Source organism: Pseudomonas sp. P4_D7, assembly GCF_056401755.1.
In genome coordinates, this window is sequence record NZ_JBFUIR010000027.1 from 1 (window position 1) to 56272 (window position 56272).

A 56272-nucleotide genomic window follows, 5' to 3' on the forward strand; every position below is an offset into this window, starting at 1 on the left:
ATCTTGATCCACGGGCGACGTCGGAAGGCTGAGTGGAGGGATTGATCCGGGCGTGGGAGCGCAGCGACCGTTTGGCGCAGCCAAACACAGCGAGAGGAGGTGCAGCGAAGCAAACCGTAGGCGCTGCGCCCGGATCGATCCCGGAGCGAAGGAACCCCGAGCCCCAGCGAGCGGGCCGCACGTAGGAGCAAGCGTTTTTGGTTACTTTTTAGGCGTTTGTAAAAAGTGACCCGCCGTAAGGGCGGAACCCTAATGAGCAACACCCGCAGCAACGGATATCCCCCCAAAACCCCAAGAGCCTGGTCGGCCCAAAGGCCGCCAAGCGTCAAAGCGTCAAAGCCGAAAATGCCCAACCATCCCGCGCAACTCCCCCCCCAACTGCGCCAGCTCAACACTCGAAGCCGCATTCCCACGCATCGCGATCGACGACTGATCCGCACTCGCACGAATACTCGTCACACTGCGATTGATCTCCTCCGCCACCGAACTCTGCTCCTCGGCCGCCGCCGCAATCTGCTGATTCATCTGCTGAATCAACGACACCGCCGCCGCAATACTCCCCAGCGCACTCTCGGTCTGCAACGCATCACTCACCGCCAGCTTCACCAACTCGCCGCTGCTCTGAATCTGCTGCACCGACGAATGCGCCGCCAAGCGCAAAGCACTGACCAGCCGTTCAATCTCCTCAGTCGATTGCTGCGTGCGCCGAGCCAAAGCACGCACCTCATCAGCCACCACCGCAAAGCCCCTGCCCTGCTCCCCAGCCCGCGCAGCCTCGATCGCCGCATTCAGCGCCAATAGATTGGTCTGTTCGGCAACACTCTTGATCACCCCGAGCACCGTGCCGATATTCTGGATTTCCGCACTAAGGCTTTCGATGCTCGAACTGGCCGACGTCGCCGAGTCAGCCAATTGCTCGATGCGCGCCATGCTCTGGCGCACCACCTGCTGTCCACTCTCGACCTTGTCATCCGCCGTCTGCGCGGCCAGCGCCGCTTCTTCGGCGTTGCGTGCAACGTCGTGAACGGTGGCGGTCATCTGGTTCATCGCCGTGGCAACCTGCTCGGTTTCTTCCTTCTGGCTGCTGACCTCAAGGTTGGTCTGCTCAGTGACTGCCGACAACGATTGCGCCGAACTGGCCAGTTGCTCGATCCCCGCCTGCAAACCACTGACGATGGTGCTCAGACCCGCGCCCATCTGTTGCATCGCCAGCATCAACTGACCGATCTCGTCGCGACGGGTCACTGCCACGGTCGCACTCAAGTCGCCGGCGGCAATCTGCTGCGCGACCTGAATCACACTGCGCAATGGCGCGACGATAAGTCGGGTGATCAGCCACGCGGCGAGTAATCCCACCAGCAACGCCAGCGCCGATGAGCCGATGATCAGCAGCGAGTTTTTCTTCAGTTCTGCCTGCATCGCGCCGTCTTCAGCGACATACGCCTGATTCACCCGCTCGACCACTTCGTTGGCACGCTGGTGCAATTGCTCGTAGACGGTTTTTTCCTGCGCGAGCAACCCGGTGTACTCGGCCAGTTTGTCGTTGAAACCGGCGATGTGCCCGGACACTTCATTGAGCACGGTGAGATAGCCCTCGTCCTTGACCGTGGTTTTCAATTCTTCGGCCTGCGTCTGCGCTTGTGCGGCCTGTTCGATATTGCCCTTGCCAGCACTGTCGGCATCGCCCTTGCGGCTTTGATCGAGACGAATCCGCGCTTCGTTCATCGCTTGCAGCATCAACCGCGAAACCTGGCTGACCTGACTGGCCTGCTCGATGAACTGTGCGCCGTCCTTGCCCTCGGTGTCCTTCAAGGTATAAGCACCGTCGTCGGCAAGTCCGGCCTGCAATACGTCAAGATTGTTGGCCACACTGGACACCGACCAACTGGCCATTTCCAGCGCCAGGTCCTTGGCCTGAGTCAACGACACAAACTCGTCGAACGCCTTACGATAAGCGCCCAGCGACTGCTGCACATCATTCATGACCGGCACATTCGCCGCCGACTGCGCTTTGAGCTGATCAGCCAGAGCAACCAGTCCGTCGACGCCCTTACGCAGGGCATCGGCCGTCTTCGGATCGCCCCGCAAGGCATATTCCTGCTCAAGCAGGCGCACCTTGAGCAAGCCGCTGTTGAGCGAAGACATCTGTTTCAGCCCGTCGAAACGCTGACTGATGGTTTGCAGGGACCAGACGCCGATGGCCGCCACCAGCGCGGTCAGAAGCAAAACCAGCACAAACCCGATACCCAGTTTTTTCGCCATACCGAGGTTGGCAAAACGTCCTTGCATGGCCGAAATCATTGCGCGTAGTCCCCTGCCATTGTCAGTAGAGCGAAGAGTCGCAACGGCCATGAAGCAGCACAAGTCTCTGGCGTCGGAATAATGGCAAAAAGCTACGCCTGCGTCGTTTTCAGAACACTTGAGGTCGATCCGAACCGGTGTAGCGAAAAAACTGCCGGGCGCGTGGATCACAAGCGTAGGCGACGTTGATGCGCAGCCAATCGCCCGACTCGCCATTGGGACTGAATGCATCAGGCGCTGACAGCAACACGCCGCAACGTTGAGCCTGCCGACGCAGCCGAATCTGATCGGTCATGCGCGAGCGCGCCCAGATGAACAAGCCACCCGCAGGCTTGCCGAAAACCTCCCAGTCGGCGTCCTCCAGCGCCTGCAACGCGGCCGCGCGATCGGCATTCAGGCGTTGACGCTGGCGCTGCACCAGTTTGCGGTAAGCGCCGCTGACCATCAGGCTGGCCAGCACCGCTTCGGTAAACCTTGACGCCCCCAGACCGCTGATCATCTTGACCTGCGCCAGCCGTCTGACCATGTCGCTGTCGGCAAAAACGAAACCGACCCGCAACGAGCTGCTCAGCGTCTTGGAAAAACTGCCCACGTAAATGACTCGCCCCTCATCATCCAGAGCCGCCAGGCGCGTGCCGTTGCCGGTGTGCAAGTCTGCGTAGACATCGTCTTCGATCACGCGCAAATCGTAGGTCTTGCTCAGTTGCAGGATGCGTTGCGCTACGCTCGGCGACAGGCAACTGCCGGTGGGGTTGTGATGATGGCTGTTGATGAATAACGCGCCGGGGCGAAACTGTTGCAGCAACGCTTCCAGCGCTTCGATATCCGGCCCGTTCGGGGTACGACGCACCTCGAGCATGCGCACGCCGTGCATCCGCAGGAGATCGAACAACGGCGCGTAACCGGGCGTCTCGACCACCACGCAGTCTCCGGCCTTGAACAAGGTTCGCACGATCAGATCAAGCGCATGGCTGGCGCCGCAGGTACTCAGCAACTGCGTACTGCGGGCCTCGATACCGAACAGTTTCAGGCGCTTGGCGATTTGCTCGCGCAACGCTGGAAGCCCCAAGGGCGTGCCGTAGTTGAACAGGCTGGCCATGTCGGTGCGAGCCACCTCGCGCAGGGCATAACTGAGGTCGTCAGGTTCACGCCAGCTATGCGGCAGTCCGCCCGCGCCAAGTTTCAAGCCACCCGCGGCCTCGCACACGGCATCGCACCAGGCGAACCGGCCCTCGAATAGCGCCAGCTCATCTTCTACGCCTGTTGCCGAGGGCGAGGCGGCGACAATGAACCCGGTGCCCTGGCATGAACTCAGAACACCCTGCGATACCAGCCGCTCACACGCCTCGACCACACACGACTGGCTGAGCAGATTGCCCCGGGCGATTTGCCGCACGGACGGCAAACGGGTGGCCGGCGGTACGCCACTTTGCAGGATCCACTCGGTCAGTCCGTCAACAATCTGCTGCACGACCGGCACCATTGCCTGTCGATCAATTCTCAATTCCATGAGCAAGCAAACTCCTGTCCGTTTTGCTGGCGGCAGTAAATCACAGCCGCGCCGGACAGGCTGTGCGACAACGCCGCCAAAAGCGACCGTTCTAACCGTTTGATACACATTGTTTAAGAAGCTTCACGGAACTGACCGCTGCCCACAAAAAAGCCCGCAACGAATGCGGGCTGTTGTTCTTGGACGTGATTCAGAAAGCGGTGACGCCGCCATCCACTGCCAGCGAGTGGCCGGTGGTGAATGCCGCACCGTCGCTGCACAGGTACAACACGGCACTGGCGATTTCCTCGACTTTGCCGATGCGCCCGACCGGGTGCATGGCGTTGGCGAACTCACCCTTCTTCGGGTCGGCCTCGTAAGCACGGCGGAACATGTCGGTATCGATCACCGCCGGACACACAGCGTTGACGCGGATTTTCTTCTTCGCGTATTCGATGGCTGCCGATTTGGTCAGACCGATCACCGCGTGCTTCGACGCCGCGTAGATGCTCATCTTCGGCGCCGCGCCCAGTCCCGCTACCGAGGCGGTGTTGACGATCGCCCCGCCGCCCTGCGCCAGCAACAGCGGCAGTTGATACTTCATGCACAGCCAGACGCCTTTGACGTTGACGCCCATGATCGCATCGAATTCATCCATCGAGCCGTCGGCCAGTTTGCCTTTTTCAATTTCGATGCCGGCATTGTTGAAGGCGTAGTCGAGACGGCCGTAGGTATTGATGACCTCGTCCATCAGATTTTTCACTTCGCTTTCGACGGTTACGTTGCAGCGCACGAAGGTCGCTTCGCCGCCGGCTGTACGAATCAGCGCCACCGTGCCCTCGCCCCCTGCCGCGTCCAGATCGGCGACCACCACTTTCAGGCCTTCGGCGGCGAACGCCTGCGCGGTCGCACGGCCGATGCCGTTGGCCGCGCCAGTGACTACAGCAACCTGACCGGAAAACGTCATGCTCATTGTTATGTCCTCGAAGGGATAGATGCAGGGGATGTATGGAATGGCAGCATAGCCATTGAGGTCTGCCGAGCGTCAGCACTATCCAATGGCTGTTTATGTGCCCATGCGTCGCAGTGATAAAACCGGCCAGGTGATCATCACTGCACTGGATCGGCGTGCATTCGCCGCATCAGCCAACCTTGCGCCAATGCCGGCGAAGGTCTATCAACAAGGCTTCATTCCGTTCGAGTGCCTGCCATGACCAACCAGACCAATCGCCAGTTCCTGCTCTCCAAACGCCCGGTGGGAGCGGCCAACCGCGAGACCTTCACCTATCAGGAAGTACCGGTCGGCGAACCGGCGGCGGGCCAGATTCTGGTCAAGAACGAGTACCTGTCTCTCGACCCGGCGATGCGTGGCTGGATGAACGAAGGCAAGTCCTACATCCCGCCGGTCGGTATCGGTGAAGTCATGCGCGCGCTGGGCGTAGGCAAAGTCATTGCTTCGAACAACCCTGGCTTTGCGGTCGGGGACTACGTCAACGGCGCCATTGGCGTGCAGGATTATTTCCTCGGCGAGCCAAGAGGTTTCTACAAAGTCGATCCGAAACTGGCACCGCTGCCGGTGTACCTGTCAGCGCTGGGCATGACCGGCATGACCGCCTACTTCGCCCTGCTGGATGTCGGCGCACCGAAGGCCGGCGACACCGTGGTGTTGTCCGGTGCAGCGGGCGCAGTGGGCAGCATCGCCGGGCAGATTGCCAAGCTCAAAGGCTGCCGCGTGGTTGGCATTGCCGGCGGCGCCGACAAGTGCAAATTCCTTATTGATGAGTTGGGTTTTGACGGTGCCATCGACTACAAGTCCGAAGATGTCGTGGCCGGGCTTAAACGCGAATGCCCGAAAGGCGTCGATGTGTATTTCGATAACGTTGGCGGCGACATCCTCGATGCGGTGTTGAGCCGTTTGAACATGAAGGCGCGGGTGGTTATCTGCGGCGCGATCAGCCAGTACAACAACAAGGAAGCGGTCAAGGGGCCAGCCAACTACCTGTCGTTGCTGGTCAACCGTGCGCGGATGGAAGGTTTTGTGGTGATGGATTACGCAGCGCAATACGCCAGCGCCGCGCAGGAAATGGCCGGCTGGATGGCCAAGGGGCAGCTCAAGAGCAAGGAAGATATCGTCGAAGGGCTGGAGACCTTCCCGGAAACGCTGATGAAATTGTTCAGCGGTGAGAACTTCGGCAAGTTGGTGTTGAAAATCTAAAACCACCACAAAACAAATGTAGGAGTGAGCCTGCTCGCGATAGCGGTGTGTCAGTCAACATTACCGTTGTTTATCGGACGGCCAATCACCAGATAATCGGAACCGGCATCCAGCGCCTGACGCGGAGTCAGAATGCGGCGCTGATCGTCCTGCGCGCTGCCCGCCGGACGAATTCCCGGGGTCACCAGTTGCAGCGAAGGGTGCGCAGTTTTCAGTGCCGAGGCTTCCAGCGCCGAGCACACCAGACCGTCCATGCCAGCCTTTTCGGCCAGCGCGGCCAGACGCAGCACTTGCTCTTGTGGCTCGATATCCAGACCGATACCGGCCAGGTCTTCGCGCTCCATGCTGGTCAGCACGGTCACGCCGATCAGCAACGGCTGCGGGCCGCTGCGTTTATCCAGCTCTTCACGGCAAGCGGCCATCATGCGCATACCACCGGAGCAATGCACGTTGACCATCCACACGCCCATCTCGGCAGCGGCTTTCACGGCCATCGCGGTGGTGTTGGGAATGTCGTGGAATTTCAGGTCGAGGAATACTTCAAAACCCTTGTCACGCAGGGTGCCGACAATTTCGGCGGCGCAACTGGTGAACAGTTCCTTGCCCACTTTGACCCGGCACAGCTTCGGGTCCAACTGGTCGGCCAGCTTCAGTGCGGCGTCACGGGTAGGGAAATCCAGGGCGACGATGATAGGAGTCTGGCAGGCGGACATGAATGGGCTCTCAGGCAGGTCGAAATCGGCGCGCATTGTAGCGGAACCGGCGGCAGCGCGGCACCCGATGATCGGTAAATCGTCGCCTCGGCCGTGATCAGCATAGCGCTCGCTGCTATTGTGTCGACTCCGATACACAACCGACATGCCAGCAACAAGCATCCGCGCTAGCCTCGCCAGCCGCAATACGTCCTTACATCAGCACTTCCCGCCTCACGGCCGGACGCCTATGCTGAAACCACAACCTCGCAGCCCATCTTTTGTGGTTGGCGGCCTACTGGCAGATGAACAGCCTCATGCACAACACCCAAATGACCGCGACGGATGAGCCTAAAGACGACAAGCGCTGGAGCATTCGCGCGCTGATCGTCGATGATGACGTGCCGATCCGCGAGCTGATGATTGACTACCTCGCGCGCTTCAATATCCACGCCAGCGGCGTCACCGACGGCGCGGCGATGCGTCAGGCGCTGCTCGCCGAACATTTCGACGTTGTCGTGTTGGATCTGATGCTGCCCGGCGAAGACGGCTTGTCGCTGTGCCGCTGGCTGCGCGCCGAATCGGACATCCCGATCCTGATGCTCACCGCACGTTGCGAACCGACCGACCGCATCATCGGCCTGGAACTGGGCGCCGATGACTATATGGCCAAACCGTTCGAGCCACGCGAACTGGTCGCGCGCATTCAAACCATTCTGCGCCGGGTGCGCGACGATCGAACCGAACAGCGCGCGAACATTCGTTTCGACAACTGGCGTCTGAACAGCGTCCTGCGCCAGTTGATCGCCGACGATGGTCTGGTGGTGCCGCTGTCCAACGCCGAATTCCGCCTGCTGTGGGTGTTTATCGAACGTCCGCGTCGGGTACTCAGCCGCGAGCAACTGCTCGATGCTGCCCGTGGCCGCTCGATCGAAGCCTTCGACCGCAGCATCGATTTGCTGGTCTCGCGTCTGCGGCAGAAACTCGGCGACGACCCGAAAGCCCCGCAGTTGATCAAAACCGTGCGCGGTGAGGGTTACCTGTTCGACGCGCGGGACATCGGCTGATGCGGGCGCGCTTCGACACGCTGTTCGGGCGCCTGTTTGGCGTGCTGTTCGTGGCGATTGTCCTGGCGCACCTGCTGGCGTTCGCCTGGTTCCACCACTACGGGCCCCCGCCGCCCCCGCCGCCACCGGAGTTCTCTCAAGGCGCCGAAGGGCAACCGATGGCACATGATCCGCGCTACCCGCCACGGCCACCGCGTCCGTGGTTCGGTGGCCCGGTGGTGCCGCTGACCTTTCAATTCATCACGCTGATGATCGCGGCCTGGTACGGCGCCAAACTGCTCAGTCGCCCGATCCAGCGCCTGAGCGACGCCGCCGAACGCCTCAGCGAAGACCTCGACAGTCCGCCGCTCGACGAGTCCGGCCCGCGGGAATCGCGACAAGCCGCCTACACCTTCAACCTGATGCAGCAACGCATTCGCGAACAGGTGCAGCAGCGCGCACGGATGCTGGGCGCGGTTTCCCATGATCTGCGCACACCGTTGTCACGCCTGAAACTGCGCCTGGAAAACATCAGCGATGAAAAGCTGCAAGGCCAGATGCGCCAGGACCTCGACGACATGATCGGCATGCTCGACGCCACCCTCACCTACCTGCACGAACAGCGCACCAGCGAAGCCTTGCAATTGATGGATGTGCAGGCGCTGGTCGAATCACTGTGCGAAAACGCGCAGGATCAAGGCGCCGACGTACAGGTCAGCGGCCATTGCGCACCGTTGCCGGTACAGCCGATGGCGCTGCGTTCGTGCCTCAACAACCTCATGGACAATGCCCTGCGTTATGCCGGCCAGGCACGCATCGAATTGCAGGATCAGCGCGAGCAACTGCTGATCCGCGTAATCGATCACGGCCCGGGGATCACCGAGGACAAGCGTGAAGCGGTGTTTGAACCATTTTATCGGCTGGAAGGCTCGCGCAATCGCAACTCTGGCGGCGTCGGGCTGGGTATGACGATTGCCCGCGAAGCGGCCCAGCGTCTGGGTGGCCAGCTCAACCTCGAAGAAACCCCCGGCGGCGGCCTCACCGCCATCATTCGCCTGCCGCGCACCTGAGAAACACACAATCCACCTGTAGGAGTGAGCCTGCTCGCGATAGCGGAGTGTCAGTCACAGTAAATGTCACTGATAAACCGCTATCGCGAGCAGGCTCACTCCTACAAGGTATTTGGTGTTCATTCCATCGTGTGTACCCACCGGTACAAATCCCACATACCCCCGACAACTTGCGCCCCGACGCTGCATAAGCCGGTACACCCACCGGTTTTCCATTCCAGGGAGTGAGTCCGATGATCGGTAGCGTCAGCAACTACACGAGCTATACCAGCACCAGCAGTACCTCCACGCAAAACGCCCGCAGCCAGCAACTGCAAAAAGAACTGTTCGCCAAACTCGACAGCAACGGCGACGGCGCAGTGGATCAGGACGAACTGAAAAGCGCCCTGTCGCAGAAGAACGACGACGGTCTGCTGGTCAAACTGAGTAAACAATTCGGTGATCTGGACAGCGATGCCAGCGGCAGCCTCAGCGCCGAAGAATTGACCGCCATGGCGCCCCCGCCACCGCCACACGATCAAGCACCGGACACCGACCTCGCCGACGCCCTGATCAGCGCCCTCGACAGCGACGGTGACGGCGCCATCAGCAGCGACGAACTGAGCAGCGGCCTGACCAGCGCCGGCAGCACTGCCGACAGCAACGAAATCTTCTCCGCCCTCGACAAGAACAAGGACGGCACCGTCAGCCAGGACGAACTCACCGCCAGCTTGACCCCGCCACCTCCACCGCCGCCACACATCAACAGCGACGAACTGTTCAGCCAACTTGATGCGGATGGCGACGGCAGCGTGACCGCGACAGAACTCGGCAGCGCACTGCAAGCCAGCGACAGCGCGACTTCAACCACCAGCACTGACACCAGTGCCGCGCTGCTCAAGGTGCTCGATAGCGACAGCAGCGGCGGTGTAAGCAGCGACGAGCTGAAAGCGGCTTTACAGGCAGGGCGAGAACGGCCGGATGAAGAACAGACCGCTTCTACCCAGAGCACCACCGAAGCCCTGAACCGCATGATTGCCAATTTGAGCAAACAGTACTCGCTGGAGAAAACGGCGTCGGTGGGCAAGTATTTGAATGTGGCGACTTGAGTCGAAGACACTATTTGCCGCGGACAATCAAAAGCCCCTCACCCTAACCCTCTCCCAGAGGGAGAGGGGACTGATCGAGGTGTTTGGGAGAGGTACGCCGACGTGCGATACCGCGTCGAACTGAGGCTTTGAAAAGCACACATTTCAGCCCCCTCTCCCTCGGGAGAGGGCTGGGGTGAGGGGCAGCAACAACGCAAATCAAAAGCCGAACACCCGCGCTCTTCACCACTCAATAGGYCGAGTGTCAGCTCGCCTGCTTTTGATCTTGATCCACGGGCGACGTCGGAAGGCTGAGTGGAGGGATTGATCCGGGCGTGGGAGCGCAGCGACCGTTTGGCGCAGCCAAACACAGCGAGAGGAGGTGCAGCGAAGCAAACCGTAGGCGCTGCGCCCGGATCGATCCCGCAGCGAAGGAACCCCCGAGCCCCAGCGAGCGGGCCGCACGTAGGAGCAAGCCTTTTGGGTTACCTTTTCGGCGTTTGGAAAAGGTGACCCGCCGTAAGGGCGGAACCCTAAGCAGCCGTTACCGCAGCAATGGATATACACCCAAACCCAAAACAGCTACCGCCGATCCTCAACCCGCCCCTGACTCTTGCTCCAATCCGTCAACAAACTATAAGCCACCGCCAACAACGTAGGCCCGATAAACAACCCGATAAACCCAAACGCAATCAACCCGCCAAACACCCCAAGCAACACAATCACCAACGGCAAATTCCCCCCGCGGCTGATCAAATACGGCTTGAGCACGTTATCCACCCCACTGATGACAAACGTCCCCCAGATCCCGAGAAACACCGCCATCCCGTACTCACCCTTCCACGCCAGCCAAGCCGTCGCCGGCACCCACACCAACGGCGGCCCCATCGGAATCAGACTCAACAGGAAGGTGACAATCCCGAGCACCAGCGCCCCCGGCACCCCGGCAATCAAAAACCCGATCAACGCCAGAACCGCCTGCGCCGCCGCCGTGCCGATCACCCCGTTGACCACCCGCTGCACCGTACCCGCCACCAACTCGATGTAATACCCGGCACGATCCCCGATCAAGCGCTCCAGCAGACTGTGCACAAACGCCGCCAGTCGCGGCCCGTCACGATAGAAAAAGAACACAAAGACAATGCTCAACGTCAGCTCGAGAATCCCGCCACCAATCTGCGCACTGCGCGCCAGCAGCCAGTTACCGACCTGCCCCAGATAAGGTTTGATCGACACCATCAGCGCGGCGCCCTGCTGATCGATGCTGTTCCACAGCCCGACCAGGCGCTCGCCCACAAACGGCAAAGTCCCCAGCCACACCGGCGCTTCCGGCAGACCGTCGACCTGCACATCCTTGATGAACGCCGTGGCATCACGCACATGATCCCCCACGTTGAACCCCAGCCAGACCAGCGGCGCGGCCACCAGCAGCATCCAGCCCAGCGTCAGAATCCCCGCAGCCAGCGACTCACGGCCATTGAGCCAGCGGGTCAACAGACGCATCAGCGGCCAACTGGCGAATGCCAGCACCGCGCCCCAGAACAGGGCCGACCAGAACGGCGCCATCACCCACAGGCTGGCACCAAACAACACCAGCAGCAGGATCTGCACCAGCAGGCGATCGTTATTGAGCATGTAAGATCTCGAAAAAGTCAGTCAGGCAAAGAGTAGGCGAACACGCAGTTCGTGCTCGCCCGAAACAGCTTAACGCAACAGATCGATGCGCAGGCCAGAGCCTTCAACACTGCCGGTCTCCATGCGTGCCGCCCGCACGCCCTGATTGATCAGGGCCTGTCGCCATGCCTCGGCTTTCGGCCCGGACACCGTCACGCGCAACGTCGTATCGAGATTAAGGCCACGGGAAATCAGGCGTAGCCATGTATCGTCCGGATCATTCACGCGATCAGGAAAATCCAGTTCACCGGTGCTTTTCAACTGACGCAACAGGGTGGCCGAGGTCGGCAGCAGCTCACCCAACGGTGCAGCCGCCTCGAACTGTTCGACATGCAGATAGGCTTTGCGATTGCCGCGCGTGATGCTGTAAAGCGCCACCAGCGTGTTGTCACGCGGTACGGCCAGTCTCAACAACAGATACGCCTGTTGTTCGTCAGCACCGTACAACTTGGCGTTGCCGAACACCTCGTTGGCCCACAGGCTGCTTTCACCGCAATCACGCGCCTGACACCAGAACAGCAATTCGGCGTCCTGCTTTTGCAGGGCTTCACGAGCGGCAGTAAAGGCTTCGGTGGCGGAGTGTTCGGGGGGCAACTCGTAGGTCACCGAAGTGGTCTGGCCACGGGCGGTGACCTGACCGTCGAAACGCAGCTGCCCGCTGATCTTGCGGATCGAGCCCAGCGGATAGATCCGCTCAAGCTCCACAGGCGGGCGGTAGTCGACGATCTGTGCATCGGCCAGACGCGGCACGATCTGCAGATCCTGACTGCCCGGCACATCGGCGGCGAACGAAACGGTACTGAAACAGCACAGTGCCAACAGACTGAGTGACCGCATAGTCAGGCTCATCGGATCGGCATGACTGGGTAATTCGAGGTCGCAGCGGTATAGAAATCCATCGTAGTTGTCTCCCATTTCAACCCGCCCAGCCTCGACAGTTGCCCGCAGCAAGTCAAGGAATGGCGAAGAACCGATTGAAACAGTCTGCTACAAGGCCGGCACCCGCCTCGTCGTTCAGGTGCAAATGGTGCCCGCCCGCCAACTGTTCCCGGCTAAAGGGTAGACGCTCCAGCAGCTCCGGATGTTTGGCGAGCATGCCGTCAGCCGCGACCACCAGCTGCGCCGGACAACTGACCCGCAGCGCGAAAGCCATTGCCTGTTCCTGGGTCAGACGCAGCGGCGAAGGCAGGGTCAGGCGATTGTCGGTGCGCCAGGTGTAACCGCCGGGCACCGGCATCAGACCGCGCTGGGCCAACAATTCAGCCGCCTCACGGCTGACCGCCACCAGACCTTTCATGCGCGCTTCGATGGCACGGTCGAGGGTGCTGTAAACCGGTTTGCGCTTCTCGCGCAGATCCAGTTGCGCTTGCAGGGCCATGCCCATGCGCTCGGCGGCGTTTTCGCCTTTGTCTGTAGGAGGAATGACGCCGTCGATCAGCGCCAGATGGCTGATGCGTTCCGGCAGCGAACCCGCCAGCACCATGGAAACGATGGCGCCCATCGAATGCCCGAGCAGGCCGAAACGCTTCCAGCCCAGTTGTTCGGCGACTTGCAGCACGTCATGGGCGTAATCCCACAGCGCATAGCCGGCGCCGTTCGGCCGATGCCCGGAGTGCCCGTGCCCGGCCATGTCCAACGCAATGATGCGCAAGCCTTTGAGTTTGGGCGCCAATCGGGCAAAGCTGTTGGCATTGTCGAGCCAACCATGCAGTGCAATCACCGGCAGCCCGTCCTCGGGCCCGAATAAATGCGCGGCCAGTTCGATATGCGGCAGGCTCAGGCGCACTTCTTCGAAGGTCGGACTCATGCGCAATCCTTGTTCTGACGGTGCTCCCAACGGGTAAACAGATTCTTCAATAGCCGTGCGGTGTCCTGTGGCCGCTCAAGCGGGAACATGTGGCCGCCGGGCATGCTCAGCGCCTCGCCCTGGGCCAGACGCGAAACGAAACGGGTGTGATGGCGCATGACCACACGGCTCTTGTGCCCGCGCACCACCGCCAGCGGCACTTGCAATTGACCGGTACGGCCAGGGCTGGTGTGCGGCACACCGCGATAGATACTGATCTCGGTGGCCGGGTCGAAACGCAGGCGCAGTTTGTCGCCAACCTTGTGCAAACCGTGCTGCAGGTAGGCGTCGAAACATTCCGGATCGAAGCCGCGAAACAGCGTCTTGCCAGCAAAATAGCTGCGCGCACTGTCGAGGTCGGCGAACTCTTCACGGCGCCCCAGCGTCCGTCCGGCCGGGGTCAGTCTGTCGATGAAGCCAAAGCGCTTGGCCGCGCGGATTACCCACTGATCAGTGCGGGTCAGCACCGGCGAATCGAGCATCACCACGCCGCGATACAGCTCAGGGCAACGCAGCGCCGCGTGCAAGTGCAGTACGCCGCCGAACGAATGGCCGACGCCCCACACCGGCTGATCCTGCTGCTGCAAATGGTGGATCAACTCGTCGACGAGGTTGTACCAGTTGTCATCCGCCGGAAAACGCGGGTCATGGGCATGCTGCTCCAGATGCGCAACCCGGTACTCGGGCGCCAGCGCCGCGAACAATTTGCCATAGGTGCCCGAGGGAAACCCGTTGGCGTGGGCGAAAAAGATTGGTTGCGACATACGGGCAAATCCATGAGCGGGAAACGTGGCGTTGATTGTCCGTAAGACCGCGCCTTACAGCAATGACCGTAACTGCCAGGAATGATGACAGTCCGGTCAGGGCTATGGTGAGTCAGTCGGATCGCTACCCCCTCACCCCCAGGGGGGCGAGGGGGAAAGGGAGCCGATCTCCATGCTTTTCCGAATCTGTATTCGACTCGGTATCTCAGGTCGATGAAGCACGTGAAAACAACGAGGTCGGCCCCCTCTCCCTCTGGGAGAGGGCTGGGGTGAGGGGCTGATCACTGAAGAACCCCACTCAACGCACCGGCGGCTGCTCACCCAACGGCACCACCGCCATGGTCAACCGCGACACACAACTGGCCTTGCCTTCATCACTGGTCAAGCGAATGTCCCACACATGCGTGGTGCGACCAATGTGAATCGGCTTGGCCACCGCCGTCACCCGCCCACTGCGCAAGCCGCGCAGATGGTTGGCGTTGATCTCAAGTCCCACGCAGTAAAACTTGCTGGCATCGATGCACAGATAGCTGGCCATCGAACCGACGGTTTCCGCCAGTACCACCGAGGCGCCGCCGTGCAACAAACCGTAGGGCTGATGGGTGCGATGGTCGATGACCATGCTCGCGGTCAGCGATTCTTCGTCGAACGCTTCGAAGCGGATGTCCAGCACTTCGCCGATGGTGTTTTTCTGGATCGCGTTCAACTGCTCGATGTCGGGAGTGGTACGCCACAAGCTCATCGCAGACTTCCTTTGTTGTTTTAGTGGTCGCTCAATCCTGCCACAGCACCGCCTCGCTGCGCTCGCTCCATTCTTCGAAACGCGCGCCATAGGTGTCTTCGATGACGTTGCGCTTGATCTTCAGGGTTGGCGTGAGGAAGCCGTTTTCCACCGCCCAACTGTCCTTGACCACCACCAACCGGCGCAGGCGTTCATGCTTGTCGAGTACGGCGTTGACCTCCTCCAGGAGTTTTTCCAGGCTCGAATGCAGGCTCGCCCGGCCCTCCTCCTGATTGACCGTCGACAAGACGCACAAGCCGAGTGGCGCACTTAGGCCGTCCCCCACCACACACACCTGTTCAATCCGCGAATGCACGGCCAAGCGATTTTCGATCGGTGCCGGGGCAACATATTTGCCCTTGCTGGTCTTGAAGATCTCCTTGAGTCGGCCAGTCAGGCGCAGGCGCCCTTCAGCATCCTGTTCGCCCTTGTCACCGGTGCGCAGAAAGCCGTCCTCGGTCAACGTTTCGGCGGTCTTCTGCGGTTCCTTGAAATAGCCGAGCATGTTCGCCTGACTGCGCACCTGCACCTCGCCCGACTCATCGATGCGTACTTCGACATCCGGGCACGGCTTGCCGATCCAACCCTGCTTGTATTGCCCCGGCAGGCAGATGTGCGAGTAGCCGCAACTCTCGGTCATGCCGTAGACCTCCAGCACATCCAGGCCAAGTTTCTGATACCAGGCGAGCAAGGTCTGCGGCACCGGCGCGGCACCGGATAACGCCACGCGCAAAGCATCCAGCCCCAGGCCTGCCAGTACCTTGTGACCAACGCGCTTGCCAATGAATGGCAGACCGAGAAGAAAATCCAGACGTTTCGCCGGGATCTTGCTGTACACGCCCATCTGGAATTTGGTCCAGATGCGCGGCACACCGAACATCGCGGTCGGCCGTGCTCGCTGCAGGTCAGTGATGAAGGTCTCAAGGCTCTCGGCGAAGAAAACCGTCTGCCCGGTGTAGATCGACGCCAGTTCTACGAACATGCGCTCGGCGACGTGGCACAGCGGCAAGTACGAGAGCAATCGATCGTTCTCGTTAAGCCCGAACAGTTGCGTGCCGCGCGTCGTGGCGAAAACGAGATTGGCAAAACTGTGCATCACGCCTTTGGGCAGGCCGGTGGTGCCGGAGGTGTAAATGATCGTCGCCAATTGCTCGGCCGCCGGACGTGGATCATCCTGAATCGGCGAACTGCGCTGCAAGTCCGCCCAACTGAATTCGAAATCCCCGGGCGGGTGCAGTGGCAGACTAATGGTCGGCAGATCCGCCGGCACGCCTTTGCACATGCCCGGCCAGTCGTCGAGCTTGCCGATGAAGGCCAGGACGCTTTCCGAGTGATTGAGCACTTGCGCGACAGAGTCGGCGGTGAGGTTGGGATACAGCGGAACCGAGACGTGCCCGGCCATCCAGATCGCCAGGTCGGCGATGATCCAGTGCGCGCAGTTTTTCGAGATCAGGGCGATGTGACTGCCTTGCGGCAACTCACGGGCGCGCAACCAGTGCGCGGCGCAGCGGGCCTGATGGCCGACGTCAGCCCAGCTCAGCGTCTCGACCTGGCCGCCGCCAATGGGCTGCACGAGGAAGCGCTGGCGCGGGTGCCGGGCTTCACGTTCGTAGAACACGTCCAGCGGCAAACGGAAGGCGGCAGACATGCGACTCGCTCCTGTTTTTTGGGTCTGGAGCAAGCGTAGTCAACCAAGCAAGTGCTTGGTTGGAAAATTCACACAAATAATTTCATGGGTTGGCAGAAAACAATGTGGGAGCGAGCCTGCTCGCGAATGCAGTGTGTCAAACACATAAAGGGTGAATGACACGCCGCTTTCGCGAGCAGGCTCGCTCCCACAAGGAACCAGCGTTATGGATGTTTGAGGCTGTTGAGGTTCATCGAGCCGATCAGCAGCTCTGCGCTTTCAAGCTCAGCCAACCCGGCAGTACTGACCTTCTCCGGCGGATACCCGGCGCCATGCTGCAGATAGCTGAGCAGATTGCCCACCAGCGGGTTGTGACTGACCAGCAGGACGTTGCTCACCGACACCAGTTGATCGGTGACCTTGTCCGGGTCGGTCTCCGGCGTCAGCCACTCGACCGTGCGAATTTCCGGCTCGAAACCCAGCGCCTCACGGACAATCTGCGCAGTCTGTTGCGCGCGCAGATAAGGGCTGGCGTAGATCGCCGTCAGCGGCTGGCCGATCAAATGGGCCGCGCTGTTCCAGACTTCTTTACGGCCGTGATCGGTCAGCTCCCGTTCGGAGTCGGGGCACGAGCCGAAAGGCACGGCTTCACCGTGACGTAATACCCAGAGTTTCATAGCTTGGGTTCCTCATCTCGAACCGGATGCGGTGCCGGTGCGACGGCGTGCGGCGCTTMACCTTCCGGAGTACGCGGGGTTGGCCAGTCGGCGAACGGCCACGGTTTCTGGTCGCTGTGGAAACTGCCGAAACGGCCGATCTGCGCCAGAAACTGGCTCAGGCTGTCGCCGAAATTCATCAGGCTGGCGCTCGGGGCGCCATAGATCAAACGATAGATCAGTTGCACCAGCACCACCGCGCCGAGGATGAACTGCGCCACTTGCCAGACCAGCACGTAGACGATCATCCACAACACACGCAGAAGGATGGATTCGTACTTGGCTTCGGTTTTCGGATCGTTCATGACTTGCTCCGTGCTGAATCAGTTGAAACCACTGGTGGAAATAAAATCGACGTCGGTTTTCGGCTCGGCCCGCATCAGTAGACCGATCACCTGTTCCAGCGTGCGTCCTTCAAAGAGGATCGCATGCAGCCCGGCGACCAGTGGCATGTACACGCCGACTTCCTGAGACTTGGCCTTGAGCACCTTCAAGGTGTTGACCCCTTCAGCGACTTCACCAAGTCGCGACACCGCTTCGTCGAGACTCAAGCCCTGACCCAGCGCAAAACCGACTTGATAGTTGCGACTCTTCGGCGACGAACAGGTCACGATCAGATCGCCGACACCGGCCAGACCGAGGAAGGTCATGGGATTAGCGCCCTGATTCACGGCAAAACGGGTCATTTCCGCCAGTGCCCGGGTGATCAGCATGCTCTTGGTGTTCTCGCCCATCTCCAGCGCCACCGCCATGCCGGCGATGATCGCGTAAACGTTTTTCAACGCCCCGCCCAGTTCGACACCGAAACGGTCAGCACTGGCGTAAACGCGGAAGGTACGACCGTGCAGCGCGGCTTGCACGGCTTTACACAGTTCTTCGTCTTCGCTGGCGACCACGGTGGCGGTCAGTGCGTGCTCGGCAATCTCGCGCGCCAGGTTCGGCCCGGACAACACGCCGATGCGCGCCTGCGGGGCGATTTCTTCGAGAATCTGGCTCATCAGTTTGAAGGTCTGCGCTTCGATGCCTTTGGTCAGGCTGACCAGCATCTTGCCGCTCAACCGCTCGGCGTGAGCGGCAAGCACCGTGCGCAACGCGCTGGACGGCAGCGCGACAAAGCACAGATCGCAGGCGTCGAGGGTTTCCTGCAGGTCGGTGACGGCAGTCACCCCCGGCAGAATCTTGATGCCTTTGAGGTAACGCGGGTTTTCGCGATTGACCCGGATGGCCTCGGCCTGCTCGGGGTCACGCATCCACTGCCGGACTTGATGGCCGTTCTCGGCCAAAAGATTGGCCACGGCGGTACCAAAACTTCCGCCTCCCAGGACCGCAATCGGGCGCTGTTCAGTCATATGCAATCCGTTAATCCATACCAGTGGCGATGCCGGCATTATACGGGGCGGCCAACGCGCGGCCAGCCCCAGCAACAATTACCGACACTTGTAGGAAGAAGACCAATAAAACCTAGGAAAATGCCTGCAACGTGACTGGAAATGTCGCTGCCCTCGGTTAACATGCGCGCCAATTCTTCGCTATCAAGGTTGTGTCGTGTCTTTTGGCTCTGCGTCCCCGCGTTCGTCCGTCTTACTGGCGCTGCTGTTCAGCCCGGTATTAATGGCGGACGACCTGTTCATGGACAACGAAGCACTGCCCCAAGTGCTGACCGCCACGCGCCTGAAGCAGACACCGGCGGAAGTGCCGGGAAGCATGACCGTAATTGACAACGAACTGATCCACGCCAGCGGTGCCCGCGATATCAGCGAACTGCTGCGACTGGTACCGGGGATGATGGTCGGCAACATCAGCGGCAATCAGGCGGCGGTCAATTACCACGGCACCAACGCCAGCGAAGCGCGGCGCATGCAGGTGCTGATCGACGGTCGCTCGGTGTACCGCGCCGGTTTGTCCACGGTGGACTGGAGCGATATTCCGGTGGCCATGGAAGACATCGAGCGCATCGAAGTTTTTCGCGGCCCCAACACTGTCAGCTACGGCGCCAACGCGCTGATGGCGGTGGTCAATATCATCACGCGAAACCCGGCGGACAGCCACGGTACGCGGCTGAAGTACACCCGTGGTCAGCGCGGCATCAACGATTTCTACGCCAGCCAGGGCACCGGCTGGAATGGCGGCGACTTGCGTCTGTCGTTGTCCGGGCAAGAAGACGACGGCTTCGACAGCGATCGCAGCGGCGCCGATTACCGTGACAGCCGGCGCTTGAACCGTTTCAGTCTCGCGGTCAGCCACACCCTCAGCGATAACCAGAGCCTCGACTGGCAGGTCAACGCCAAGGACGGCAGCAACCAACGGCCGTACACCTATCGTCCGGTGTTCTCCGGGATTACCGCCGCCGGGAACAATTCCGACGTAGTCGCCAAAGATTACGCCGGCTCGGTGCGCTGGAACCTCGATCTCAACCCGGAGCACAGCCTTTATATACAAGGCTCGGCGCAACACTGGGATCGTCAGCAAACCTGGCGCGCCTGCGATGCCGAGGTGTCGTTCAGCCCCGAACTGACGCAACTGTGGCAACTCAACCCGAATTACACCGAACGCCTGGCGCGCAACATCACCCGCTTCACCGGCCCCGGCGCTGCGCCCGGCACCCCGCAGGAAATGGCCCTGGCCAATCAGGTGCTCGAGCAATGGCGTAACGGCGCCAGTCGCACCCTGTGCGGCGACATCGACCAGAGCGCACGGGAATCGCGTTACGACCTCGAAGTGCAGGACACCCTCAGCCTGTCCGACAGCCTGCGTCTGGTCAGCGGCATGAACTATCGTTACGACCGCGCCGACTCCGAAACCTACTTCAATGGCACGCTGGACGACACCACGTGGCGCGCGTTCGGCCAACTGGAATGGCGTGCCACTGAACACTGGTTGTTGCAGGGCGGTGCGATGTTCGAAAACACGCAACTGATCGGCAGTTCGCTGACGCCGCGCTTCGCCGTCAATTACCTGATCAACCCGCGCCACGGCCTGCGCGCGGTTTACTCGGAAGCGATCCGCTCGCCGGACATGTTCGAGAACAACGTCAACTGGAGCTATCAGGTCAGCAACCTGCGGCCTTCGGCTTACGGCCAGTCGTCGGCGCGGTACTTCGTCAAGACGCGCGGCCCGGGCGATCTCGATCAGGAGCACATGCGCTCGCGGGAGCTGGGCTACAACGGCTACTTCGCCGAGCTGGGCCTGGCCCTGGATGTGAAGCTGTTCTACGACGAGATCACCGGAATGATCAGTGAGCCGCTGCGTAACAACCAATACATCGCCAGCAACGCCAACAGCTCGCGGTTTCGTGGCACCGAAACCCAGCTCGACTGGCGCGTGAGCCTGGCCGACCGCTTGCGGTTCACMTACGCCTTCGTCGATGCCGAAGCGAGCAATCCGCTGGATCAACAATTCACCTCACGCAATAGCGGTTCGGCCGGTTGGCTGCGCGATTGGGGCCATGGCTGGAACAGCGCCCTCTTCTATTACGGCGACAACGCGCTCAATGGCTACCGTTTCGAGCGGGTCGACACACGCATCGCCAAACGCATCCTGCTGGGCAAAGCCCAGCTGCAACTGGCCGGCGTGCTGCAACAGCGCCTCGACCATGCGCCGACCACCTTCGTCGACAATAATTACGACGAGCGTCGGGTGATGTATTTCAGCGCTGAGCTGGAGTTCTAGGATGCGCTACCGGCCGTCACGGACGCTGCCAACCCTTGGTCACTGGCTGGCCGGGGTTTGCCTGTTTCTGACCGCATGGCTGCATGGCGTGGCGGTGCAGGCCGCCGATATTCTGTTGACCGGTGCCGAGGAAAGTCCCGGCGTGCAAGCATTCGTCCAGGCACTCAGCGAATTGCGTCCGACTGACAACGTGCGTTTCCAGCCGTTGGCCAGTCTGCCGGCACCGGGAAAACTGCCTGCCAGTCTGCGCCTGATTCTGCTCGACCTGCCGAGCCTCGACTGGCGCCTGCAAGACCCCCAAGGCCCGGCAACGCTGGTGCTGCGCATCAGTCGTCTGCAAGCGCGCCAGCGCCTCGGCAGCGCGCAACCGGCGCACCTGAGTTTGCTGTGGAGTGATCCACCGCTGAGCCGCCAGTTGCAGTTGATCCGACGCATTCTGCCCCAGGCCCAGCGCATCGGCGTGCTCTTCGATCAACACAGCGAATTCCTCCTCAACGAACTCAATCTCGCCGCTAAACCACTGAACCTGCAAATCGTCAGCCAGCGCTGGGACAACATCCACGACAGCCGCCCGCTGCAAACCGTGCTGAAGAACAGCGACGTGTTACTCGGCCTCGACGACCCCGACCTGTACAACCCGAAAACCGCGAAAAACCTGCTGCTCAGCAGCTATTCACGGCAAGTCGCGCTGGTCGGTCCTAACGTGGCGTTCGTCCGCGCCGGCAGCCTGGCGAGTACCTACAGCGATCAGAACGACTGGCTGGCCGTGCTCGATCATTTGCTCGACCAATCGCCGGCCAGTTGGCCGCGAACGCTCTACCCCACACGTTTTAAAGTCTCAAGTAATGCGCAGGTCGCTCGTTCCCTAGGGATCGAGCCGCTAAATGAAGCGTCTGTCGCCCAAGCGCTGGCTGAAGGAGAACGCCGTCCATGAGTTTTCGTCGCCGTTGGGACATCAACACCCGCACCCAGTTGATCAGTCTGGGCCCGGCGCTGTTGTTGACCCTGTTGCTGATCAGCTTCTTTACCTTTGTGCGCATTCAGGATCTGCGCCAGGAGCTGAACCACACCGGCCAACTGATCGCCAACCAACTGGCACCCGCCACTGAATACGGGGTGATTTCCGGCAATAACGAAGTGCTGGAAAGCCTGCTCAAAGCGACACTGGCCACGCCCAACGTGCGCTTTCTCGAAATACAGGACAGCGCCAACCGGATTCTGGTGTACGTCGAACAGCCCGCCGCCGCGCACAGTCGCCCGCATCAGGTTGAAGTGTTTCAGGCACCGGTGCGCCTGCAACGCATCGCCCTGCACAATGATTTCTTTCAGGACGGCAAGGTCAGCAACGGCGGGGCCAGCGAGGACTATCTGGGCCGAGTAATCGTTGGCTTGTCCAACGATGCCTTCAGCCAGCGCCAGCAGGAGATTCTGTTCAAGGCCGGGATTCTCGCGCTGTTCGCCCTGCTCTTCACCTTCGTATTGGCACGACGCCTGGCCGGCAGCCTGTCGCAGCCGATCCGCGACATCGGCGATGCGGTCAAGGCGATTCAGGACGGCGATTACAAAACCCCGCTGCCGATTGTCGATGACACCGAACTGGGCGCGCTGTCGCAGCACATCAATAACCTCGCCCAGGCTCTGGAACAGGCCAGCCGTGAGCAGCACCAGGCCATGGCGCAACTGATTCAGACCCGCGAAGAGGCGGAAAAGGCCAACAACGCCAAGTCGGACTTTCTGGCGATGATGAGCCACGAACTGCGCACGCCCATGAACGGCGTGCTGGGCATGCTGCAACTGCTGGAAACCACTGAGATGACCGAGGAGCAGGTCGAATACGCCGCCCTTGCCTCGGAGTCCACCGAACACCTGCTGAAAGTCATCAACGATATTCTCGACTTCTCGCGCATCGAACGCTCGGAACTGGAACTGGAGCACATCCCGTTCAACCTCGCCGAACTGATCGGCGCCTGCGCCCAGTCGTTCCAGCACAGCGCGGTGCAGCGGGGTCTGGCGCTGAACTTGCGCATCCCGGACGACATGCGCGGTTTGCAGGTGCAGGGCGATCCGACGCGGATCCGGCAGATTCTGGTCAACCTCGTCGGCAATGCACTGAAGTTCACCGAACAGGGCCGGGTCAGCATCGAGGCGCAGTGGCAGTCGCTGGATCACGAATTACTGTGGTTCACCTGTTCGGTGCGTGACAGCGGCATCGGTATCTCTTCTGAAAGTCTGGAGTTGATGTTCAATGCCTTCCAGCAGGCCGACAGTTCGATTTCACGGCGCTATGGCGGCACCGGTCTCGGTCTGCCGATCGCCCGCACGCTGGCCGAACGCATGGGCGGCACCTTGCGCGCGCAGAGCGAGGAAGGTCGCGGTTCGGTATTCACTCTGGAAATTCCCCTGGCACTCTATAAGCAGGCGCTGCCGCCCCTGGCTGCGCCGCGTGCACTGAACGGCAAAGAGCATGGTGAAGGGCGCAATGTCTTGCTGGTCGAAGACAATCCAGTGAACCAGACCGTTATTGAAGCGATGCTGCGCAGTCTGGGCTTTACTGTCAGTGTTGCTACCGATGGCGCACAAGCCGTGCGCAGCGCCGAGGGCAGCGACTTCGAAGTGATTCTGATGGATTGCCGTTTGCCGATCATCGATGGCTATGAGGCCACCCGACAGATCCGTTGCCTACCCGGACGCAGCGAAGTGCCGATCATCGCGCTGACCGCCAACGCCTTGCAGGGCGACCGGGAAACCTGCCTGTCGGCGGGGATGAACGATTATCTGGCGAAGCCGTTCAAACGTAATGATCTGCAGCAGATTCTGCAGCGCTGGGTGTCGTAGTGTGGGCCTTTCGACCATCTGCGACTGGCGTGAAAAGCGAAAGTGCGGCAGTCTTAGGCACCCGAACGAGCCTCAAAAGAGGCTTGAATAAAAATTTCAGTGCACAAGTGTACATTCATGTCCTTGGTGCTGTGACTTTCACCACAACGCAATAGTCTATGAGTAGGCTGCCGGTTCGAGGCATGAACGCTTCGAACGGTCGGGAAGATTTGCCCCACCTGCCGCATGGGATTATTGAGGAGCTCGCATGACCAAACAAAACGCCTTTACTCGGGAAGATCTGCTGCGCTGCAGTCGCGGTGAGCTGTTCGGCCCAGGTAACGCGCAACTGCCCGCCCCGAACATGCTGATGGTCGATCGCATCACCCTGATCAGCGAAGAAGGCGGCAAGTACGGCAAAGGTGAATTGGTCGCCGAGCTGGATATCAACCCTGACCTGTGGTTCTTCGCGTGCCACTTCGAAGGCGATCCGGTGATGCCGGGCTGCCTGGGTCTGGATGCCATGTGGCAACTGGTCGGTTTCTTCCTGGGCTGGCAAGGCCTGCCGGGCCGTGGCCGTGCGCTGGGTTCAGGCGAAGTGAAGTTCTTCGGTCAGGTGCTGCCGACCGCCAAGAAAGTCACCTACAACATTCATATCAAACGCGTCCTCAAGGGCAAGCTGAACCTGGCCATCGCCGATGGTTCGGTGACTGTCGACGGTCGCGAAATCTACACCGCCGAAGGCCTTCGCGTCGGCGTGTTCACCTCCACTGACAACTTCTAAGGGTTATTCGCATGCGCCGCGTCGTTATCACTGGTCTGGGCATCGTTTCGTGCCTGGGCAATGACAAAGAGACCGTCTCCGCTAACCTGCGTGCAAGCCGCCCTGGCATCCGGTTCAACCCGGAATATGCTGAAATGGGTCTGCGTAGCCAGGTTTCCGGCTCCATCGACCTCAACCTTGAAGAACTGATCGATCGCAAGATCTATCGCTTCGTCGGCCACGCAGCCGCGTACGCCTACCTGGCCATGAAAGACGCCATCACTGACTCCGGCCTGACCGAAGAGCAAGTGTCCAACCCGCGTACCGGCCTGATCGCTGGTTCCGGTGGTGCTTCCACGCTGAACCAGATGGAAGCCCTGGACATCCTGCGCGAGAAAGGCGTCAAGCGCGTTGGCCCGTACCGTGTAACGCGGACCATGAGCAGCACCGTTTCCGCTTGCCTGGCCACGCCATTCAAGATCAAAGGCCTGAACTACTCCATCGCATCTGCCTGCGCCACCAGTGCTCACTGCATCGGTACTGCCATGGAACAGATCCAGATGGGCAAGCAGGACATCGTTTTCGCCGGTGGCGGTGAAGAAGAGCACTGGAGCCAGTCGTTCCTGTTCGACGCAATGGGCGCTCTGTCCAGCAAGCGTAACGACACCCCGGAACAAGCTTCCCGTGCCTACGACGCTGACCGTGACGGTTTCGTCATTGCCGGCGGTGGCGGTATGGTCGTGGTTGAAGAACTGGAACACGCTCTGGCCCGTGGCGCGAAGATCTACGCCGAAATCGTTGGCTACGGCGCAACGTCCGACGGCTACGACATGGTTGCCCCAAGTGGCGAAGGCGCGATCCGCTGCATGCAGATGGCGATGTCCACCGTTGATACGCCGATCGACTACCTGAACACCCACGGCACCTCGACTCCGGTCGGCGACGTCGCGGAAATGAAAGGTGTACGTGAAGTGTTCGGCGACAAGGCACCAGCGATCAGCTCGACCAAGAGCCTGTCCGGTCACTCCCTGGGCGCCGCCGGCGTTCACGAAGCGATCTACTGCATGCTGATGATGGAAGGCAACTTCATTGCCGGTTCCGCCAACATCGACGAGCTGGACCCTGAAGTGGCCGACCTGCCGGTGCTGACCAAGACCCGCGAAAACGCCACCATCAACACTGTGATGAGCAACAGCTTCGGCTTCGGCGGCACCAACGCCACGCTGGTACTGAAGCGCTGGGAAGGCAAGTAATTCCCCCCGCTTGAGCCACACATGAAAACGCCCCGACTGGTTCGGGGCGTTTTTTTTGCCCGAAGAAAATAGCAGGTACACCGCAAAACCCTGTGGGAGCGAGCCTGCTCGCGAATGCGATATTCCAGTCATCCTATCGTCGTCTGCCCCACTGAATTTGCGAGCAGGCTCGCTCCCACAATGGGTTTCGGCGCTTCTGAAAATGAAACTTCTGTCATGAAACCTACCGCCCTGCGACCGAATGTCGCGGATTACGCGGGCTGCAGCACTGTTGCAAAAAACGCAATAACACCTTGCGCAAATCAAGCGTTTACTTAGCAAGCTAACAAATCATATAAAAGAGTCCTGCACACGCCTTGCTGCAGATAACTTGAGATTTGGAGCTAGCAGATGACTGTAAAAGTAACTGAACGCGACGATTCACACATGTCCCACGAAGGCGTAGCCGCCGGTATCCGCATCTGGGATGTGCATCAACAAGACTTGCTGGTCGGCATGTTCCACAACGAGATCGATGCCCACAACTACAAGGCCGAACTCGAAGTGCAAGAGCAACAACGCGAAACCCGCTCCTCCTGATTCAACCACAGCATTGAAAACGACAAACCCCGCCATGAGCGGGGTTTGTCGTTATTACAGCTTTATCGATTTACCACATCAGGTCATCAGGGATCTGATACGCCGCGTACGGATCGTCCTCGGTGCTGACCTCTTCGGTCTGCACGTTGAGCTGGACGATGCGCTGTGGATCGCGCTCCTGGATCTTCAGGGCCGCTTCACGCGGGATCACTTCGTAGCCGCCGGCATGGTGCACGATCGCCAGCGAACCGCTGCTGAGCTTGTTGCGCATCAGCGTGTTTACCGAGATGCGCTTGACCTTCTTGTCATCGACGAAGTTGTAGTAGTCCTCGGTGGTCAGCTTCGGCAGACGCGAGACTTCGATCAGTTGTTTGACCTGTGCTGCACGCGCCTTGGCTTCGGCTTTCTCTTTCTGCTGGCGGTTCAGCTCCTGGTCACGCTTGACCTTCTCGGCCATGGCTTCCTGGGCGGCACGCTGCTGCGAGTCATCCAGCTCGATCTGACCTTTGTGCGCCAGACGTTGCTGCTTTTGCTTGTCCTTGCTGACTTGCTTGGCCTGCTTTTGGTTGACCAGGCCTGCTTTGAGCAACTGGTCGCGAAGGGAAATACTCATGGTGCTTACTCACTTGGGCAGTGGCTCAGCCGCAGCCGGGCAAATTCTTTTCCTGACGTTTGGCTTCACCCCACAGGGCGTCCAACTCTTCGAGGGTGCAATCTTCTATGGGACGGTGGGTGTCGCGCAATGCCTGTTCGATAAATCGGAAACGTCTTTCGAACTTGCCGTTGGCGCCACGCAGCGCAGTTTCCGGGTCGACCTTCAGATGCCGGGCCAGGTTGACCACGGAAAACAGCAGATCGCCGATCTCGTCAGCCACGGCGACGGGATCGTTTTCGGACATGGCTTCGAGGACTTCATCAAGTTCTTCGCGCACCTTGTCGAGCACCGGCAAGGCGTCTGGCCAGTCGAAACCGACCTGGCCTGCGCGCTTCTGCAACTTGGCCGAACGCGACAATGCCGGCAACGTTGCCGGCACGTCATCGAGCAGTGACAGTTGCTCGGGCGCGGCAGATTTCTCCGCGCGCTCTTCGGCCTTGATCTCTTCCCAGCGTTGTTTGACCTGTTCTTCGCTCAAGCGCGGCACATCCAGCGGCGCGTACAGATCACCGGTGGGAAACACGTGCGGGTGACGACGGATCAGCTTGCGGGTGATGCTGTCGATCACCCCGGCAAATTCAAAGCGCCCTTCTTCCTTGGCCAACTGGCTGTAATACACCACCTGGAACAGCAGATCGCCCAGCTCGCCCTGCAAGTGATCGAAGTCGCCGCGCTCGATGGCGTCGGCCACTTCGTAGGCTTCTTCGAGGGTGTGCGGAACGATGGTCGCGTAGGTTTGCTTGATGTCCCACGGGCAACCGTATTGCGGATCGCGCAGACGGTTCATCAGGTGGAGCAGGTCTTCAAGGCTGTACATACAAAATCTCACTCAACCCTTTCTGCGATCTTGATCGTTCCCACGCTCTGCGTGGGAATGCAGCCCGTGACGCTCCGCGTCACTGGACGCAGAGCGTCCCTAGAGGCATTCCCACGCGGAGCGTGGGAACGATCAATCGAAGTCATCTTCAAGGGGTACGGTTACGCCGCGTTTCGATGATGTTCGGCAACTGCGAAATCCGCCCCAGCAAGCGCCCCAGCGCATCCAGACCCGGGATCTCGATCGTCAGGGACATCAGCGCGGTGTTGTCTTCCTTGTTCGAGCGGGTGTTGACCGCCAGCACGTTGATGCGTTCGTTGAGCAATACCTGCGAGACGTCACGCAGCAGACCGGAACGGTCGTAGGCGCGGATAACGATGTCCACCGGATAGGTGAGCACCGGCACCGGGCCCCAACTGACCTGGATGATCCGCTCCGGCTCGCGCCCACCCAGTTGCAGCACCGAGGCGCAGTCCTGACGGTGAATGCTCACGCCACGGCCCTGAGTGATATAGCCGACGATCGCATCGCCCGGCAGCGGCTGGCAGCAACCGGCCATCTGCGTCATCAGGTTGCCGACGCCCTGGATCTGAATGTCGCCGCGCTTGCCCGGTTTGTAACCGGTGGCTTTGCGTGGAATCAGTTCCAGCTGCTCGTTGCCGCGTTCCGGTTCGACCAGTTGCTGCGCGAGGTTGACCAGTTGCGCCAGACGCAGGTCGCCGGCACCGAGGGCGGCAAACATGTCTTCGGCGGTTTTCATGTTGGCCTTGTCGGCCAGCTTGTCGAAGTCCACCGCAGGCAGACCGAGGCGCGTCAGTTCGCGCTCGATCAGGGTTTTACCGGCGGCAACGTTCTGGTCGCGCGCCTGCAATTTGAACCAGTGAACGATCTTCGCCCGCGCCCGCGAGGTGGTGACGTAACCGAGGTTCGAGTTCAGCCAGTCGCGGCTCGGCGTACCGTGCTTGCTGGTGATGATCTCGACCTGCTCACCGGTCTGCAGGCTGTAGTTGAGCGGCACGATGCGCCCGTTGATCTTCGCGCCACGGCAGTTGTGGCCGATCTCGGTGTGCACGCGATAAGCGAAGTCCAGCGGCGTCGCGCCTTTCGGCAAGTCGATGGCGTGGCCATCGGGAGTGAAGATGTAGACCCGATCCGGCTCGATATCGACGCGTAGCTGTTCGGCCAGACCACCGATATCGCCCAGCTCTTCGTGCCACTCGAGGACCTGTCGCAGCCAGGAGATTTTCTCTTCGTAGTGGTTCGAGCCGGATTTGACGTCGGTGCCCTTGTAGCGCCAGTGCGCGCAGACACCGAGCTCAGCCTCTTCATGCATCGAGTGCGTACGGATCTGCACCTCGAGCACTTTACCCTCAGGGCCGATCACCGCCGTGTGCAGCGAGCGGTAGCCATTCTCTTTCGGGTTGGCGATATAGTCGTCGAATTCTTTCGGGATGTGCCGCCACAAGGTGTGGACGATACCCAGCGCGGTGTAGCAGTCGCGCATTTCCGGGACCAGCACGCGCACCGCACGCACGTCGTAGATCTGGCTGAATTCCAGACCCTTGCGCTGCATTTTGCGCCAGATCGAATAGATGTGTTTGGCCCGGCCGCTGATGTCGGCATCGACGCCGGTGGCCTGCAATTCATCCTTGAGCTGGGTCATCACATCGGCGATGAAACGCTCACGGTCCAGCCGTCGCTCGTGGAGCAACTTGGCAATCTGCTTGTATTGATCCGGCTCGAGATAACGGAAGGACAAGTCCTCCAGTTCCCATTTGATATGACCGATGCCGAGGCGGTGCGCGAGCGGCGCATAAATGTCGAAGACTTCGCGGGCGACGCGGTTACGCTTTTCGTCGTCGGCGGTTTTCACCGCACGAATGGCGCAGGTGCGTTCGGCGAGTTTGATCAGGGCAACGCGAACGTCATCGACCATCGCCACCAGCATCTTGCGCAGGTTTTCCACCTGCCCTTGCGTGCCCATGACCATCGACTGACGCGGGCTGAGGCTGGCACTGATGGCGGCCATGCGCTGCACGCCGTCGATCAGCTTGGCCACCACCGGGCCGAAGCGCTGGCCGACGGCCGCGAGTTCGATCTGGCCTTCACGCACGCCGCGATACAGGACCGCTGCGACCAGCGAATCCTGATCGAGCTTGAGGTCGGCGAGAATCTCGGCGATTTCCAGGCCCGTACTGAAACTGCCGGAGCCTTCGGCCCACAGATTCTTCCTGGCATTGGACTGTTGTTCGGCCTCGCGAGCGAACTCGCAGGCTTCTTTCAAGGCTTCGCGATCCAGTGCCAGATCGACACTGACCGCGTGATCGAGCCAAGCCTCGAGATTGATACTGCCGTCAGTGTTGATCGGCTGGTGTGCTCTCACCTGTACCATCTTGCTTTACCTTCCCTACGACGCAGATTCAATGCGTCAAATCGCTGACCCTTGTTGCCCGTTTGCGCTCGCGGGGCTAAAGCGAGCGCTGCACGGACAGATCAGGCGGATTCAGACGAGCCATCCTGGCTCGCTTCAAATAACGCCATGGCCTCGACATGTGCCGTCTGAGGAAACATATCGAGAATCCCGGCACGTTTTAACCGGTAGCCCTGCTTGATCAATTCGACCGTATCGCGCGCCAGAGTTGCAGGGTTGCACGACACATACACCAACCGTTTGGCACCCAGGGTCGCCAGCTTGCGAACCACCTCGAAAGCACCGTCACGCGGTGGGTCCAAGAGTACCGCAGAAAAGCCGTTTCCGATCCACTGGGCATCGGTCAAAGGCTGGGATAAATCGGCTTGAAAAAACTTTGTGTTATGCAAATTGTTACTAGCCGCATTGGCTTCGGCGCGATCGACCATGGTCTGCACGCCTTCGACCGCCACCACTTCCCGAACGGTTTTGGCCAGCGGCAAGGCAAAGTTGCCCAGGCCGCAGAACAGATCCAGCACGCGCTCGTCGCTACCGGGTTTCAGCCAGTCCAGCGCTTGCGCAACCATGGCTTCGTTGACGCCGGCGTTGACCTGGATGAAGTCACCCGGGCGATACGCCAGATCCAGATCCCACTGTTCCAGGCGATAGCCCAGCGCCTGGGTCGCATCGACCGGTTGCGGCTCGCCTTCGCCATGCAGCCATAATTGCGCTTCATGGAACTGGCAAAATTCCTTGAGAATGGTCAGATCCGCTTCCGACAACGGCGCCATGTGCCGCAGCAGCACCGCCAGTGACGAGCCACTGAACAACTCGACATGGCCCAATGCTTGCGGTTTGCTCAAACGACGGAGCATCTCCGGCAAACGGGTCATGATCGGTTGCAAGGGCTGTACCAGCACCGGGCATTCGTTGATCGCGACGATGTCTTGGCTGCCGGCGGCACGGAAACCGACTTCGAGTTTCTTCGCCTTCATGTCCCAACGCACCGCGATGCGGGCACGACGGCGATAGCCAAATTCGGGACCGGTCAGCGGCGCTGCCCACGCGTCAGGTTCGACACCGGCGACACGCGACAATTGCTCGGCGAGCATGCGCTGTTTCAGGGCAAGCTGTTCGCTGTGGGGCAAGTGCTGGACGCTGCAACCGCCGCAACGACCAGCGTGCTGACACGGTGCCGGGCGACGCAGTTCGCTGGCCTTGAACACGCGCTCGGTGCGCGCCTCGACCACTTTGCCGTGGGCGCCGAGCACCCGCGCTTCGACCTCTTCGCCGGCGAGGGCGCCGAGGACGAACCAGGTTTTGCCTTCGAAAAACGCAATACCGCGACCATCATTGGCCAGGCGCTCAATGGTCAAGCGCTGCTTTTTGCCGGTCGGAATTTGCGCGGCCTTGCTCCCGCCCGTGGGCTGGAAGCGCAGGCCTCTCTCGTGCTTGGCCATCAGTTAGGCGCGTCGAAAATGCCGGTCGACAGGTAACGGTCGCCACGGTCGCAGATGATCGCGACGATCACCGCGTTTTCAACTTCTTGGGACAGGCGCAGCATCGCTGCCACCGCACCGCCCGAGGACACGCCGCAGAAGATACCTTCTTCGCGGGCCAGACGACGGGTGACGTCCTCGGCCTCGCTTTGCGCCATGTCGACGATACGGTCAACGCGGTCGGCCTGGTAAATCTTCGGCAGGTATTCCTGCGGCCAGCGGCGGATACCGGGAATGGCCGAGCCTTCCATCGGTTGCAGACCGACAATCTGCACGCTGTCGCTCTGCTCTTTCAAGTAGCGCGACACGCCCATGATGGTGCCGGTGGTGCCCATCGAACTGACGAAATGGGTAATGGTGCCCTGGGTCTGACGCCAGATTTCCGGACCTGTGGTGGTGTAGTGCGCCTCAGGATTGTCGCCATTGGCGAACTGATCGAGCACCTTGCCACGGCCTTCGGCTTCCATGCGCTGGGCGAGGTCGCGGGCACCTTCCATGCCTTCTTCCTGGCTGACCAGAATCAGCTCGGCACCGTACGCGGTCATCGCCGCTTTACGCTCGGCGCTGGAGTTGTCCGGCATGATCAGGATCATCTTGTAACCCTTGATCGCAGCGGCCATGGCCAGCGCGATCCCGGTGTTGCCCGAGGTCGCTTCGATCAGCGTATCGCCGGCGTGGATCTGCCCGCGCAACTCGGCGCGAGTGATCATCGACAACGCCGGACGGTCCTTGACCGAACCTGCCGGGTTATTCCCTTCGAGCTTGAGCAATAGGGTGTTGCTGGTAGCACCGGGCAGGCGCTGCAAACGCACCAGCGGCGTGTTGCCGACGCAATCGGCGATGGTTGGGTACTGCAAGGTCATGGCGTATTCGCAATCCAGACGTGCGGGGGCGCCTATCATACCGGCAAACCCGCGCAGGCCATATCACGCAAAGTGCGGTGCTTATGGTTTATGGGAATAAGGGATTGAAAGTCGCACCAGTGGTGCGACTTTTGCGGTGGGTCATTTTAATTGGCGGTGATGCGTATGGCCTCTTCGCGAGCAGGCTCGCTCCCACAGGGAGTAGTGTCAGCAGTGATGACACTATTAACTGTTGATCACACAATCTGCGGCGAACCGAGTTCCAATGTGGGAGCGAGCCTGCTCGCGAAGGCGTCAGTCGGCGCAACACCGTCATCCGCCAGCAACCGCAAATTCAACCGCAACCCTGCCCCGCTATTTTCCGCCCAAATACTCCCGCCCTGACGCTGCACGGCATTGCGCGCGATGCTCAGCCCCAAGCCAAACCCACCATCACCGGGCCGCGAGCCGTCGAGCCGAGTGAACGGTGAGAAGATCCGTTCCAGATCCCCTTCCGCCACCCCGCCGCCCTGATCGTCCAGCCACAGATGCCAGAAATCGCCATCGCGCCGTCCATCAAGACGCACGATCCCGCCCGGCGGCGAATGCCGAATCGCGTTACGCACAATGTTCTCCAACGCCTGCGCCAGCGTATTCAGGTTGCCACGCACCCAGCACGACGCTTCGACCGAGCACTGCAGCTGCAGACTCGGCCAGCCGCTTTCATAACAGGCGTTGTCCGTGAGCATTTCCCACAGGGCCTGAATTTGAATGGCTTCATCCGGCAGCGGCGTGCGGTCGGTATCGAGCCAGGCCAGTTGCAGGGTGTCTTCGACCAAGCGTTGCATACCGTCGACTTCACGACCGATGCGCTCGCGCAGTTGCACCAGGCCTTGTTCGCTTTCACTGGCGACGCGCAGCCGGCTCAGCGGCGTGCGCAATTCATGGGACAGATCACGCAGCAATTGCTGTTGCAGAGCCACGGTCGATTGCAGGCGTTCGGACATGGAGTCGAACGCCCGCGCCAGTTCACCGAGTTCATCCGGGCGCTGGGTGATGCCGCTCGACAACCGCACATTCAACTGGTCGGCGCGCCAGGCGTTGGCCTGTTCGCGCAGGTTGTTCAGGGGCACGACCAGCAAGCGGTACAGACCGACACACAGCAATAACGTGAACAACCCGGGAATCACGCCGTTGGTGATGACGCGCCAGAACACCCGGTACTTACCCGGAACAAATCGTTCGGGCAATTCGATCACCAGGCTGCCGGCAGACGGCTCTTTGGGGAAAGGAATGCGCAACCACGGCCGGCCTTTCTTGTGGATCGGCCAGTCGAGCCCGCGCAAGAAGGTCAGGTGCTGAATTTCCTGATCATTCAGCGGATCATTGCTCAGCGACTGTAAGTTGCCACCGATCACACCGACCCAACTGGCTTCGCGCAACTCCATGCTCTGCAACCAGTCATCGACCCCGCTGCGGCCGCCGTGCTGCCAGGCCTGTTCCGCTTGCGCGGCGTAACGCGTCAGAGTGCCGCGCGCGTCGTCGGAGAGGAACTGGTTGCGCTCCTCCATATAACGTCCCCACGACCAGCTCAGCCAGATCATCAGCAGACAAAATGCGACCAGCAGAAACGCCAGTTTCCAGAACAGTGAATGCCGCCCCGGCAGTTCAGAGCGTTTCATCGGCGGCGCTCAGAACGTAACCCTTGCCCCAGACCGTACGCACTTCCCGCTCGGTGTAACTGATGGCTTTCAGTTTGCGGCGGATCTGGCTGATGTGCATGTCGAGGCTGCGATCGTGGGCCGCGTAGCCGCGCTGCAAAACGTGCTGATAAAGGAAGGCTTTGCTCAGCACTTCCTCTTCGTTGCGATTGAGGGTTTCGAGCAAACGGAATTCGCTGCGGGTCAGCCCGGCGGGTTGTTCGCGGAAAAACACATCGCACTGTTGGTCATCGAAGCGCAGCGTACCGACCGCCACTGGCGTCGCCAGCGGTGCCGGGCGCCGATCCAGCGCAACCCGGCGCAGGATCGCCTCGATGCGCACATGCAACTCGGCCATGCTGAACGGCTTGGGCAAATAATCGTCAGCACCGAGACGGAAACCGCTGATGCGATCCGCCTCGGCGCCGAGGGCCGACATCAGCAGCACTGGCGTCGTGTGGCTCTGGCGCAATTGCGTCAACACCTGCAAACCGTCCAGGCCCGGCAAGAGAATATCCATCAGCACCACGTCGAACGGCTGGCGCGTGGCGATGTTCAGGCCCTCCTGGCCGTTCTGGCACCACGTCACCTGAAAGCCGCTGCGGCGCAGATGTTCGTGAACATAGGCGCCGAGTACCGGATCGTCTTCGATGGAGAGAATGCGTGGCTGGCCAGCGGAAACAGGAGTCATGAGTATCTGCAAGTAATTCTCAGTTGAGACTGATTATTCAAGATTGCCGGGCATCGGGCAACTCAAGGTTGACCGAGCTGACCAACGAGCAGCGACGCCCTGCCCCGACGCGAGCGCATTTTTCCGGAGATTGCCCGCGAGCAAATCGCTACACTGCGCCAATGTCGCGTGCCGGATGCACGCATGAGTCAACAGATCAGCGGGATGCAGGAGATAGGCGTGCTCAAGAAACTGGGAATCAAAGGTCGCGTGTTATTGCTGACCTTGTTGCCGACCAGCCTGATGGCGCTGGTGCTGGGTGGTTATTTCACCTGGACGCAGCAGGCCGACTTGCAGACCCAATTGATGCAGCGCGGCGAAATGATTGCCGAGCAACTGGCGCCGCTGGTGGCACCCGCCATGGGCCATGGCAACAGCGAATTGCTGGAGCGCATCGCCACGCAATCCCTTGAACAGCCGGACGTACGCGCGGTGACCTTCCTCGCCCCGGACCGCTCACCGCTGGCGCATGCCGGCCCGACCATGCTCAATCAGGCACCGAGCGGCGACAGCGCGCATTTGCAACGGCGCAGCGGCAATGACGCGACGCGTTACCTGATGCCGGTGTTCGGCAAACATCGCAACCTCGCCGGCGAACTGATCCCGGAAGAATCCGAGCGACTGCTTGGCTGGGTCGAACTGGAGCTGTCGCACAACGGTATGTTGCTGCGCGGTTATCGCAGCCTGTTTGCCAGTCTGCTGCTGATTGCCGCGGGCCTGGCGGGGGCCGCCCTGCTGGCATTGCGCATGGGCCGTACCATCAACCGGCCGCTGAGCCAGATCAAACAAGCCGTCGCGCAACTCAAGGATGGCCATCTGGAAACGCGTTTGCCGCCACTGGGCAGCCAAGAGCTGGATGAACTGGCCTCCGGGATCAATCGCATGGCCGGTACCTTGCAAAACGCCCGCGAAGAACTGCAACACAGTGTCGATCAGGCCACCGAAGACGTGCGCCAGAATCTGGAAACCATCGAGATCCAGAACATCGAACTGGACCTGGCGCGCAAAGAAGCGCTGGAGGCGAGCCGGATCAAATCCGAATTCCTCGCCAACATGAGCCACGAAATCCGCACGCCGCTAAACGGCATTCTCGGCTTCACGCATCTGTTGCAGAAAAGCGAACTGACCCCGCGCCAGCTCGATTATCTGGGCACCATCGAAAAGTCTGCCGACAGCCTGCTGGGGATCATCAACGAGATCCTCGACTTCTCGAAAATCGAGGCTGGCAAACTGGTACTCGACCATATTCCGTTCAACCTGCGCGATCTGTTGCAGGACACCCTGACCATCCTCGCCCCTGCCGCACACGCCAAGCAATTGGAGCTGGTCAGCCTGGTCTACCGTGACACGCCGCTGTCGCTGGTCGGTGACCCGTTACGCCTGAAGCAGATCCTCACCAACCTGGTCAGCAACGCGATCAAGTTCACCCGCGAAGGCACCATCGTTGCCCGCGCGATGCTTGAAGATGAGCACGAGGACAGCGTGCAGTTGCGCATCAGCATTCAGGACACCGGCATCGGCCTGTCGAATCAGGACGTGCGCGCGTTGTTCCAGGCCTTCAGTCAGGCCGACAACTCGCTGTCGCGGCAACCGGGCGGCACCGGCCTGGGGCTGGTGATTTCCAAGCGTCTGATTGAGCAGATGGGTGGTGAAATCGGCGTCGACAGCACACCGGGCGAAGGCTCGGAATTCTGGATCAGCCTGAGCCTGCCGAAAACCCGTGACGACGCCGAAGACTTGCCGGCCCCGCCGCTACTCGGGCGCCGCGTGGCAGTACTGGAAAGTCATGAACTGGCGCGTCAGGCCTTGCAACATCAACTGGAAGATTGCGGCCTCGATGTCACGCCGTTCAATACGCTGGAAACCTTGACCAATGGCGTCACCGGTGCGCACCAGACCGATCAGGCGATTGATCTGGCGGTCATTGGCATCACCAGCAACGACATGCTGCCCGAGCGTTTGAATCAGCACATCTGGGACCTCGAACATCTGGGCTGCAAAGTGCTGGTGCTGTGCCCGACCACCGAACAGACGCTGTTCCATCTGTCGGTGCCGAACCCGCACAGTCAGTTGCAAGCCAAGCCGGCCTGCACACGCAAACTGCGTCGCGCGCTGGCCGATCTGGTCAACCCGCGCCAGCCGCGCAATGAGCCGGGGGAACCGCTGTCGAGCCGCGCGCCGAAAGTACTCTGTGTCGACGACAACCCGGCCAACTTGCTGCTGGTGCAAACCCTGCTCGAAGACATGGGCGCCAAGGTGCTCGCGGTGGAAAGCGGCTACGCGGCGGTCAAAGCCGTACAAAGCGAGTCCTTCGATCTGGTGTTGATGGACGTGCAGATGCCGGGCATGGACGGCCGTCAGAGCACCGAAACCATTCGCCAGTGGGAAAGCGAGCGGCACTGCACGCCGCTGCCGATCGTCGCCCTCACCGCCCACGCCATGGCCAACGAAAAACGCGCGTTGCTGCAAAGCGGCATGGATGACTACCTGACCAAACCGATCAGCGAACGGCAACTGGCGCAGGTGGTGCTGAAGTGGACCGGCCTGGCCTTGCGCAATCAAGGGCCGGAGCGGATCAGCGACAGCGCGGCGGGCAATAATGAACTGCCGGTGCTCGATCACGAGGAAGGTTTGCGCCTGGCCGCCGGCAAGGCTGATCTGGCGGCAGACATGCTGGCCATGTTGCTCGCCTCACTGGAAGCCGACCGCGAGGCCATCCGCGCGGCGTGCGAAAACCGCGACCAGAATGCATTGATCGAACGCGTCCATCGCCTGCACGGTGCCACCCGTTATTGCGGCGTACCGCAATTGCGCGCGGCCTGCCAGCGCAGCGAAACCCTGCTCAAGCAGGACGACCCCAAGGCCGTGGCAGCGCTGGAAGAACTGGAGCGCGCGATCAACCGGCTCGCGGCACAAGCGAAGATCAGCGCCTGATCCACGGCAATGCCGGCCAACACCGGCAGCGCTAAAGTGGGTTCGGGTGATTCAATCCGTGTCGATGTTCCAGGAGGATTTCATGCGCACGCTCGTTTTCAGTAGCCAGACCTATGACCGCGACAGCTTTCTCGCCGCCGCTTGCCCGGCAGGTATCGAGCTGCACTTTCAAGCGGCCCGGCTCAGCCTCGATACGGCAGCGCTGGCCGATAAGCATGAAGTGGTCTGTGCGTTCATCAATGATGATCTCAGCGCTCCCGTGCTGGAGCGCCTGGCTGCGGGCGGCACGCGTCTGATTGCCCTGCGCTCGGCGGGCTACAACCATGTCGATCTGGGCGCAGCGAAACGTCTCGGACTGGCCGTGGTGCGCGTGCCGGCCTACTCGCCGCATGCGGTGGCCGAACACGCCGTGGCGCTGATCCTGGCCCTCAACCGTCGCCTGCACCGTGCCTATAACCGCACCCGTGAAGGCGATTTCAGCCTGCATGGCCTGACCGGTTTCGACCTGGTCGGCAAAACCGTGGGGATTGTCGGCACCGGACAGATCGGCGCCACATTCGCGAAAATCATGCACGGCTTCGGCTGTGAGTTGCTGGCCTACGATCCATTCCCGAATCCGGATGTGCTGGCGTTGGGCGCACGCTATCTGAGCCTGCCGGAACTGCTCGCGCAGTCGCGGATCATCAGCCTGCACTGCCCGCTCAACGAGCAAAGCAAACACCTGATCAACCGCGACTCACTGGCACACATGCAGGCGGGCGCCATGCTGATCAATACCGGCCGTGGTGGGCTGGTCGACACACCGGCACTGATCGATGCATTGAAGGACGGCCAACTCGGCTATCTGGGGCTGGATGTCTATGAGGAAGAGGCACAACTGTTTTTCGAGGATCGCTCCGACCTGCCTTTGCAGGACGATGTGCTGGCGCGATTGCTGACCTTTCCCAACGTGATCATCACCGCGCATCAGGCCTTTCTGACCCGTGAAGCACTGGGTGCCATTGCCGCAACCACCCTGCACAACATCGCGACCTGGGCGGCGGGAACGCCACAGAACCAGGTCGAGGGCTGAGATTTTTTGCGCTTATTTCGGTGAAAGCGAGGACGCCAGAATCAGCAGCGCCAGCCAGCCGAAGCCAAAAAAGCGCTGTTTCATCGAGTGGCCGTAGCGCAGCAGGAACCAGACGAAAACCATCGGCAGCAGGAAGATCATGATTTTCAGCCAACCTTCCACCGGACGACTGCCATCGGCATTGGCCTGCTCAGTGGCCGGTTGCTCGGTTGGCTGCTGGCGTCGACGCCGCGCGGCGGCCGGCATGACTTTCGGTAAAGGTTGCGGTTCAGGCGCTGGTGCAGTGACTTCGGGCACAGCCTTGTTACGCGGCAGACTGCCAAAAGAAATCGTCGAAGGCTGAACCGGGGCCGCGGCTGTCTGCGCCTGGGCGTGAGCGGTTTGCTCCGCTATCGGAGCTCCACAATGAATGCAGGCCGAGGCTTCGGAGCTGATGCTCTTTTTGCATTCATAACATTCGATCAGCGCCATGTTCCGTTCCTTCAGATTCGAGGCCGGCAGTTTGCCATGAGTGTCGCGGTATTTGAACCGGATCGAAGGTCGCACGCGCGCATCATTCTGCAATCAACCCCGTGCTAGCATGTCGCGCATATTTGGAGGACCCATGGTCGAACACGATTTCCGCTATACCCTGATGAACCCGCAACACACCCTCACCGAATGCCGCGCCCTCGTTCCGGGCCGCTATCAGGTCACCGGCAATGGTGGCTCGATTCGCATCGGTGACGCGCTGTTGGTCACCCTCAAAGGCAGCAAGGACTTGTCCATGCGCCTGACCGTTGAAACCGTCCGCCACCTGATCAACCCGCCGGGCCAATGGACCGCGATGACCACTGGCCCGGTGTTCGGCGAACTGGCGATCCACACCTGGCAGGTCAATTGCGACAGCTGCGCCAAAGAGCTGAGCTTCGAATTTGCCGTGGACGCCAAACTCGGCAAGGCCGCAGAGAAACCGGCGGCCACCGCGCGCATCGCCGAGCTGGGCTGGAAAGCCGTGGGCGAAAAGCACCTGTGCCCGAAATGCCAGGAGCCTGCGTGATGAAACGGCTTGCCCTGACCGCTATGGTCGGTGTGGGTCTGGTGGGTTGCGCGGCAGAGCCTGTGCAACTGCAACAGAACCGCAGCTACATTCTGGAGTGGATCGGCGAGCGCCCGCTGATGGATTACAGCCATCTGACCGTGACCCTGGGCGATGATGGCCGCGCCTACGGCAACGGCGGCTGCAACCATTGGTTTGCGCCGTATACGCTGGACGGCGACAAGCTGACCTTCGGCAAGATCGGCAAGACCCGCAAACTCTGTGCACCGGCGTTGATGGAGCAGGAACAACGCTTCCTGCAGGCGCTGGAACACGTCGAGCGCTGGGATATCTCGCCGATCGAGCAGATGCGCTTCTGGCCGGCTGAAGGCAAGCCGTTGCGTTGGTGGTTGGAAGAAGGCTAAAAAGCCCTCACCCTAACCCTCTCCCAGGGGGAGAGGGGACTGAATGGGGGATATTGGAGAGCTACGCCGACCTGAAAGGCCTATGCCGAATCCATAATCGACCGGATTTTGCTTTGGCGACCCCATAATCGACCTGATCTTGCCTTGGCGAATCTACAATCGACTCGATCTCTCAGGTCGATGTACCTGGCCAGACACCTCGGTCGGCTCCCTCTCCCTCTGGGAGAGGGCTGGGGTGAGGGTTGCTCTTTAGCGGCAACTCACTTGGTTGCCTGCAACGCCTCCAGCTTCGCCATCACCCCCGCCGCCGTCTGCTCGCCCATCAACTGCTCACGCACCTTGCCTTTGTTGTCGATGATGTACGTCACCGGCAGCGCCTCACTGCGCGGCAACTCAAACAACTCCGCCGGATCCTGCGCCAGCACGGTGAACTTGATGCCCAGTTTTTCACTGGCGTCTTTCAGCTCCACACCTTGCACATTGTCAAAGTTGACCCCGAACACGCCGACGTTCTTGCTCTTCAGCTCGTCAGCCAGATGGTTGAGCTCCGGGATCTCGGTGCGGCACGGGCCGCACCATTCGGCCCAGTAGTTGAGCACCACCCATTGCTTGTCGAGACGTTCGGACGCGACCTTCTGACCGTTCTGGTCGATCCCGTAATCATTGCCGCAGCCCCCCAGCATCAACGCCCCGATTATCGTCAATGCCGCTGCCAATCGCCGTGTCATGTCGTGTTCCTTGTGAAAATTTGAAGGCGCCTGCGACCCATTGCCTCCGAAGGTTCTGGATTGCGCGCTGCACAGTTAGAATAGCCGCCACTTTACGCCAGAAGCGACCCGCCATGACCGATCTGACGCTTTATCACAATCCGCGCTGCTCGAAATCCCGCGGCGCGCTGGAACTTCTTGAAGCCCGCGGCCTGACCCCGAACGTCGTGCGGTACCTCGAAACCCCGCTGAATGCAGCGCAAATCAAGGCCCTGCTCGGCAAGCTCGGGATCAGCGCACGTCAGTTGCTGCGCACCGGGGAAGATGAATACAAAATGCTTCAACTGGCTGACGAAAGCCTCAGCGAAGCGCAATTGATCGACGCTATTGCCCAGCATCCAAAACTGATGGAGCGACCGATTCTCGAGGTTGGCGACAAAGCGGTGATCGGTCGCCCACCCGAGAATATCCTGGAGTTGCTGCCGTGAGCGCGCCGTACATTCTGGTGCTGTATTACAGCCGCAACGGCTCGACCAACGAGATGGCCCGGCAGATTGCCCGCGGCGTCGAGCAGGCTGGCCTCGAAGCGCGCCTGCGCACCGTGCCGGCAATCTCCACCGAGTGCGAAGCCGTGGCCCCGGCCATCCCGGACGAAGGCGCGCTGTACGCAACGCTGGATGATTTGAAGAACTGCGCCGGTCTCGCCCTCGGTAGCCCGACGCGTTTCGGCAACATGGCTGCGCCACTGAAGTACTTCCTCGACGGCACCAGCAACCTGTGGCTGACCGGCGCCCTCGTCGGCAAACCGGCTGGCGTGTTCACCTCCACCGCCAGCCTGCACGGCGGTCAGGAAACCACCCTGCTGTCGATGATGTTGCCGCTGCTGCACCACGGCATGCTCATCACCGGCTTGCCGTACAGCGAGTCGGCGCTGCTGGAAACCCAGGGTGGCGGCACGCCTTACGGTGCCAGTCATCACGCCGGAGCGGACGGCAAAAAAGGCCTTGATCAACACGAAGTGGCGCTGTGCCGTGCGTTGGGTCTGCGGCTGGCCAAAACCGCTCAGAAACTGGTGGGCTGAGATGGCGAAGAAGCCGAAGATTCTGCCGAGTGTCGAGTGGCTTGAGCCACGGGTGAAGGCAATGCGGGTGCTCAGCCTGCTGAGCTTTTTCGCCCTCGCCGGTCTGCTCGCGGCCTACTATCTGCTGTTCGCCGACCTGCACGGCGCGCGGCCATGGGTGATTCTGCTGGTCGAGCTGATCCCGTGGATCGTCCTCGCCCCTGCGATGATCATGGGCAGCGCCCGTGGGCATTCGTGGATGTGCTTCGTGGTGAATCTGTATTTCATCAAAGGCGCACTGGCGGCGTATGACCCGAGCCGACATTGGTTTGGGGTGCTGGAGATGATCGCGAGCCTGGCGGTGTTCTGCTCGGCGCTGTTGTATGTGCGGTGGCGGTATCAGTTGAATCGTAAACTGGCTGGCGAGGGCGAGATCAGCGTCGCCTGACGAATAGCTATCGCGAGCAGGCTCACTCCTACAGGGGATCTGTGGCGTTCACAAATCCCTGTAGGAGCGAGCCTGTTCGCGAATGGGGCGACGCGGTCTTAATGGTTGACGGTGTACGCGAGCATCATCGAAATCTGGCTCATGGCCCGCCCGCCACTCTGTTCGTGCCACTGGTTGAACACATCTTGCACGATCGCCAGATCGCGCAGACTGGTCGGCACCTTGTCGACGATCTTCTGTGCATTCAGCGCCGCAACCACGTCGTAGCTCGGCACGAACGTATCCTTGCCGACCATGCGCAAAAAGCGTGGCGCCGACAGCCCGCCCAATTGATGGCCGTGCTTTTTCAGGTACGTCCACAGGCCGACGATATCGGTCACCGGCCAGTCGGCAATCAACGCGCCAAAACTGCCCTTGTCTTTCTCGACATCGAGGATGAACTGCGCATTGCGCGGCACGCTCTTGAGCTTGCCCAGGTGACGGATAATCCGCGCATCCTGCATCAGGCGTTCAAGATGTTCGGCGCTCATCAGCACGACTTTTTCCGGGTCGAACTTGAAGAACACTTCTTCGAAGGCCGGCCACTTGGCGTCGACCAGACTGTGCTTGAGGCCGGCACGGAACACGCGCAGGGCCATAGTCGAGAGGTAACGGTCGTCGCTGATCTTGCGCAATTGCGCAGGGGTCTTGGGAACGGGCAGATGGGCTTCCAGTTCAGCCGCCGAACCGAAGCGGTTCAGACAGTATTCGTGCAGCCACTTGTAATCGCGCATGCCCTCTCCTATTGAATAAAGCGAAGAAACCTATGTGGGAGCGAGCCTGCTCGCGAAAGCGGTGTGTCATTCAACTGATTCGTTGACTGATACTCCCTCTTCGCGAGCAGGCTCGCTCCCACATTTGAAATGGGTTTACAGATTGACGACGTTGACGAAGCGCGAAGCCGCGGTCTCGTCGATCTTCAGGCTGGTGAAGTCGAACAGGTTGCGGTCGGCCAGTTGCGACGGAATCACGTTCTGCAGGCTGCGGAAGATGCTTTCGGTACGGCCCGGGGTCTTGCGTTCCCAGTCCTGAAGCATTTCCTTGACTACCTGACGCTGCAGGTTTTCCTGCGAACCGCAGAGGTTGCACGGGATGATCGGGAATTCCTTGAAGTCCGAGTACGCCTGAATGTCTTTCTCGTTGCAGTAGGCCAGCGGACGAATCACCACGTTGCGGCCGTCATCGGCGCGCAACTTCGGCGGCATGGCCTTGAGGCTGCCGTTGAAGAACATGTTGAGGAAGAACGTCTCGACGATGTCGTCACGGTGGTGACCGAGAGCCATTTTCGTCGCGCCAATCTCATCGGCAAAGGTGTACAGCGTGCCGCGACGCAGGCGCGAGCACAGCGAGCAAGTGGTCTTGCCTTCCGGGATCAGTTCCTTGACCACCGAGTAGGTGTCTTTCTCGACGATGTGGTACTCGACGCCCAGCTCTTTCAGATAGGCCGGCAGCACATGCTCGGGGAAGCCCGGCTGCTTCTGGTCCATGTTCACGGCAACGATCTCGAACTTGATCGGGGCAACCTTTTGCAGGTGCAGCAGCACGTCGAGCATGGTGTAGCTGTCTTTGCCGCCGGACAGGCAGACCATGACCTTGTCGCCATCTTCAATCATGTTGAAATCGGCGACCGCTTCGCCGGCCAGACGGCGCAGGCGCTTTTGCAGTTTGTTCTGGTTGACCGTAAGAGTGCCCATGACGCGAAATCCGTGAGGTGTGACGAAAGGCCGGCATTTTACGCAAAAACCCCGGGGTTGTGGGCACAGGTTGTCGCGGCCAGCCGACGGCGCGTTAACAGACCCCGAGGCGATTACCCGCCCTGTTTACAGCGCGATTTGCTCTAAGCCCCTAATACCTGTGCGGGTAAGACCTTTCTATACTGCGACATAAGGTCGCACACATCTGAAGACCTGAATTTGCTCGGCCACCTTGGCCCGTAGGCGCTCCGTTGGGGGGCGATGGCAATAACAAGAGGAGTGACTGGCATGATCCATCACGTAGTGGGACTTTTTACCCACCCCGATCAGGAATGGAAGGAAATCCGTGGCGACCAAGAGGAAAGCATCAGCCACATGTACCTCACTCACACGCTGATTCTGGCGGCGATCCCCGCTGTCTCGGCGTTTATCGGCACGACTCAGGTCGGCTGGGTAATCGGCAATCGCGCACCGGTGATGCTCACCGTTGAAAGCGCGATCTGGATGACGGTCATGTCGTATCTGGCCATGCTCGGTGGGGTCGCGGTCATGGGTGCTTTTGTGCACTGGATGGCCCGCACCTATGACGCCAATCCGAGCCTGGCCCGTTGCGTGGCGTTTGCCACTTACACCGCAACACCGTTGTTTGTCGGCGGCCTGGCGGCGCTGTATCCGCATATGTGGCTGGGGATGATCGTCGGCACGGCGGCCATCTGCTACACGGTGTATCTGTTGTATGTGGGGCTGCCGACGTTCATGAACATTCCGTCGGACGAAGGTTTTCTGTTCTCGAGCTCGGTGCTGGCGGTGGGTCTGGTGGTGCTGGTCGCCATCATGGCGTTTACCGTGATCGTCTGGGGGCTGGGCGTGGGGCCCGTCTATACCAACTGACTCGATAAGCCAATCAGAGGCCGCCGCAAGGCGGCCTTGTCGTTTGCGCGATGACCATTCGGCAGCTTGGCGATTCGCAAGTGCACAGGGTTGCGGCATACTCGACGCCTCTGGAGATCCATCAAGCATGCCCGAGCAACTCAATACCCGCGTCGAAGACTGTTACCAACTCGCTGAATCCTTTTTCAAACGCTCTTTCCCACGCCCTGTCGTCAGCCTCAAGCTGCGCGGGCAAAAAGCCGGTGTCGCGCATCTGCACGAGAACCTGCTGCGCTTCAATCCTCAGCTTTACCGGGAAAACACCGAACATTTCCTCAAGCAGACCGTGGCCCACGAAGTCGCACACCTGATCGCCCATCAGTTGTTTGGCGAGCGTATCCAGCCGCATGGCGAGGAATGGCAACTGATCATGCGCGGCGTTTACGAACTGCCGCCGGATCGCTGCCACACCTATGCAATCAAGCGCCGCAGCGTGACCCGCTATATCTACAAATGCCCCTGCGCCGACAGTGATTTCCCGTTCTCGGCGCAGCGCCATAGTCTGGTGCGGCAGGGGCGGCGGTATTTGTGTCGTCGCTGTCGGAACACGTTGGTGTTCAGTGGTGAGATGCGGGTGGAATAGCCCGGATTTGCAGTGCCTGTACCGACCCCTTCGCGAGCAGGCTCGCTCCCACAGTGGGCCGCATTCCAAATGTGGGAGCGAGCCTGCTCGCGAAGAGGCCGGTACAGGCACTAGAGAACTACCTTGGCACGCCGCAATTCGGCAATCCGCTCAGCACTAAACCCCAATTCCCCCAACACCTGATCCGTATGCTGCCCCAACGCCGCGCCAACATGCCGCGGCGCCGGCAACGCCTCGGAAAATTTCAACGGGCAGGCCATCTGCGCCTGCGTCGAGCCAGCCCCACGCGGCACCTGTGTCACCAGTTTCCGCGCCTGCAATTGTGGGTGGCGCACCGCCTCACCCAGACTCAACACCGGCTCGACGCACGCATCGATCCCGGCAAACATCTCGCACAGCTCGGCAAAGTCATGTTTTTCAAACTCGACCGTCAGCGCGTATTTCAACGCCCGCTGTTGTTCAGGCTTGGGCGACAGGCCCTGCGCGGCCAACTCCGGCCGCCCCAGCGCCGCACACAATTGCTGCATGAACCCCGGCTCCAGACTGCCCACCGACATCCAGCGTCCATCGCGAGAACGGTAATAATCGTAGAAGCTGCCGCCGTTGAGCATCTGCTCTTCCCACTCTGGCTCTTCGCCGCAAGCCAGATAGCCGGCACCGGCCATGGCATTCAGGCTGAACGCGCAGTCAGTCATGCTCACATCCAGGTGCGTGCCCTGCCCCGTTTGCTGACGGGCAATCACTGCCGCGAGCAGGCCGATCACCCCGTGCAGCGAACCACCCGCCACGTCCGCCACTTGCATGCCCAGCGGCAACGGCCCGCTATCGGCACGGCCGGTGTAACTGGCAAGGCCGGCCAGCGCCAGGTAGTTAATGTCATGCCCGGCGCGATCCTTGTACGGCCCGGTCTGGCCGTAACCGGTGATCGACACGTAAATCAGCTTCGGGTTGATCGCCTTCAGCGCCTCATAACCCAGGCCCAGACGCTCCATGACACCGGGGCGAAACTGCTCGAGGACGATGTCGTAATCGCTCAGCAGCTGCTTGATCACTTCCAGCGCCTCGGGTTGTTTCAGATCCAGGGCCAGGCTGCGCTTGTTGCGATTGAGGTAGGCGTGACTGGCCGATACTCCGCCATCATGCGGCGGCAATACCCGCAGCAGATCCAGGCGCGTCGGCGACTCGATGCGCAGCACTTCAGCGCCCATGTCCGCCAGCAACAGCGAGGCGAACGGCCCCGGCAGCAATGTCGAGAAATCGAGAATCTTCAGTGAGGCCAGCGGTGCGGACATGGGTGAACTCCTTGGGCGATGCACTCAGCCTAGGCAGCGATGCCGTGTACGGCAATCACCGCAAATGTCAGCGGGTGTGACCGTTACGCTCAAACAGCAGGCAAGAAAAAACCCGCCGAAGCGGGTTTTTCCAGGCAAGCAGTGCTTACTTCACATTGCTTGGGGTTGGGCCTTCAGCCACACCCAGGTCATCTTCCGGACGGGTATCAGCGATACCACGACCGCCCGAGGCCAACTCGGTTTGCAGCTGATCGGTATCCAGCTCCTTGACCCACTTGGCAACCACGATGGTCGCAACAGCGTTACCCACCAGGTTGGTCAATGCGCGAGCTTCGGACATGAAGCGGTCGATACCGAGGATCAGCGCCAGACCGGCTACCGGCAGGTGACCGACCGCCGACAGGGTGGCAGCCAGCACGATGAAGCCCGAACCGGTCACGCCAGCCGCACCTTTGGAGGACAGCAGCAACACCACCAGCAGAGTGATCTGATGGGTGATGTCCATGTGCGTGTCGGTGGCCTGGGCAATGAACACGGCAGCCATGGTCAGGTAGATCGCGGTGCCGTCGAGGTTGAACGAGTAACCGGTCGGGATCACCAGACCCACTACCGATTTCTTCGCGCCCAGACGCTCCATCTTGATCAGCATGCGTGGCAGTACCGATTCCGACGAGGAAGTGCCGAGGACGATCAGCAGCTCTTCACGGATGTAACGAATCATCTTCAGCACGCTGAAACCGTGCATGCGGGCGATACCGCCGAGGACGATGAGGATGAACGCCAGGCAGGTGATGTAGAAGCAGATCATCAGTTGACCCAGCTGCACCAGCGAGCCGACACCGTAGGCACCGATGGTGAAGGCCATCGCACCGAAGGCACCGATCGGCGCAAGCTTCATGATCATGTTGATGATGTTGAACATTACGTGGGCGAAGCGATCGATGAAGTCGAGGATCGGCTTGCCGTAGGCACCCAGGCGATGCAGGGCGAAACCGAAGATCACCGAGAACATCAGCACTTGCAGGATGTCACCGGTGGCGAACGCGCCGACGATGGTGGTCGGGATCACGTTGAGCAGGAAGCCGACAACGCTTTGGTCAGCACCTTGGGCTACGTAGGTGGCGACTTTCGAAGCGTCGAGGGTGGCGACGTCAATGTGCATGCCGGCGCCCGGTTGCACGACGTTGACCACGACCAGACCAACCAACAAAGCGATGGTCGAAACGATTTCGAAGTACAGGAGTGCGTAACCGCCGGTCTTGCCGACCGATTTCATGTTCTGCATGCCAGCGATACCGCTGACCACGGTGCAGAAGATGATCGGGGCGATGATCATTTTGATCAGCTTGATGAACCCGTCACCCAGCGGCTTTACCGCGACACCGAACTGCGGGTAGTAGTGACCGAGCGCAATACCGATGATGATTGCGATGATCACCTGGAAATACAGGGATTTGTACAGTGGCTGACGAGTCGTCATTGCAAGTGTCCTCAAGCGTCCCGCGTGGCAACATCCATCTGTTGGCCGCGAAACCTGAATTGCGAACCCTCCTGCACTGGAGGGATTTGTTGTTCGAGCGGCGCCTCTCCGGGCGGGATAGATGCACGCTTCTGTCGCTGTTACCGCAAACCTCGTGCCACTTTGGTGCAATTGCCTGCAAGCCTTTTGATATCAGGTATTACAGGTGCATGGATGTCACCGTCCCGTTACTCTAGTGTGGCGGATTTCCGCCAACTCGCCGCTTCTCGTCCTACAATTTGGCGGAAATCCGCCTTGTAGGCGCGCCCAGCCGCCGGCTACCATCCGGCGCCTGAGAAAGGATCTGCCGCTTATGCGCGAACGCACCATCGCCAGCCATTTCGCCCGTGCCGCCCTCGGTGGCGCGCGCCGCGTGGGCTTCGATTATTCGCAGTTGCTGTGGCAACTGGGCATCAGCCCGGAATTGCTCGATGAGCCGCGTGCCCGCATCGCTCCGGAACAATTCACCCGGTTGATTCAAGGCCTGTGGCTGGCGCTGGATGACGAATACCTGGGTTTCGGCAACGCCCCGAGCAAACCCGGCAGTTTCGCCATGATGTGCCACGCCTCGATCCACTGCCGCAATCTGGAGAAAGCGCTGCAACGGGGTTTATTGTTTTATAGCCTATTCCCCGAAGCCCCGCGCCTGAGCCTGACGCGCGAAGACGAATGGGTGCGTTTGAACCTCGATGATTCGCAAATGTGCGACCCGGATCACTTTCTCACCGAGAGTTTGCTGGTGATCTGGCATCGTCTGGGCAGTTGGCTGATTGGCCAGCGGATTCGCCTCGAACAGGCGACTTTCAGCTATCCCCGGCCCGAACACGGCGCTGAATATGACTTGTTGTTCCCCTGCCCGCTGACTTTCGGCACCGAGCAAAGCAGCCTTTTATTCCATAGCCGCTATCTGTCTATGCCGCTGTTGCAGGACGAACGCACGCTCAAACATTTTCTCGAACGCTCCCCCGCCGACCTGCTCTCACGCCCGGACGACGGCGACAGCCTGAGTAGCCGTCTGCGCCGTTTGCTCAGTCGCGACACGGCACGCTGGCCGGATCTTGAGGCAGTGGCGGCGCATCTGCACATCAGCCCGCAGACGCTACGCCGGCACTTGCGCGAGGAAGGCAGCAGTTTTCAGGAGTTGAAGGATCAGTTGCGGCGGGATATCGCCATTTATCATTTGGGCCGTGCGGATCTGTCGTTGCAGCAGATTGCCGAGCAGTTGGGGTTTTCCGAACCGTCGGCGTTTCATCGGGCGTTCAAGAAGTGGACGGGGCTGACGCCGGGGGCTTATCGGGCGCAGGAGCAGTGACGCTATAAATCAAAAGCCCCTCACCCTAACCCTCTCCCGGAGGGAGAGGGGACTGATTGGGGGATGTTCAATAAATCCGCCGACCTGACAGCTCTCGCTGAATCCATATTCGACGCAAATCGCTCAGGTCGATCATTTTCGCAAGACACTTCGGTCAGTCCCCTCTACCTCTGGGAGAGGGTTAGGGTGAGGGCAACTCCCGATCACACCGCCGGAAAATGAATCCTGAACGCCGCCCCGCCCATCGGTGAATCACCCAGCGCGAGTTTGGCGTTGTAGCTTTCAATAATGTCCTTGACCACCGCCAACCCGATCCCCTGCCCCGGATGCTGGGCATCCAGCCGCTCGCCACGCTCGAGAATCCGCGCACGCTGATCCGGCGGCACACCCGGGCCGTCATCTTCGACGCACAGTTCGATTCCGGCGAGGGTCTCGCGCACGCTGATGCGTACCTCGCCCAGACACAGGCGATAAGCGTTTTCCAGCAAGTTACCCATCATCTCCAGCAAGGCACCCTGCTCGATCGGCACATAGCAATGCTCGGGTAAATCAAACGCCACCCGCACGTGCTTATCGCGGTAAACCTTGTCCAGCGTGTCGCAGAGGCTTTTGAGCACCGGTTGCAGGCGCACCTGGTGCCGCACCAGTCCGCTTTTGCGCAAACTCGCCCGTTGCAGTTGGTAGCTGATCTGCTGGCTCATGCGTTCGATCTGGCTTTGCAGCACCCAGGCCTGATCGCGCTCTTCGGGACGTTGAGCCATGTCCTCGCTAACCCCTTGCAACACCGCCAACGGGGTTTTCAGGCTGTGCGCCAAGTCATCGAGGGAATCGCGGTAACGACTGCGCTGCTGACGCTCGCTGTGCAGCAAACGGTTGAGCGAGCCGGTCAGGCGCAGCAGTTCGCGTGGATGTTGTTCGGTGAGGCTTTCACGGGTGCCGCCTTCGATTTCGTCGAGTTCCTGACTGAGCCGGCGCAAGGCTTTGAGGCCCCAGGTCAAGCCGATCCACAACAGCGCCAGCAACACGAGTAACGCAGCGCCGAAGCCCAGATAGAGATTTTCACGCAGGCCTTCAAGGGTGGTTTCGTACTCGCGCACCGGTTGCAGGGCAACGATGCTGAACGCCGCGCTTTTGCCGCCGAGCAATTTCACTTCAACGTCGTAGACGAAGAATTCCTGGCCGTTGGTTTCACGAATCCGCGCGAACTCGTTACCGAGGCCGTCATAACGCGGTTTGTAGTTGATCTGCTCTTCCTGGGTGGCTTTCGAGCGCCACACCAGATGCCCTTCGCGGTCGTAGATGTAGCCGAGCAAACGGAAGTCGGTGAGATTGAAGCGCTCATCCGGCAGTTGCGTCGGCATCACCAGCCGACCGTTTTCAATACGCGCGGCCGAGATCAGCGTGGTGACATCCGAAGCCAGCCGCTGCTCAATGGAATCCTGCAAGGCGAGGCTGAACGCGCCTTGCATCGCCGGCAGCAAGGCAAGCATGAACAACACCGCCAACGTGGTGGCGGCGAGCATCAAGCGAACGCGAAGGGAACGAATCAAGTGCAGCGCTCATTGAACAGGTAGCCGAGGCCGCGCACGGTGTCGATCGGCTTGAACCCGGCCGGGCCTTCGAGTTTGCGCCGCAGACGACCGACCAGCACTTCGATGACATTCGGATCGCGCTCGTCGTCGTCCGGGTAGAGCTGCTCCATCAAGCGATCCTTGGGCACCACTTGCTGGTGATGGCGCATGAGGTATTCGAGGATGCGGTACTCGTAGGCGGTCAGCGCCAGCGGTTGCTCGTCGAGGCTCGCCTGTTTGCGATTGAGGTCGAGCAGCAGCGGCCCGGCGACGATGGTCGACTGGGTGAACCCGCTGGAGCGGCGCAGCAAGGCGTTCAGGCGCGCGTCGAGTTCTTCGAACTGGAACGGCTTGACCACATAATCGTCGGCGCCGGCGGCGAGGCCTTCGACCTTGTCCTGCCAGTTGCCACGCGCGGTGAGGATCAGGATCGGGAAGGTCTTGCCAGCCGCGCGCAATTGGCGAATCAGGTCGAGACCGCCCATGCCCGGCAGGCCGAGATCGATCACCGCCAGGTCAAAGTTGAACTGTCCGGTCTGGTACAGCGCCTCTTCGGCATTGGCCACGGACTCGACCACGTGACCACTTTCTGTCAGGCGGGTTTGCAGGTGATGGCGCAACAGCGCTTCATCTTCGACGACCAACAGTTTCATAACACTCTCCCGGATAAATCAGAATCTCCAGTCACACACCTGTGGGAGCGAGCCTGCTCGCGAAGGCTGTGTGTCAGTCGATAAATTGATCGACTGATTCACCGCTTTCGCGAGCAGGCTCGCTCCCACATTGAACCTGCTGGCAACTCCTTAGAAATTGTAGTTAGCCGACAGGTAAGTCTGCGCGCTGCTGGTCAAATCCAGCGAACCTTGCTTGCTGCCACCGCGTTCGCTCATCTCGGTGCTGGCATTGCTGCGCAGGTAACGGTAACCGAGTTCGACCGAAGTGTTTTGCGATACTTGTTGCAACACACCGAGCTGACCGCCGACGGCGTAACCGATATCACTGTCACGGCTAAAGCCTGGCGATTCCTGAGTCAGCTTGGTCAAACCCGCCGTCGCGCCACCGAACAACTTGGTGCTGCCGCCTACCGGGTAGAACAGATCGTAGCTGCCCAGCAGGTTTTCCTGACGCAGTTTAATGCCATTGTGCGAGCCAGACACGTTGTCGTAGGTGGCGTAGTAGCGACCTTGGCTGTTTTGCTGACCGAGGCGTACGCCGTAGGTGTTATTACCGTCGATGGCGCCGGTGGCGTTCGGGTGGTCGAGGTTGTTGTTCAGTGCGTGGGACTTGTTGATCTTGTCGCTGGTCTGGCCGAAGGACAGGCCGGCGAAGTTCGAAGTGGTGTCAGCCTGGGCCGCGATACTGGCGCTCATTACGGTCAATGCCAGCAACAGTTTGTTAAAAGTCATGGGTATTTCCTCTTTCACAGTGCTGTTTGGGTATGGCGCAAGGTTACTGACCGCCCCCTGTACCGCCCCTGAACCGTCTCTGAACCTGACCTGAACCAAATGAACTAGGCTGTTTTGACCCTTTATTGTCAGGAGACCCGACCATGCGCCTGTTCCTCGCCCTTACTTTGCTGGCTGTCAGCAGCCTCACTCAGGCTGCGATCAAGACTGAAGAAATCCCCTATCAGAGCACCGACGGCACGAAACTGATCGGCTACTACGCCTACGACGACGCCATCAAAGGCAAACGCCCGGGTGTCGTCGTGGTGCACGAATGGTGGGGCCTGAACGATTACGCCAAACGCCGCGCACGCGATCTCGCCGCACTTGGCTACAGCGCGTTGGCGATCGACATGTACGGCGAAGGCAAGAACACCGAGCATCCGAAAGACGCGATGGCGTTCATGCAGGCGGCGACCCAGGACGCGGCAGCTTCCAGCAAGCGCTTTGAGGCGGGACTGAATTTGCTGAAGAAACAACCGCAGACCGACGCGAACAAACTGGCGGCGATCGGTTACTGCTTCGGCGGTGGCGTGGTGCTCAACGCCGCGCGACAAGGAGAGCCGCTGGCAGGCGTGGTGAGTTTCCACGGTGCGCTGGCGACCAAGACCCCGGCGACACCCGGCAGTGTGAAGGCGAAGATTCTGGTCGAACACGGTGCGCTGGACAGCATGGTCACTCCAGACAATGTCACGGCGTTCAAGGCGGAAATGGACAAGGCTGGCGCTGACTACAAGTTCGTCAGCCTCGACGGCGCCAAGCACGGTTTTACCAATCCGGATGCCGATCGCCTGAGCCATGGCGAGCACGGTGGCCCGGACATCGGGTACAACAAGGCAGCGGATGAAAAATCCTGGGCGGACATGAAAGCGTTCTTGCAGAAAATCTTTAGCTGATCAAAGACACCGCGGCGCGGCCTTCGCGAGCAGGCTCACTCCCACACCGGATCTATGCCGCCCGGAAGATCCCCTGTGGGAGCGAGCCTGCTCGCGAAAGCTTCACCGCCAATCTCGACCTCGGCCCGACTAACCGGCAAAATGCCCGCCATGAATCTCACCCCCACCCTGCCCGCCTGCTGCACCGCGCTCGACAGCCACTGGCCGTTGCCGACGGTATTGCCTGATACCGTGCTGCTCAGCACTCACTTCGATCCGGCTCAATTGCTTGGCGATGACTTTCGCCGTAGCGCCATCGAGCCGCCACCAAGCATTCAGCGCTCGGTGGCCAAACGTCAGGCAGAATTCCTCGCCGGGCGGATTTGCGCCCGAGCGGCGTTGCGGCAATTGGAAGGCAGCAGCGTTGTGCCTGCGATTGGTGAAGACCGCGCGCCGATATGGCCCGCGCATATCTGCGGCTCGATCACGCACAGCACCGGACGCGCGGCAGCGATTGTCGCCGACAAAAGGCACTGGCGCGGTTTGGGCATGGATCTGGAAAACCTGCTCGACACCGAACGTGCCGAGCGGCTGGCTGGGGAGATTCTGACGCCACCTGAAATGCAGCGCATGACGGCCGCCTCGCGGGATCAGTTGGCGTTGTGGGTGACGCTGACGTTTTCGGTGAAGGAAAGTCTGTTCAAAGCGCTGTACCCGATTGTGCAGCAGCGCTTTTATTTCGAGCATGCTGAAGTGCTGGAATGGACGGAGGCGGGTCAGGTGCATTTGCGCTTGTTGACAGACTTGTCTGCTGAATGGCGCAACGGTACTGAACTGGAGGCGCAGTTCGGGGTGCAGGATGGGCAGTTGCTGAGTCTGGTCAGCATCAAGGCCTGAAGATTTGTGTTGCGGGCGCTGGCGCTATCGCGAGCAGGCTCACTCCTACAGTTGAAATGCGTTCCCCTGTAGGAGTGAGCCTGCTCGCGATGAGGCCTGCCCAACCAACACAAGACTCAACGACGTTCCTGATTTCTCGGCCAACTCAGGCTAAAGCAAGCCCCACCCAGACTCTTGCTCTTGCCAATGATCGCCCGACCGTCGTGCCAGTGAATGATCCGTCGCACAATCGACAAGCCCAGGCCATGCCCGCCCGACGCCCGCGTACGGCTGTCATCCAGGCGTAGAAACGGCGTGAAAATCCGCTCCCACGCCACTTCCGGCACGCCCGGGCCGTCATCCTCGACGTCGACGCGGCAGCGCAATTGCCCGACCTGATAACTGACCGTCACCTTCGAACGCGCATGGCGCATGGCGTTGCTCACCAGGTTCTGTAGCGCCCGATGCAGATAACGCGGCTCGGCTTCGACCCAGGCATCATCGTTATCCGCCGCAGACAGGCACAAACCACGCTGCACCGTGACCTCGGCACGCAGCGGCGCCAGCTCCTCAATCACCTGATTGACCAGCGCATCCAGATCGATGCGCTGGAACGTCAGCGCCGGCGAACCCTGCTCCAGTCGCGCATAGGTGAGCATTTCATCGACCAGTTTATCGAGGTCCTCGATGTCGTGATCCATGCCTTCGCGGTACTTCTCCAGCGCTTGCGGCGTGGTCGCCGAGCCGATCATTTCCAGACCGAAACGCAGACGCGCCACCGGCGTGCGAAGTTCATGAGAGACCGCACGCACCAATTCGCGCTGGATTGCCAGTAGCTGCTGCAAGTGCTCGGCCATGCCGTTGAACGCCGCCGCCAGACGCCCGACCGAGTCGGCACCGCGCGCCGGCACACGGGTTTCCAGGCTGCCCTTGGCAATCCGCGTGGCCGCCGCTTCGAGGCCGCGTAAACGGCGTTCGAGCTGGCGCACCAACAGATAAACGATGAGGCCGATCAGGGTCAGGCCGAGTGCAGCGATCAGCACCAGCCATTCCGGCGGGTACGGGTTCATCTGGTACAGCGGTCCGATTTCCAGCACCCACGGCGTGCCGACCATGCCGGCAAACACGCGGATCGAATCGCCGCCCTTGCCCAGCGCCATCACCGTGTCGCCTTCGGCCACGCGGCGGCTCTGGTCTTCGTCCATGTCGGCGTCATTCACCGTGACCAGGCGCAGATCGAAACCGAAGCCCTTCTCTTCCTTTATCTGTGCGAGGCGCTTGGGTTGCTCTGCGACCGGCACGCGCACCAGTTCATCGGCCAGCAGGTAAATGGTTGCGCGGGCCAGTTGCTCGCTGATCTGCTGAACTTCACCCACCAGTACGAGCTGTTCCTTGTCGCTGACCATCCGGTAAACCTTCGCTGCGTGCGGACCGGTCTGCTCGACCAACGCCT

The 56272-nt window shown here is 60.5% G+C and carries 53 protein-coding genes and 1 pseudogene (1 of these 54 cut by a window edge); 23 read left to right on the plus strand and 31 right to left on the minus strand.

Features of this window, described 5'->3' with window-relative positions:
• Positions 1 to 333: 333 nt before the first annotated feature.
• The 4 genes and pseudogenes from AC1DVF_RS17665 to AC1DVF_RS17680 all read right to left on the minus strand — a co-directional run bounded on the left by AC1DVF_RS17665 (position 334) and on the right by AC1DVF_RS17680 (position 4763).
• Complete coding sequence (locus tag AC1DVF_RS17665) at positions 334 to 1215, minus strand: methyl-accepting chemotaxis protein (RefSeq protein ID WP_371748316.1); 882 nt, start codon at positions 1213 to 1215, stop codon at positions 334 to 336.
• A pseudogene (locus AC1DVF_RS17670) lies at positions 1195 to 2517 on the minus strand (HAMP domain-containing protein); the annotation flags it as partial. The gene AC1DVF_RS17665 and the pseudogene AC1DVF_RS17670, both read right to left, overlap by 21 nt.
• On the minus strand, positions 2411 to 3811 hold the full coding sequence (locus AC1DVF_RS17675; protein ID WP_477782883.1) for an aminotransferase-like domain-containing protein: 1401 nt from the start codon (positions 3809 to 3811) through the stop codon (positions 2411 to 2413). The gene AC1DVF_RS17675 and the pseudogene AC1DVF_RS17670, both read right to left, overlap by 107 nt.
• A gap of 190 nt (positions 3812 to 4001) precedes the next feature.
• A complete protein-coding gene (locus tag AC1DVF_RS17680; RefSeq protein WP_016983635.1) occupies positions 4002 to 4763 on the minus strand; it encodes an SDR family oxidoreductase in 762 nt (253 codons plus the stop codon).
• 85 nt (positions 4764 to 4848) lie between these two features.
• Between AC1DVF_RS17680 and AC1DVF_RS17685 the strand changes: the two genes are divergently transcribed.
• Positions 4849 to 5004, plus strand: a complete 156-nt coding sequence (locus AC1DVF_RS17685; protein ID WP_175559627.1) for a hypothetical protein — start codon at positions 4849 to 4851, stop codon at positions 5002 to 5004.
• A complete protein-coding gene (locus AC1DVF_RS17690; RefSeq protein WP_477782884.1) occupies positions 5001 to 6005 on the plus strand; it encodes an NADP-dependent oxidoreductase in 1005 nt (334 codons plus the stop codon). The genes AC1DVF_RS17685 and AC1DVF_RS17690 overlap by 4 nt, the downstream gene beginning before the upstream one ends.
• Positions 6006 to 6055: 50 nt before the next feature.
• On the opposite strand, the gene pyrF is transcribed toward AC1DVF_RS17690, so the two are convergent.
• Positions 6056 to 6718 carry an orotidine-5'-phosphate decarboxylase gene (gene pyrF, locus AC1DVF_RS17695; RefSeq protein ID WP_477782885.1) on the minus strand — a complete coding sequence of 221 codons (663 nt, stop codon included), beginning with the start codon at positions 6716 to 6718 and terminating at the stop codon, positions 6056 to 6058.
• A 296-nt stretch (positions 6719 to 7014) separates the two neighbouring features.
• Here pyrF and AC1DVF_RS17700 point away from each other — a divergent pair, with 296 nt between their 5' ends.
• From AC1DVF_RS17700 to xopAW, 3 genes are all read left to right on the plus strand, one after another.
• Positions 7015 to 7764: a response regulator gene (locus AC1DVF_RS17700; protein WP_016983639.1), complete on the plus strand. Its 750-nt coding sequence runs from the start codon at positions 7015 to 7017 to the stop codon at positions 7762 to 7764.
• Positions 7764 to 8813, plus strand: a complete 1050-nt coding sequence (locus tag AC1DVF_RS17705; RefSeq protein ID WP_320336517.1) for a sensor histidine kinase — start codon at positions 7764 to 7766, stop codon at positions 8811 to 8813. Before AC1DVF_RS17700 ends, AC1DVF_RS17705 begins: the two co-directional genes overlap by 1 nt.
• Before the next feature lie 233 nt (positions 8814 to 9046).
• Positions 9047 to 9901 carry a XopAW family type III secretion system calcium-binding effector gene (gene xopAW, locus AC1DVF_RS17710; protein ID WP_477782886.1) on the plus strand — a complete coding sequence of 285 codons (855 nt, stop codon included), beginning with the start codon at positions 9047 to 9049 and terminating at the stop codon, positions 9899 to 9901.
• A 561-nt stretch (positions 9902 to 10462) separates the two neighbouring features.
• Here the strand turns inward: xopAW and AC1DVF_RS17715 are convergent.
• The 9 genes from AC1DVF_RS17715 to AC1DVF_RS17755 form a co-directional block, all read right to left on the minus strand.
• Positions 10463 to 11515 carry an AI-2E family transporter gene (locus tag AC1DVF_RS17715; protein ID WP_116256259.1) on the minus strand — a complete coding sequence of 351 codons (1053 nt, stop codon included), beginning with the start codon at positions 11513 to 11515 and terminating at the stop codon, positions 10463 to 10465.
• A 69-nt stretch (positions 11516 to 11584) separates the two neighbouring features.
• Positions 11585 to 12391, minus strand: a complete 807-nt coding sequence (locus tag AC1DVF_RS17720; protein ID WP_477782887.1) for a DUF4892 domain-containing protein — start codon at positions 12389 to 12391, stop codon at positions 11585 to 11587.
• A 115-nt stretch (positions 12392 to 12506) separates the two neighbouring features.
• Positions 12507 to 13361, minus strand: coding sequence for an alpha/beta hydrolase (locus AC1DVF_RS17725; RefSeq protein ID WP_460091926.1), 855 nt, complete (start codon positions 13359 to 13361; stop codon positions 12507 to 12509).
• A complete protein-coding gene (locus AC1DVF_RS17730; protein WP_186624782.1) occupies positions 13358 to 14164 on the minus strand; it encodes an alpha/beta fold hydrolase in 807 nt (268 codons plus the stop codon). Before AC1DVF_RS17730 ends, AC1DVF_RS17725 begins: the two co-directional genes overlap by 4 nt.
• Positions 14165 to 14462: 298 nt before the next feature.
• Positions 14463 to 14906, minus strand: coding sequence for a hotdog fold thioesterase (locus AC1DVF_RS17735; protein ID WP_186624783.1), 444 nt, complete (start codon positions 14904 to 14906; stop codon positions 14463 to 14465).
• Positions 14907 to 14937: 31 nt separating this feature from the next.
• Positions 14938 to 16593 (minus strand): AMP-binding protein, encoded by a 1656-nt coding sequence (locus tag AC1DVF_RS17740; protein WP_477782888.1) that lies wholly within the window; start codon positions 16591 to 16593, stop codon positions 14938 to 14940.
• A gap of 203 nt (positions 16594 to 16796) precedes the next feature.
• Positions 16797 to 17249, minus strand: a complete 453-nt coding sequence (gene sixA, locus AC1DVF_RS17745; protein ID WP_186624785.1) for a phosphohistidine phosphatase SixA — start codon at positions 17247 to 17249, stop codon at positions 16797 to 16799.
• Positions 17246 to 17593, minus strand: coding sequence for a DUF4389 domain-containing protein (locus tag AC1DVF_RS17750; protein WP_477782889.1), 348 nt, complete (start codon positions 17591 to 17593; stop codon positions 17246 to 17248). Before AC1DVF_RS17750 ends, sixA begins: the two co-directional genes overlap by 4 nt.
• 18 nt (positions 17594 to 17611) lie before the next feature.
• A complete protein-coding gene (locus tag AC1DVF_RS17755) occupies positions 17612 to 18637 on the minus strand; it encodes an NAD(P)H-dependent glycerol-3-phosphate dehydrogenase (protein ID WP_090285290.1) in 1026 nt (341 codons plus the stop codon).
• A gap of 196 nt (positions 18638 to 18833) precedes the next feature.
• Between AC1DVF_RS17755 and AC1DVF_RS17760 the strand changes: the two genes are divergently transcribed.
• The 6 genes from AC1DVF_RS17760 (at position 18834) to AC1DVF_RS17785 (ending at position 26366) form a co-directional block, all read left to right on the plus strand.
• Positions 18834 to 20957 (plus strand): TonB-dependent receptor plug domain-containing protein, encoded by a 2124-nt coding sequence (locus AC1DVF_RS17760; protein WP_477782890.1) that lies wholly within the window; start codon positions 18834 to 18836, stop codon positions 20955 to 20957.
• A 1-nt stretch (position 20958) separates the two neighbouring features.
• The gene (locus AC1DVF_RS17765; RefSeq protein ID WP_477782891.1) at positions 20959 to 21891 is read left to right on the plus strand and encodes an ABC transporter substrate-binding protein; all 933 of its coding nucleotides are present in this window, start codon (positions 20959 to 20961) and stop codon (positions 21889 to 21891) included.
• Entirely contained in the window at positions 21888 to 23792 is a 1905-nt protein-coding gene (locus tag AC1DVF_RS17770) for an ATP-binding protein (protein WP_093442229.1), read from the plus strand. The genes AC1DVF_RS17765 and AC1DVF_RS17770 overlap by 4 nt, the downstream gene beginning before the upstream one ends.
• A 247-nt stretch (positions 23793 to 24039) precedes the next feature.
• Positions 24040 to 24555 (plus strand): 3-hydroxyacyl-[acyl-carrier-protein] dehydratase FabA, encoded by a 516-nt coding sequence (fabA, locus tag AC1DVF_RS17775; protein ID WP_003227150.1) that lies wholly within the window; start codon positions 24040 to 24042, stop codon positions 24553 to 24555.
• Positions 24556 to 24566: 11 nt separating this feature from the next.
• Positions 24567 to 25787: a beta-ketoacyl-ACP synthase I gene (gene fabB / locus AC1DVF_RS17780; RefSeq protein ID WP_007968959.1), complete on the plus strand. Its 1221-nt coding sequence runs from the start codon at positions 24567 to 24569 to the stop codon at positions 25785 to 25787.
• A 390-nt stretch (positions 25788 to 26177) separates the two neighbouring features.
• A complete protein-coding gene (locus AC1DVF_RS17785) occupies positions 26178 to 26366 on the plus strand; it encodes a hypothetical protein (protein ID WP_077574113.1) in 189 nt (62 codons plus the stop codon).
• A gap of 70 nt (positions 26367 to 26436) precedes the next feature.
• Here AC1DVF_RS17785 and AC1DVF_RS17790 read toward each other — a convergent pair whose 3' ends face one another.
• The 7 genes from AC1DVF_RS17790 to AC1DVF_RS17820 all read right to left on the minus strand — a co-directional run bounded on the left by AC1DVF_RS17790 (position 26437) and on the right by AC1DVF_RS17820 (position 34980).
• The gene (locus tag AC1DVF_RS17790; protein WP_016987455.1) at positions 26437 to 26979 is read right to left on the minus strand and encodes a DUF2058 domain-containing protein; all 543 of its coding nucleotides are present in this window, start codon (positions 26977 to 26979) and stop codon (positions 26437 to 26439) included.
• A 25-nt stretch (positions 26980 to 27004) separates the two neighbouring features.
• Complete coding sequence (mazG, locus tag AC1DVF_RS17795) at positions 27005 to 27838, minus strand: nucleoside triphosphate pyrophosphohydrolase (protein ID WP_007917475.1); 834 nt, start codon at positions 27836 to 27838, stop codon at positions 27005 to 27007.
• Between the two features lie 148 nt (positions 27839 to 27986).
• Positions 27987 to 30230 (minus strand): GTP diphosphokinase, encoded by a 2244-nt coding sequence (gene relA, locus AC1DVF_RS17800; RefSeq protein WP_077574114.1) that lies wholly within the window; start codon positions 30228 to 30230, stop codon positions 27987 to 27989.
• 101 nt (positions 30231 to 30331) lie between these two features.
• Positions 30332 to 31708, minus strand: a complete 1377-nt coding sequence (gene rlmD, locus AC1DVF_RS17805; protein ID WP_093442221.1) for a 23S rRNA (uracil(1939)-C(5))-methyltransferase RlmD — start codon at positions 31706 to 31708, stop codon at positions 30332 to 30334.
• Entirely contained in the window at positions 31708 to 32610 is a 903-nt protein-coding gene (gene cysM, locus AC1DVF_RS17810) for a cysteine synthase CysM (RefSeq protein WP_175559687.1), read from the minus strand. The genes rlmD and cysM overlap by 1 nt, the downstream gene beginning before the upstream one ends.
• 236 nt (positions 32611 to 32846) lie before the next feature.
• Positions 32847 to 34271, minus strand: a complete 1425-nt coding sequence (locus AC1DVF_RS17815) for a histidine kinase sensor domain-containing protein (protein ID WP_477782892.1) — start codon at positions 34269 to 34271, stop codon at positions 32847 to 32849.
• Complete coding sequence (locus tag AC1DVF_RS17820) at positions 34258 to 34980, minus strand: response regulator transcription factor (protein WP_477782893.1); 723 nt, start codon at positions 34978 to 34980, stop codon at positions 34258 to 34260. Before AC1DVF_RS17820 ends, AC1DVF_RS17815 begins: the two co-directional genes overlap by 14 nt.
• A gap of 219 nt (positions 34981 to 35199) precedes the next feature.
• On the opposite strand from AC1DVF_RS17820, the gene AC1DVF_RS17825 reads away from it, so the two are divergent.
• Together AC1DVF_RS17825 and AC1DVF_RS17830 are read left to right on the plus strand one after the other, a co-directional pair.
• Complete coding sequence (locus AC1DVF_RS17825; protein ID WP_095051076.1) at positions 35200 to 37953, plus strand: response regulator; 2754 nt, start codon at positions 35200 to 35202, stop codon at positions 37951 to 37953.
• Between the two features lie 82 nt (positions 37954 to 38035).
• Positions 38036 to 39025 (plus strand): 2-hydroxyacid dehydrogenase, encoded by a 990-nt coding sequence (locus tag AC1DVF_RS17830; RefSeq protein WP_477782894.1) that lies wholly within the window; start codon positions 38036 to 38038, stop codon positions 39023 to 39025.
• A gap of 12 nt (positions 39026 to 39037) precedes the next feature.
• On the opposite strand, the gene AC1DVF_RS17835 is transcribed toward AC1DVF_RS17830, so the two are convergent.
• Positions 39038 to 39496, minus strand: a complete 459-nt coding sequence (locus AC1DVF_RS17835) for a hypothetical protein (RefSeq protein ID WP_099759342.1) — start codon at positions 39494 to 39496, stop codon at positions 39038 to 39040.
• Positions 39497 to 39629: 133 nt separating this feature from the next.
• Here AC1DVF_RS17835 and AC1DVF_RS17840 point away from each other — a divergent pair, with 133 nt between their 5' ends.
• Both AC1DVF_RS17840 and AC1DVF_RS17845 read left to right on the plus strand, forming a co-directional pair.
• On the plus strand, positions 39630 to 40064 hold the full coding sequence (locus AC1DVF_RS17840; RefSeq protein WP_095051061.1) for a hypothetical protein: 435 nt from the start codon (positions 39630 to 39632) through the stop codon (positions 40062 to 40064).
• Entirely contained in the window at positions 40064 to 40468 is a 405-nt protein-coding gene (locus AC1DVF_RS17845; RefSeq protein ID WP_093442194.1) for an META domain-containing protein, read from the plus strand. The genes AC1DVF_RS17840 and AC1DVF_RS17845 overlap by 1 nt, the downstream gene beginning before the upstream one ends.
• 260 nt (positions 40469 to 40728) lie before the next feature.
• Here AC1DVF_RS17845 and AC1DVF_RS17850 read toward each other — a convergent pair whose 3' ends face one another.
• Positions 40729 to 41196, minus strand: coding sequence for a TlpA disulfide reductase family protein (locus AC1DVF_RS17850; RefSeq protein WP_007917494.1), 468 nt, complete (start codon positions 41194 to 41196; stop codon positions 40729 to 40731).
• 113 nt (positions 41197 to 41309) lie between these two features.
• On the opposite strand from AC1DVF_RS17850, the gene arsC reads away from it, so the two are divergent.
• Genes arsC through AC1DVF_RS17865 form a run of 3 tightly spaced genes read left to right on the plus strand, consistent with a single transcriptional unit; the run spans position 41310 to position 42683 of the window.
• Positions 41310 to 41663 (plus strand): arsenate reductase (glutaredoxin), encoded by a 354-nt coding sequence (arsC, locus tag AC1DVF_RS17855; RefSeq protein WP_093442189.1) that lies wholly within the window; start codon positions 41310 to 41312, stop codon positions 41661 to 41663.
• Entirely contained in the window at positions 41660 to 42256 is a 597-nt protein-coding gene (wrbA, locus tag AC1DVF_RS17860; protein WP_093442184.1) for an NAD(P)H:quinone oxidoreductase, read from the plus strand. The genes arsC and wrbA overlap by 4 nt, the downstream gene beginning before the upstream one ends.
• A gap of 1 nt (position 42257) precedes the next feature.
• A complete protein-coding gene (locus AC1DVF_RS17865; RefSeq protein ID WP_093442178.1) occupies positions 42258 to 42683 on the plus strand; it encodes a DUF2069 domain-containing protein in 426 nt (141 codons plus the stop codon).
• A gap of 98 nt (positions 42684 to 42781) precedes the next feature.
• On the opposite strand, the gene AC1DVF_RS17870 is transcribed toward AC1DVF_RS17865, so the two are convergent.
• Entirely contained in the window at positions 42782 to 43456 is a 675-nt protein-coding gene (locus tag AC1DVF_RS17870; protein ID WP_093442173.1) for a DNA-3-methyladenine glycosylase I, read from the minus strand.
• Between the two features lie 135 nt (positions 43457 to 43591).
• Complete coding sequence (gene ttcA, locus AC1DVF_RS17875) at positions 43592 to 44416, minus strand: tRNA 2-thiocytidine(32) synthetase TtcA (protein WP_093442168.1); 825 nt, start codon at positions 44414 to 44416, stop codon at positions 43592 to 43594.
• Positions 44417 to 44704: 288 nt separating this feature from the next.
• Between ttcA and AC1DVF_RS17880 the strand changes: the two genes are divergently transcribed.
• Positions 44705 to 45307, plus strand: a complete 603-nt coding sequence (locus tag AC1DVF_RS17880; RefSeq protein WP_007917515.1) for a Yip1 family protein — start codon at positions 44705 to 44707, stop codon at positions 45305 to 45307.
• A 127-nt stretch (positions 45308 to 45434) separates the two neighbouring features.
• Positions 45435 to 45929, plus strand: a complete 495-nt coding sequence (locus AC1DVF_RS17885; RefSeq protein WP_007917517.1) for a SprT family zinc-dependent metalloprotease — start codon at positions 45435 to 45437, stop codon at positions 45927 to 45929.
• Positions 45930 to 46039: 110 nt separating this feature from the next.
• Here AC1DVF_RS17885 and AC1DVF_RS17890 read toward each other — a convergent pair whose 3' ends face one another.
• Together AC1DVF_RS17890 and AC1DVF_RS17895 are read right to left on the minus strand one after the other, a co-directional pair.
• Entirely contained in the window at positions 46040 to 47221 is a 1182-nt protein-coding gene (locus AC1DVF_RS17890) for a CaiB/BaiF CoA transferase family protein (protein ID WP_477782895.1), read from the minus strand.
• Positions 47222 to 47366: 145 nt separating this feature from the next.
• Positions 47367 to 48701: a dicarboxylate/amino acid:cation symporter gene (locus AC1DVF_RS17895; RefSeq protein ID WP_477782896.1), complete on the minus strand. Its 1335-nt coding sequence runs from the start codon at positions 48699 to 48701 to the stop codon at positions 47367 to 47369.
• Between the two features lie 352 nt (positions 48702 to 49053).
• Between AC1DVF_RS17895 and AC1DVF_RS17900 the strand changes: the two genes are divergently transcribed.
• The gene (locus tag AC1DVF_RS17900) at positions 49054 to 50052 is read left to right on the plus strand and encodes an AraC family transcriptional regulator (protein WP_477782897.1); all 999 of its coding nucleotides are present in this window, start codon (positions 49054 to 49056) and stop codon (positions 50050 to 50052) included.
• 203 nt (positions 50053 to 50255) lie between these two features.
• On the opposite strand, the gene AC1DVF_RS17905 is transcribed toward AC1DVF_RS17900, so the two are convergent.
• The 3 genes from AC1DVF_RS17905 to AC1DVF_RS17915 all read right to left on the minus strand — a co-directional run bounded on the left by AC1DVF_RS17905 (position 50256) and on the right by AC1DVF_RS17915 (position 53029).
• A complete protein-coding gene (locus AC1DVF_RS17905) occupies positions 50256 to 51602 on the minus strand; it encodes an ATP-binding protein (RefSeq protein ID WP_095051103.1) in 1347 nt (448 codons plus the stop codon).
• Positions 51599 to 52276, minus strand: coding sequence for a response regulator transcription factor (locus AC1DVF_RS17910; RefSeq protein ID WP_093442145.1), 678 nt, complete (start codon positions 52274 to 52276; stop codon positions 51599 to 51601). Before AC1DVF_RS17910 ends, AC1DVF_RS17905 begins: the two co-directional genes overlap by 4 nt.
• A gap of 150 nt (positions 52277 to 52426) precedes the next feature.
• Complete coding sequence (locus AC1DVF_RS17915; protein WP_116256252.1) at positions 52427 to 53029, minus strand: outer membrane beta-barrel protein; 603 nt, start codon at positions 53027 to 53029, stop codon at positions 52427 to 52429.
• Between the two features lie 143 nt (positions 53030 to 53172).
• Between AC1DVF_RS17915 and AC1DVF_RS17920 the strand changes: the two genes are divergently transcribed.
• Entirely contained in the window at positions 53173 to 53964 is a 792-nt protein-coding gene (locus tag AC1DVF_RS17920) for a dienelactone hydrolase family protein (RefSeq protein ID WP_186624798.1), read from the plus strand.
• 150 nt (positions 53965 to 54114) lie between these two features.
• The gene (locus AC1DVF_RS17925) at positions 54115 to 54840 is read left to right on the plus strand and encodes a 4'-phosphopantetheinyl transferase family protein (protein ID WP_477782898.1); all 726 of its coding nucleotides are present in this window, start codon (positions 54115 to 54117) and stop codon (positions 54838 to 54840) included.
• Positions 54841 to 54956: 116 nt separating this feature from the next.
• Here AC1DVF_RS17925 and AC1DVF_RS17930 read toward each other — a convergent pair whose 3' ends face one another.
• Positions 54957 to 56272 carry the 3' portion of an ATP-binding protein gene (locus AC1DVF_RS17930; protein ID WP_194934161.1) on the minus strand. Its footprint extends 295 nt past the window's final position, so the window shows 1316 of its 1611 coding nt (coding positions 296–1611); the start codon falls outside the window, past its right edge; it ends in the stop codon at positions 54957 to 54959.

What these genes read in the sequence shown, in the direction of transcription:
- rlmD (WP_093442221.1), bottom strand. Translation starts at nt 31,708, where the DNA reads ATGGCCAAGCACGAGAGAGGCCTGCGCTTCCAGCCCACGGGCGGGAGC.
- AC1DVF_RS17820 (WP_477782893.1), bottom strand. Translation starts at nt 34,980, where the DNA reads ATGACTCCTGTTTCCGCTGGCCAGCCACGCATTCTCTCCATCGAAGAC.
- relA (WP_077574114.1), bottom strand. Translation starts at nt 30,230, where the DNA reads ATGGTACAGGTGAGAGCACACCAGCCGATCAACACTGACGGCAGTATC.
- AC1DVF_RS17850 (WP_007917494.1), bottom strand. Translation starts at nt 41,196, where the DNA reads ATGACACGGCGATTGGCAGCGGCATTGACGATAATCGGGGCGTTGATG.
- AC1DVF_RS17715 (WP_116256259.1), bottom strand. Translation starts at nt 11,515, where the DNA reads ATGCTCAATAACGATCGCCTGCTGGTGCAGATCCTGCTGCTGGTGTTG.
- pyrF (WP_477782885.1), bottom strand. Translation starts at nt 6,718, where the DNA reads ATGTCCGCCTGCCAGACTCCTATCATCGTCGCCCTGGATTTCCCTACC.
- AC1DVF_RS17735 (WP_186624783.1), bottom strand. Translation starts at nt 14,906, where the DNA reads ATGAGCTTGTGGCGTACCACTCCCGACATCGAGCAGTTGAACGCGATC.
- AC1DVF_RS17755 (WP_090285290.1), bottom strand. Translation starts at nt 18,637, where the DNA reads ATGACTGAACAGCGCCCGATTGCGGTCCTGGGAGGCGGAAGTTTTGGT.
- AC1DVF_RS17895 (WP_477782896.1), bottom strand. Translation starts at nt 48,701, where the DNA reads ATGACGACTCGTCAGCCACTGTACAAATCCCTGTATTTCCAGGTGATC.
- arsC (WP_093442189.1), top strand. Translation starts at nt 41,310, where the DNA reads ATGACCGATCTGACGCTTTATCACAATCCGCGCTGCTCGAAATCCCGC.
- AC1DVF_RS17785 (WP_077574113.1), top strand. Translation starts at nt 26,178, where the DNA reads ATGACTGTAAAAGTAACTGAACGCGACGATTCACACATGTCCCACGAA.
- AC1DVF_RS17790 (WP_016987455.1), bottom strand. Translation starts at nt 26,979, where the DNA reads ATGAGTATTTCCCTTCGCGACCAGTTGCTCAAAGCAGGCCTGGTCAAC.
- AC1DVF_RS17815 (WP_477782892.1), bottom strand. Translation starts at nt 34,271, where the DNA reads ATGAAACGCTCTGAACTGCCGGGGCGGCATTCACTGTTCTGGAAACTG.
- AC1DVF_RS17765 (WP_477782891.1), top strand. Translation starts at nt 20,959, where the DNA reads ATGCGCTACCGGCCGTCACGGACGCTGCCAACCCTTGGTCACTGGCTG.
- AC1DVF_RS17665 (WP_371748316.1), bottom strand. Translation starts at nt 1,215, where the DNA reads ATGCTGGCGATGCAACAGATGGGCGCGGGTCTGAGCACCATCGTCAGT.
- AC1DVF_RS17910 (WP_093442145.1), bottom strand. Translation starts at nt 52,276, where the DNA reads ATGAAACTGTTGGTCGTCGAAGATGAAGCGCTGTTGCGCCATCACCTG.
- AC1DVF_RS17675 (WP_477782883.1), bottom strand. Translation starts at nt 3,811, where the DNA reads ATGGAATTGAGAATTGATCGACAGGCAATGGTGCCGGTCGTGCAGCAG.
- AC1DVF_RS17705 (WP_320336517.1), top strand. Translation starts at nt 7,764, where the DNA reads ATGCGGGCGCGCTTCGACACGCTGTTCGGGCGCCTGTTTGGCGTGCTG.
- AC1DVF_RS17680 (WP_016983635.1), bottom strand. Translation starts at nt 4,763, where the DNA reads ATGAGCATGACGTTTTCCGGTCAGGTTGCTGTAGTCACTGGCGCGGCC.
- mazG (WP_007917475.1), bottom strand. Translation starts at nt 27,838, where the DNA reads ATGTACAGCCTTGAAGACCTGCTCCACCTGATGAACCGTCTGCGCGAT.
- AC1DVF_RS17915 (WP_116256252.1), bottom strand. Translation starts at nt 53,029, where the DNA reads ATGACTTTTAACAAACTGTTGCTGGCATTGACCGTAATGAGCGCCAGT.
- AC1DVF_RS17840 (WP_095051061.1), top strand. Translation starts at nt 39,630, where the DNA reads ATGGTCGAACACGATTTCCGCTATACCCTGATGAACCCGCAACACACC.
- AC1DVF_RS17880 (WP_007917515.1), top strand. Translation starts at nt 44,705, where the DNA reads ATGATCCATCACGTAGTGGGACTTTTTACCCACCCCGATCAGGAATGG.
- xopAW (WP_477782886.1), top strand. Translation starts at nt 9,047, where the DNA reads ATGATCGGTAGCGTCAGCAACTACACGAGCTATACCAGCACCAGCAGT.
- AC1DVF_RS17830 (WP_477782894.1), top strand. Translation starts at nt 38,036, where the DNA reads ATGCGCACGCTCGTTTTCAGTAGCCAGACCTATGACCGCGACAGCTTT.
- AC1DVF_RS17835 (WP_099759342.1), bottom strand. Translation starts at nt 39,496, where the DNA reads ATGGCGCTGATCGAATGTTATGAATGCAAAAAGAGCATCAGCTCCGAA.
- AC1DVF_RS17725 (WP_460091926.1), bottom strand. Translation starts at nt 13,361, where the DNA reads ATGAGTCCGACCTTCGAAGAAGTGCGCCTGAGCCTGCCGCATATCGAA.
- AC1DVF_RS17870 (WP_093442173.1), bottom strand. Translation starts at nt 43,456, where the DNA reads ATGCGCGATTACAAGTGGCTGCACGAATACTGTCTGAACCGCTTCGGT.
- sixA (WP_186624785.1), bottom strand. Translation starts at nt 17,249, where the DNA reads ATGAAACTCTGGGTATTACGTCACGGTGAAGCCGTGCCTTTCGGCTCG.
- AC1DVF_RS17920 (WP_186624798.1), top strand. Translation starts at nt 53,173, where the DNA reads ATGCGCCTGTTCCTCGCCCTTACTTTGCTGGCTGTCAGCAGCCTCACT.
- AC1DVF_RS17865 (WP_093442178.1), top strand. Translation starts at nt 42,258, where the DNA reads ATGGCGAAGAAGCCGAAGATTCTGCCGAGTGTCGAGTGGCTTGAGCCA.
- fabB (WP_007968959.1), top strand. Translation starts at nt 24,567, where the DNA reads ATGCGCCGCGTCGTTATCACTGGTCTGGGCATCGTTTCGTGCCTGGGC.
- AC1DVF_RS17900 (WP_477782897.1), top strand. Translation starts at nt 49,054, where the DNA reads ATGCGCGAACGCACCATCGCCAGCCATTTCGCCCGTGCCGCCCTCGGT.
- AC1DVF_RS17720 (WP_477782887.1), bottom strand. Translation starts at nt 12,391, where the DNA reads ATGCGGTCACTCAGTCTGTTGGCACTGTGCTGTTTCAGTACCGTTTCG.
- AC1DVF_RS17770 (WP_093442229.1), top strand. Translation starts at nt 21,888, where the DNA reads ATGAGTTTTCGTCGCCGTTGGGACATCAACACCCGCACCCAGTTGATC.
- AC1DVF_RS17700 (WP_016983639.1), top strand. Translation starts at nt 7,015, where the DNA reads ATGCACAACACCCAAATGACCGCGACGGATGAGCCTAAAGACGACAAG.
- AC1DVF_RS17845 (WP_093442194.1), top strand. Translation starts at nt 40,064, where the DNA reads ATGAAACGGCTTGCCCTGACCGCTATGGTCGGTGTGGGTCTGGTGGGT.
- AC1DVF_RS17890 (WP_477782895.1), bottom strand. Translation starts at nt 47,221, where the DNA reads ATGTCCGCACCGCTGGCCTCACTGAAGATTCTCGATTTCTCGACATTG.
- AC1DVF_RS17740 (WP_477782888.1), bottom strand. Translation starts at nt 16,593, where the DNA reads ATGTCTGCCGCCTTCCGTTTGCCGCTGGACGTGTTCTACGAACGTGAA.
- AC1DVF_RS17925 (WP_477782898.1), top strand. Translation starts at nt 54,115, where the DNA reads ATGAATCTCACCCCCACCCTGCCCGCCTGCTGCACCGCGCTCGACAGC.
- ttcA (WP_093442168.1), bottom strand. Translation starts at nt 44,416, where the DNA reads ATGGGCACTCTTACGGTCAACCAGAACAAACTGCAAAAGCGCCTGCGC.
- AC1DVF_RS17690 (WP_477782884.1), top strand. Translation starts at nt 5,001, where the DNA reads ATGACCAACCAGACCAATCGCCAGTTCCTGCTCTCCAAACGCCCGGTG.
- AC1DVF_RS17685 (WP_175559627.1), top strand. Translation starts at nt 4,849, where the DNA reads ATGGCTGTTTATGTGCCCATGCGTCGCAGTGATAAAACCGGCCAGGTG.
- AC1DVF_RS17730 (WP_186624782.1), bottom strand. Translation starts at nt 14,164, where the DNA reads ATGTCGCAACCAATCTTTTTCGCCCACGCCAACGGGTTTCCCTCGGGC.
- fabA (WP_003227150.1), top strand. Translation starts at nt 24,040, where the DNA reads ATGACCAAACAAAACGCCTTTACTCGGGAAGATCTGCTGCGCTGCAGT.
- cysM (WP_175559687.1), bottom strand. Translation starts at nt 32,610, where the DNA reads ATGACCTTGCAGTACCCAACCATCGCCGATTGCGTCGGCAACACGCCG.
- AC1DVF_RS17885 (WP_007917517.1), top strand. Translation starts at nt 45,435, where the DNA reads ATGCCCGAGCAACTCAATACCCGCGTCGAAGACTGTTACCAACTCGCT.